This window comes from Desulfosarcina ovata subsp. ovata, assembly GCF_009689005.1.
Taxonomy (GTDB): Bacteria; Desulfobacterota; Desulfobacteria; order Desulfobacterales; family Desulfosarcinaceae; genus Desulfosarcina; species Desulfosarcina ovata.
The window spans coordinates 5,996,153-6,053,823 of record NZ_AP021879.1 but is presented as its reverse complement, the minus strand read 5'-3'; the positions used below and the strand labels follow the sequence as shown (position 1 = coordinate 6,053,823).

The following is a 57,671-nucleotide window of genomic DNA, read 5'->3' as shown; positions in this document are numbered from 1 at the left end:
GAAAAGGATTTTTTGCTGGCCGCCACCGTCGAAATGGCCCTCTGTCGATCCGGCCACGATGTATCCGTCAGTGCCGAAAAGGGCGCCGTTGTTCTAAGCATCAACAAACAGGTGCTGATGCTCGCCCGGCTGGAGGAAGAACTGCAATCGATTGCCGAAAAAATCCCTGGCGTTGCATCGGTCACCACCCGGGTGGGCAAGGATTTTCACCAGGCGCACATTTATCGCAAACACAGCTTCGAAATCCCCTCAAAGGTGCTTCTGGTGGACGATGAACGTGAATTCGTGCAAACCCTGTCCGAACGGCTGGAATTGCGCGACATGGGCTCAGCCGTGGCCTACGACGGTGAATCCGCCCTTTCCATCGTCAACGAGGAAGAGCCGGAGGTAATGATTATCGACTTGAAAATGCCCGGTATCGACGGCATGGAGGTGCTCAGGCAGGTCAAACGCACCCGGCCTGAAATCGAAGTGATCGTCCTCACCGGCCATGGCTCGGAAAACGATCGCCAACAGTGCATGGCACTGGGCGCCTTCGCCTATATACAAAAACCGGTGGACATTGAAGAACTCAGCGATACATTGAAAAGGGCCCATGCAAAAATCCGCCAAACCATTTCCTGATGCGGGAGAATCCGCCACACCCGTTCCCCTCCGGAGGCACCGATCATGCTGAACCTGTCTCGCTTCAAACCTGGATTCTGGGACTACCAGGACATTACCGCCGGACCGGGAAGGGGTCATTTCAGTTTTCGGCGCAGATGGCTGATGATTGTCGGATTCACCACCGTGGTGACCCTCACCCCCCTTCTGGTCATGGCGCTGGTCGATTACCGGCTCACCCGACAGGCCTTTGAATCCGAAGCCAGGATGGGAATTTCACGAATGGTTTCCAATACCTGGCGCAGTATCTCCTTTATCATCGCCCAGCGTCGGGCGGCACTGCAATTCGTTGCCCGGGACAATCCCCCGGACCGCCTGAACGATCCGCGCCGACTGGCGGAAATCTTAGGCCACCTGCAAAGCGGAATGGGCGGTTTTCTGGATCTGGCCGTGGTGGATGCCGACTGCGCCGTAAAAACGTATGCCGGTCCGTACAAACCTGAAAAGGATGCCATCGATCCGGACGACTGTTTCAGCCAGGCGGTAGCCGACGGCTTTTTCATCAGTGACGTAACGCACAGACAGGGGGATAACCATCACATCGTGGTGGCCATCCGGCATGATCTGGCCGATGGGACCTTCTTTATCCTGCGGGCCACCCTGGATGCCAACCTGATGGATGCGCCCGTGGGTCAACTGGTCCAGGATGACTGTGACGACGCCTTTTTGGTCAACCGACGGGGCATTCTGCAGACCCCCAGCCGGCATTTCGGCAAACGTTTTGAAAAGGTACCCCTCAACCTTCCTCCTGCCGACGGCGGGACCCAGGTGACGCGAACGGTGGATGCGGCGGGCACGGCCATTCTGGTTGGTTTCGCCCCGATCCAGGGCAGTCCTTTTGCGTTGATCATGGTACGGCCGGAATCGGGCATCATGGACCTCTGGCTCAGACCGCGGCTGCGTCTGATCGGCTTTCTGATCTTCAGCATCGTACTGATCCTGGGTTCGATCCTGGGAGGCGCCACATTGATGGTCGACCGCCTCCACACGGCAGACCGGCGCCGGGTGCAGGCCTTGCATCAGGTGGAATATGCCAACAAGCTGGCTTCCATCGGACGGCTGGCCTCGGGGGTGGCCCATGAAATCAACAATCCCCTGGCCATCATCAACCAGAAAACCGGGCTGATCAAGGATCTGTTCACCCTCAACCCGGCCTGGGGCGCCAACGAAAAACTGATGGGGCTGGTAGACCATGTGATGGCGTCGGTTGATCGCTGCGCTGCCATTACCCGCCGTCTGCTGGATTTTTCCCGCCACATGGAATCGTCCATCGAAACCGTGGATATCGAAACGATCATTCGCCAGATTCTCGCCTTCATGGAGAAAGATGCCGAGCGGCGCTGCATTGCCATCGATGTTGCGGTCAGGGGCAGCGTACCGCCGTTTGAGGGCGATCGGGGCAATCTGCAACAGATTTTTCTGAACCTGATCAACAACGCTTTTGCCGCCATGGAAAGCGGTGGCCGGCTGGAAATCGCCATCGGATGCCCGGAGCCGTCACAGATCCGGGTTACCGTGACCGACACCGGGCCCGGCATCGCCGAGGCCGATCAGAAGCGGATTTTCGAGCCTTTCTTCTCCACCCGCCAGGGCCACGGCGGAACCGGCCTGGGACTCTCGGTCACCTATGGCATGGTTTCGGAGATGGGGGGAAACATCACGGTGCAAAGCCGCCTGAACGAGGGCACCCGTTTTACGGTCACCCTGCCACTGGAACGGCCCCGGCCCCCATCGGCGGCCGCCTGTGCCATTGAACCATCCGCTCGCCCGGCGGCCGACCCATTCACGGAGGAGAATCGGACATGACAGATGAACGCCAGGCCCTGGCCATGGAAGGCGTGCGCTTTTTCGGCGAGATATCCGCATCCATTTCCCACGAGATCAAAAATGTGCTGGCCATTGTCAATGAGAATGCCGGACTGCTTCAAGATCTGGTCCGCATGAACGCAAAAGGGATCCCGCTAACCCCGGAGCGGCTAAACCGAGCCGCCGAGTCGATCTCCCGCCAGGTGGCCCGGGGCGACCGCATCGTCAAGGACATGAACCGTTTTGCGCACAGCGCGGATCTGCCCCGGGAGGAACTCGATCTGCGTGACGTGGTGGCGTTCATCCCCCAACTGACCGCCCGGCTGATCGTCTTGCAGGGCCATCTCCCCCGGATCGAAGTCCCGACCGTGCCCGTTCCCGTTTCGACCAATCGATTTTTTCTGGAACATCTGGTTTGGGCCTGTCTGCACCAGGCCCTGAAGGCCTGCACGGCGGATCAGACCGTCTGCATCGTTGCCGAGCCGGTCGATCGCGGTGCCCGCATCCGCTTTGGCGGAATCGATCCCAAGGCCCTTCCCGGTAGCGAAGACTTTCCCTCCCCGCAGGCCCGCCTGGTGGCCGGCCTGCTGGGGGCCCGGATCACCGTCCAGCAAGACGAAAATGAAATCCATCTTCTTTTACCGTAACCCATATTCATTTACCCCCGGCATCGAGGCCGGAACGAATCAGACGTACCCCATGAAAGGAGTGAACAATGAAAGAACGCGTTTTATTGGTTGATGACGAACCCGAATTTCTGGAAATCATGGCTGAACGCATGCGCGCCCGAGATATGGACGTCACCACCTCCACATCGGCCAGCGAAGCGCTGAAACTGATCGCCACGGATTCCTATGATGCGGTGATCATGGACTTCATGATGCCGGGAATGGACGGCATCCAGGCATTGAAAGCGGTCAAGGAAAAGCGTCCGGAAATGCAGATTATCCTGCTCACCGGCCATGCCACGGTCGAAAAAGGGGTCGAGGCGATGAAAGCCGGCGCCATGGATTTTGTGGAAAAGCCGGCAGACCTGGATGCCTTGTCGGAAAAAATCAAGAAGGCGCACAGCAAAAAGGCCGTCATCGTCCAGAAGCAAACCCAGGAAAAGGTGATCGAGGTCCTGCGCAAGTTTGGCATGTAGTCCCCACCACCTCGCCAGGCAACGGACAGCGGGCTGCCGCCGTCGGATGGCGCCGAGCCGGACCGGACGGCGCCTCCCGAAGCGGCAGCATGGCTTCTGACGATGCCCGCCATAACAGAATCATTGAGGGTCCGCGGCCAGGACCTTGGCTTTCATCAGATCGAAAACCGCCGGCCCGGTGGCAGCGGCCCCGGCTTCGCCCTCGGCAACGGCTTTCAGGACATCCAGGCGCCCCTTGTCGCGGCTGCTCAAGGCCGTTTCCAGACAGGCCAGGGTATGATTCACCCGGCTGAAAATCACCAACGGACCGAAGGTGACCTCCCCGCCGGGTTTTTCTGCCACTTTGCCGTACAGATCGTGGTGGCGCAAAGCAAAACGACGCGGGGCCGGTTCCAACCCCAGCAGTTCGGCAAAGAGCATCAGGCTCTCCGCGACCCCTTCAGCATATCCGTTTTCAAGGGATGCCACGCCCTGCCGGAAAATATCCTCGATATCGGCGACAGTATAGGAGAGATCCAGCCGGTCGATGCAGATCGACTGAATCGTATGCAAAGAGGTCTCTTTTTTACTGACCACCACATCCTTGTCGTTGAGGATTTTGATGGCATTGCGGATACTGACCATCTCTTTCACCGTGGGACTTTTGCGCAATACCACATCGTCGACGGTGGTTCGGTATATCGTCAGATCGTTGTCGAGCACCAGGATGCGGGTCGTTCCCGTGCCGTCGTTCTCCAGATACAATTCCAAGTCACGTTCCTGCCGGTGCGACCAGGGAAAATAGGTCATCAGCTGCTTCAACTGCGTTTTATCGATCCGCTTGCCGCTCTCCACCGGACCGATGGCGCTGGCAATGGATTGAACCAGGCGATCGATGGCGATTTTGGTTAACAGATTTTCTTTGTAGGACATCGTCCTGCTCCTTGTTACGGTTGATGAGTTCCCATTCACCCGCTATAGCATTCAAGATAATGTTTTTGGGCTACGTTATCGGTCGAAAGCGGTATGGCTGATACAGCTTCCTCCCTTAAGGCCTTGCCAAAAACATTATCTTAAACACTCTATAAAAAAGGGCCGCTTTTAAATTGGCATTTGACATCTGCCGCAGATATTCATATGAAGATAATCTGTCACTCAGAAGGTCCTGCCCTTTCTTCGTAGTAACCATCCACCGGGAACGCCATCATGCCGGTCTTCCAAGGACCGGGCCTATGCTGCCATCGTGGCAAAGGGTGAGAAAGGCTGTTTCGCAATGGATGAAAGGTGCAGGGCTGAACTTCCGGTCAGCGGTTCGGCCCGCCCCCATCTCACTTACGTTGAAAACAGTCTGCCGATCAAGACAATTGTTTTCGCGCACGGCTGAATAAGGAAACCAGCGGTCGATCTGCCGGACAGCTGCATCCAGGGGATGTCGGAGATCGGTTTTTTGCGGAGCGAAAGGAGTTAACATGGAAGAGTTTGTCACCCTCACCTACAACGGCCAGGAGATTAAGCTGCCGGTGGTCATCGGCACCGAAGGTGAAAAAGCCATCGATATTTCCGGTCTGCGCCAGGACACCGGGTTCATCACCCTGGACCCCGGGTATGCCAATACCGGCAGTTGTCTGAGCGCCATCACCTACATGGACGGCGAAAAAGGGATCCTGCGGTATCGCGGCATCCCCGTGGAGCAATTGGCCGAAAATGCCACCTTCAAAGAGACCGCCTACCTGTTGATCAACGGAAAACTGCCCAACCGGGATCAGCTGACCCGGTTTTCGGTGATGCTCAACGACAACAGCCTGGTCCACGAGGACCTGAAGGCGTTTTACCAGAATTTCCCACGGGCGTCCCATCCCATGGGGATCCTGTCGTCCATGGTCAATGCCTTGAGGAGTTTCTACCCGGAACTGGGTACGACGGAAGAGGAAATCAATAGCACCATGACCCGGCTGCTGGCCAAGGTTCGCACCATGGCCGCCATGTCCTACAAAATTTCCCGGGGGCACAGGGTGGTCTACCCCCGTCCGGACATGACCTATTGTGAAAATTTCCTCAATATGATGTTCGATACCCCGGTGAAGCCATACGAGATCAACCGGGCCGCGGTCAATGCCCTGCGGGTATTCTGGATTCTGCACGCCGATCATGAGCAAAACTGCTCCACCTCGGCGGTCCGCGTGGTGGGCAGTGCCCGGGTCAACCTGTACGCCGCCATCTCATCGGGAATCGCCGCATTGTGGGGCCCGCTGCACGGCGGTGCCAACCAGGCGGTCATCGAAATGCTCACCGCCATCCAGGCCGATGGCGGTGACTATAAAAAGGCGATCGAACGGGCCAAAGACAAGAACGATCCCTTCCGGCTCATGGGATTCGGGCATCGGGTTTACAAAACCTACGATCCGCGGGCCAAAATCATGAAAAAAATGTGCGACGAACTGCTCGATTCCCTGCAGATCGATGATCCGATGCTCGACCTGGCCAAGGAACTGGAGGAGGCTGCGTGCAACGATGCCTATTTTATCGATCACAATCTCTATCCCAACATCGATTTCTACAGTGGCATCGTGCTCAGGGCCGTGGGTATTCCGACCAACATGTTCACGGTGATGTTCGCCATCGGCCGGCTTCCCGGTTGGATTGCCCAGTGGAAGGAGAGCATGGACGACCCCAAGTGGAAAATCTGCCGGCCCCGTCAGGTTTACACCGGCAATCTGCAATACGATTTCATTCCCATCCATGCTCGGATTTGATGTAATCGAACGCGCGTCGGGAATCCGGTGACGGGCCGGTAACAACATTCCATCCATTTCCGGCCATCACTGCACCATTCGGCATCTGCGACGGCTTTCGCGCGGATGCCGGTGGCCCGTCATCTGATAGCGGTGGATCATCGCCCCCTTGCCCCCGGCAACCGAATCCCTTGTGGTACCGGTGCCGCGGCATCTGTTTTGTTTTGACAGGTTGTTCAACCTTCCCGTAAACTTAAAGAAAAACAAGTGCCCGTTTCGGACCCCGCGATGGTCCGCCATCATCCCCCCATGCCGGAGGTATCCCCATGCTGGCAAAAGAGATCATGACCCGCAACCCCGTCACCGTCACCGACAGTATGGAAATCATCAAAGCCGCCAAAAAGCTTCTGGACAATCGCATCAACGGGATGCCGGTGATGGACGACACCGGCAAACTGGTGGGCATTCTCTGTCAGAGCGACATCATTGCCCAACAGAAGAAACTGCCCGTGCCCTCACTGTTCTCCTTTCTGGACGGTTACATCAGCCTGCCCTCCATGAAGAACGTAGAAAAAGAGGTCCGTAAAATTGCGGCAATCACTGTCGCCGACGCCATGACCTCCAATCCGATAACCGTCTCCCCCGATTCAGGTATCGAAACCGTAGCCGCCCTGATGGTCGACCACAACCTTCACACCCTGCCGGTGGTTGAAGATGGCCAGCTGGTCGGCGTGGTCGGCAAAGAAGATATCTTGCGGACACTGATGCCCGCGGAACGCTCATTGGCAAAGGAGGCCCCATGACAGTCAATCAGATCGTCTATTGTTCCGATTTTTCAGCCCATGCCGAAGCGGCTTTTCAGACAGCCCTTGACCTGGCAGGCCGCTACCGGGCCAAACTGTATGTGATTCATGTTCTGCCGCCAGCGGTCAATCCCATGCTCACCGAAGCGGACCTGATCCTGCCGGAGCGTCCTGACGAAAATCTGGTGGTCAGCATCAATGAGCGCATGCAGGAGGTCTACGGCCAACGCATTCCCGACGGAATGGATTGTGAACTGGTGGTCCGCGATGGCCACGTCTCCACGGAAATCATCCGCTTCATCGAGGAGACCGATGCCGATCTGGCCGTCGTGGGTGCCTTTGGTTTGAGTGGCATGGGGCTGGTGCTGTTCGGCAGCGTGGCCAAGCGCATCGCCCACAAGGCCCCCTGCTCGGTAATGATTGTGCGCAGCAAGACGGCCTGATTCGATCGATGAAAATTTTGCTCGTCTACCCCTATTTTATCGACAGCCGCATGGATGAAGAGGATATCAGCGCCATTCCCATGGGGCTCTTTTCCATTGGCGCCGTATTGCGGGCCAACGGCTATGCCGTAGAGATCCTGAATGCTTACAACCTTGGTCGGAAGCCGTACCGCATCTACCAAATCCTGGGCGATCGTCGCCCGGATGTGGTGGGGTTTTCCATCCTGCATGCCAACCGCTGGGGCGGCATCGATATCGCCCGGATGGTCAAGAAGGTCAATCCGGCGACACCGGTGGTTTTTGGCGGTGTGGGGGCCACGTTTCTGTGGGATCATTTACTGACCCATTTTGCGGAGATCGATTATGTCGTCCGGGGAGAGGGCGAATACAGCTTTCTCGAACTGATCCGCTTTCTGGAAAGCGGGGCGTCCAGCATCCCGACCCACATCGACGGTCTGGCCCTGCGAAAGAACGGCCGCTCCATTAAAACCGCCGATCGTCAACCGGTGGCCGACCTGGACCAGCTGCCCATGCCGGCCGATTATTTCACCTTTCAACATGTCGCCCTGACCCGGGGCTGCCCATCGGACTGCACCTTCTGCGGGTCACCGGCCTTCTGGAGTCGCCGGGTGCGCTATCACAGCGCCGACTACTTCGTTACCCAGTTGCAGCGCCTGCGCGAAAAAGGGGTCACCTTTTTCTTCTTCTCCGACGACACCTTCACCCTCAAACGCGACCTGGTCATCGATATCTGCAAACAGATCATCGAACGACACCTGGAAATCACCTGGGCGGCCATCTCCAGGGTGGACCGTGTGGATGAAGGGATGCTCAAGTGGATGCGCCGGGCCGGATGTACCCAGATCAGCTACGGGGTGGAGAGTGGCAGCCAGGAAATCCGCGATATCTACCGCAAACGCATCAGTGATGCAGACATCTGCCGGGCGTTTGCACGAACCATTGGCACCGGGATTATGGCCAGGGCCTATTTCATCTATGGCGCCCCCGGCGAATCCGACCGGACCATCCAGGAAAGCCTGGATCTTTTGGCCCGCATCCGCCCATTGGCGGCGATCTTTTATATTCTGGATCTGTTTCCCGGTACGGCGCTCTACGAGGCATATAAGGCGAAAAACGGTATCAGTGACGACATCTGGCTGAATCGGATCGAGGATATTCTCTACTTTGAAACGGATGAAACGTTGAGCCAGGAGCGGGTACTGGAATTCGGCCGGCGCCTCAGGGAGGAATATTTTGCGAGCTTACCCCGCTTTGCCCGTGACATCGAATTGATCGACGATTCCCAATTGTATCCGCAACATGCCGATTTTCTCTCGCGGCTGGCACTGACCTTCAGCCATGGCGACTATGCGGCCAACCCGCTGATCAAAGAAAACCTGTCCACCGCTGTGGAACTGTTCGAACGATCCCTGCAATACCACCCGGACCACCGGGCCTTCTGGGGATTGGGGCTGGTTTACCAGCACCAGGGCCGGTTTGACGAATCGATCGACATTTTGGAGCAGGGCATCCGACACCACGCGGACAGCGTTGATCTGCACCTGGCCCTGGCCAACAGCCTGATGCGCCGGAACCGCTTCCAGGAGGCTCGCCAGTGCCTGGAAGTGTTCGACACCCATCCCCAGGCCGTTGAACAGATCATTCTATGCTGCCGGCTAATGGCCGACCAACCGGCAGAAAAGGAGTGGACGAAGCATCTCCACCGCCTGACGCGCCAGAAGACCGCCGGCATGCCGTCGCCGGACTAAATCACCATCAGGCTTTACCGCAGCAACTGCCCGGCCCCGCACAACCGGCATGCCCCGGCGACGAACCACAGCAGGTCGTATCACCGGGACCGGGCATGGCACCCGATACCGTTCCGGACAGAGATGAATGCGCGGAAATCAATTTTTTAAGGTTGCCGCTTCCGCACTTCGGGCAGACAACGGTGGTCTCTTCCGAAAAAACCAGAACCTCAGCCACATGGCCGCAATCGGCGCACGAAAAATCAAAAAGTGGCATTATCCCTCCTTTTTTTCGGTCATGAAAAATGCAGTTTTCGTTGGATCTCCTCATCAAAAGCTAACCGTTGACCGGCATGCTCTGCTTCCGTAGCATCCAAGATCATGTTTTTGGGCTATATAGCCCAAAAGCGGGACGGCATCAAGATTTTACGAATCCGCCGGAAATGCAATTTTTTACGAGACGGTCACGATTTACCTCAGGCGCTCTGCCGGAACCATTGCAAATGTTCCAGCCACCCTAAGATGTTGTTGCCTCAACGAGGCGTAGATGCTATATATTGGGCATAACACCAACTTCACAGACCAAACCCAAACACGCCCGAATGACCCGAGCAATCGCATTATACCAAAATCCAATGCCATTCGCGGCCCCTCCCCCGCAACGCCACACAACGGTCTCCAAACGGTGCCCACGATTGACGACCGAGACGTCACCGGCCCGTCGGCACGGGACCGGTTCAGCGCAAACAACCCATGACTTTCAGGAGGTGCGATGATTTCGTTTTCGACGGAAAAACGAAAAATTTTTGTACTGGACACCAACATCATCCTGCACGACAGCAGCTGTATCAATCAGTTTGACGAACATGACGTGGTGGTTCCCATCGCGGTTATCGAAGAGCTGGACCGTTTCAAAAAAGGCAAGGAAATCCTGAACTGCAATGCCAGGGAGTTTGCCCGGGCCCTGGATCGGCTCACCGGCGACCGTATTTTCAACGGCGGTGTTCCCATCGGCCCCGGCAAAGGCAAAATCACGGTTTACCTGGATCGGGACTTCCATGATACGCTCAAGGCCAATTTCGCACCGGATAAACCGGATCATCATATTCTCAATGCCGCCTACCACATCGCCTGTGAGAACTCCTTTGAACGCGTCATCCTGGTGACCAAGGATGTCAACCTGCGGATGAAGGCCAAATCCATCGGACTGATGGCCCAGGATTACAACACCGATCGAGTCCAGGCGCCGGCGGACATCTACAAGGGCACACGCGTGGTGGCGGATATCCCGTCGTCGGTCATCGATCAACTCTGGGCCAAGCCCTTTGAGATGGATGCCGCCGCCCTGGAGCTGGCCAACCCGCTCTTGGCCAACGAATATTTGATCATGAAAAACGGCAGCAAATCGGCCTTGGGGGTCTATTTGCCGCAAACCGGCGCCATCCGCCGGATCGACACCCAGATCTGCTACGGCATCCGCCCGCGCAACGCCGAACAGTGCTTTGCCGTGGACGCCCTGACCAACCACGAACTTCCCCTGGTGACCATCACCGGGAAAGCCGGCACCGGCAAAACCCTCCTGGCCCTGGCCGCCGCCCTTGAAAAACGGCGCCATTACCGCCAGATCTTCATCTCACGGCCATCCGTACCGCTTAGCAACAAAGATATCGGTTTTCTGCCCGGCGACATCCAGTCCAAGCTGGACCCGTACATGCAGCCCCTTTACGACAACCTGGCGGTCATCGAGAGCAACCAGAACGGCAAATCCGGCAACCTGAACGGTAACGGCCGCCGGGTCAAGGATCTGCTCGAGGAGGAGAAAATCATCATCACCCCCCTCTCCTATATCCGTGGCCGCAGCATCGTGAAGGTCTTCTTCATCGTGGACGAGGCTCAGAACCTCACCCCCCACGAGGTCAAAACCATTATCACCCGGGCCGGCGAGGGAACCAAGATCGTCTTCACCGGGGATATCTACCAAATCGACCACCCCTACCTGGACGGCCAGAGCAACGGCCTCAGTTATCTCATTGAGAAGATGAAGGGCCAGCGCCTCTACACCCACATCAACCTGGAAAAAGGCGAACGCAGCGAGCTTTCGGAACTGGCCATCAGCCTGTTATGAAAACGGTTCGGCTGAAAACTGACGCCACGCCATGTTAAGCGGATGGCGGGGATCGCCTGTTTCTGGCCGGGGCGAAGCATTGTTCAAGCGGCTGGTTGACCGGGGCCGCAAACCCGGATATCCTGCTGGATAAAGGTGCATGGCGCAACAACCCACTGCAGTCAGCAGAAAGTCCGGAAGATGCATTGCCCCAAATGTAATTACGAACAGGCGGACGACAACAGCGAATGCCTGAGTTGCGGCATCGTTTTCGCCAAATGGCAAAAACGGCAGGCCCAGCCGCCGCCCATGGCGAAATCCGCAAGTGACGATGACGAAGAACCGCAACCTGGCCTGGTCGGCGCCTTGCTTTTCCATCTGCCCGCCGAGGTCAACCCCGTCTCCTGGGGGCTGCGCGCCCTGCTTTTGGCGGTGATGGTTCTGTGGGGAATGAAGTTCGTTTTTGCGTCCATCGATTCGGACGCTGCCATGAACAGTTTCTGGCACCTGGTGAACCTGCCTTTCCACGAAGCCGGACACATCTTCTTCCGCCCCTTCGGCCGCTTGATAACCTCTGCCGGGGGCAGCCTGATGCAAGTACTCATGCCGGCCATCTGCCTGGTGGTTTTCCTGATCAAGACCCGCGACCCGTTCGCCGGTGCATTCGCCCTGTGGTGGATGGGCCAGAACTTCATTGACCTGGCACCGTACATCAACGATGCCCGCTCCCTCAGTCTGCCGCTTCTGGGAGGAAACGTGGGCAAGCACAGCCCCTACGGCTTTCACGACTGGGAGTTCATCCTCCGGGAAACTGGCCTGATCCGCCTGGATCATGCCATTGCCAGGCTCTCCCACGGGGTCGGGGCCATGTTGATGATCACAGCGGTGGTCTGGGGCGGGGTGTTGCTGGCCAGGCAGTATCGGCGGATGCGACAACAATACAGAGAGGATTGCTGACATTGGAGACAGCCACTCCCCAGTCAACGGACCGGGCGCAACTCGCCATGAGCATGCTGGCATCCCTGCCCTTTGCCACCGACGGCCTGCCCGGCATCGGCGGCATCATCAAGGCCACGCCGGAACACTTCGTGGTCGAGGAGGCCCTGCCCTACACCGCCTGCGGCGAGGGCGAGCATGTCTATATCACCTTCCGGCGCAGCGGCTGGAACACCGCCGACGCGGCCCGGGCCATGCAAAAGGCGCTGGGCCTGGCGCCATCCGATGTGGGCTGGGGTGGCCGCAAGGACAAAACGGCTGTGGTCGTTCAAACCCTCTCTTTTCGCTGCGGGCTCACTGCGCCGCTGCCGGATATCGAAAAAGCCCTGGCCGGGTTGCCCTTTGAAATTCTGACCATGCAGCGCCACCGCAACAAAATCAAGACCGGCCACGTGGCCGCCAACCGGTTTACCGTCATCGTCAGCCGGCCGCAGCCCGATGCCCTGCCCCGGGCGCTGGCCATTGCCCGGCGGATCAAGCATACCGGGGTACCCAACTTCTATGGCCCCCAGCGATTCGGCTTCGGCATGCAGAATGTTCCGCGCGGATTCGCCCTTTTCGCGCCGGGACGAAAAGGGCGCCGGAACGCCTTCCTGGTTTCGGCGGTCCAGTCGGCACTGTTCAACATCTGGCTCCGCCAGCGCATGGAAGCCGGTGTGTACCGGCAGTTGCTGGCCGGCGATATTGTTAAAAAAACCGATACCGGCGGCATGTTCACCGTGGAAGATATAGCGGTCGATGGCGAGCGGTTTGCAAATGGCGAGATCGGCTACACCGGCCCCATTTTCGGGTTCAAAATGAAGGCAGCCCAGGCAACGGCTGGCGAGCGGGAAACGGCGCTGCTTGACCGGTTCGGTCTCGGCCCGGATGATTTCAGGCCTTTTCGGGCACCCGGGTCCCGCCGGGAGGCTATCCTGGCCCTGCCGGACCTGGAAATCCGCGCGCTGGATGAAGGCGTGCAGTTCTGCTTTACGCTGCCATCCGGCGCCTATGCCACAACCGTGCTGCGCGAATTCACCCGCGCGGAATGACTTATCGGCGACATCCGCCCGGCCTCGTCCTTTGTGAAGGATTCAGACGCATTTCCTGGTCGACTATTTCGCCGAAGAGACAAGCACGATGCTGGTTGCAAATGGTCACAAAAGCGGGATACGCCTCTGCATCCGGACGAGATCAGTCAGATCGAAGCCATTCTGGAGAAAGAGATGCCGGCCGCATGATCCGTTACTGCGCGATGAAAGAAGCGGTATCTTTCACCAATTGCTCCATGAGCACTTCGGGAACGGTCGGTGCCTGGGCCAAACCAACGGCCTGCATGATCAGTCCGGCCTCCTCCTGGGTTAAGATTTCCTTTGGAATGGCCTCGCTGTATACCCAAACGCCGGCCTCGGCCGCGGTCTTCGGGATGTCGAGCCCGGCCCGATCCGCCGCCGTCGCCAGTTGGGCGGAAAGCAGCAGTTCCAGTGCGGAAGTATGCAGCCCCTGATCCATCAACAGTTTGGCGCCATTGAATTTCTCCTCGGCCATGGTCGCCAGCCGGGAAGGACCGCCGACCGCTGGCTGGTCCTGTTTGGCATCGAAATAGGTTTGCACCTGGGCCAGGGGCGATGCGGCACCGAGCCGGTTGAGGCTGCTGAGTGTCATCAGGTCGATCAGGGCCACCGGGAACTTCTTTGAAAGGTCGATGGCCACCTGTTCCGCTTCACCATCGATACGGTCGATCACGGCAATCAGGGAGCCCTGGGAGCCAAAAATCCGTTCGATTCGAAGACCGAACGCCTCTTGCAACCCCTTGATGCAGTCGCGCATGGCCTCATCCAGGGGCCGGGCCTTGGACTCCCGTTGATCCATGTCGAAGGGTTGGACTTCGGCCGGCTCGACTTCTTCCAACGGTTCCGCCGGTCCGGCGTCTTTGGGTGGGGCCAATTCCTCGATCAGGGTATCCAGCATCTTTTTGGATACGCCCACCACATCTTCCGTGGCATCTTCCTTGACCACGTTGTCAAACAGGTTCTGCTTGGTGTTCACCAGGGAGAGGACCTGCTCTTCATAGGAGGCGGCGGCCACCAGGGTGATGATCTGAACGCTTCTTTTCTGCCCCAGCCGGTGAATCCGGGCGTTGCGCTGTTCCAGTACTGCCGGATTCCACGGCACATCCAGGTTGATCAAGGCGGATCCGGATTGCAGATTCAGCCCCACGCCGCCGGCATCCGTGGAGATGAACACCTGCACGCCGTCGTCATCGCGGAAACGGTCCATCAGCTCGCCGCGTTTGGCCGTGGGGACCCCGCCGTGCAGCCGCACATAGCCCAGTCCCATTTTGCGCAGCCGCCTTTCCACCATCTGGGTCATCAGTTCCCAACCTGAGAAAACCACGGCTTTGAGTCCCGATTGAATGCAGATTTCATCGAGCAGATCGGCCATTTCATCCAGCTTGGGGCTGCCCTTGGTCTCCTTGTCCACCAGGCCGGCGGCGTTGCACGCCATACGAGCCTGTTGCAGGGCGGCGATCAACCGGTTTTGCTCGGTGGGGGTCAATGGCCTTTTCTTGGCGATAGTCGCCAACTGGCCGGCCTTGGCCATGGCATCGTCATGAATTTCGCGTTGCTTGGCCGTCATGGGAACATCGAGCCGTTGAACGATGCGTTCGGGCAGTTGATCGCTGACGATGCCGCGGTCCCGTCGCAGCATGACCGGCGCCAGGCGTTTGCGCAAGACAGACAGGTTCCGGTAACCCAGTACCTTGCCCCTTTCGTCGGTCACATGAAAATCCACCATATACCGCCACAACGGCCCAAGGATTTTCGGATCCACCACCTGCATCAGGCTATACAGATCCTCCAGACGGTTTTCCAGGGGCGTGCCGGTGAGGACAAACGCATAGCGGGTGGGGATCAGTTTAATGGCGGTGGCAATTTTGGTCCGCCAGTTTTTAATGCGCTGGGCCTCATCCAAAATGATCAGGTCGGGCCGCAGGATCTCGTTGATCATGCTCAGATCCCGAAGGATCAACTCATAATTGATGATAAAAAAGGTCTTCTCACGACGGTACTGCACTCCTCTTTTGGGGGGCGGCCCCTGGATGATTTGGCTTTGCAGGTCCGTGAATTTGGCGATTTCCCTGGCCCATTGCTGTTTCAGGGAGGCCGGACAGACGATCATGACGGTACGGATGTTGTCATGGGCCTTCAACCAGACGGCCGCTGAAATCGCCTGCAGGGTCTTGCCGAGCCCCATGTCGTCGGCGAGCAGGGCGCGACCGGTGCCGGCCAAGAAACCGGTGCCCTGAATCTGATACGGATACAGCCTGGCGTTGATCCCCGGCAGCTTCCCCCGGCTGTTTTCAATCTGGCGAAGAATTTCCGCAGATCGAAGCTGCTGACTCGCCTCGGCAGTCAGCTGGTGAGCCCAATTCAGAGCGTCTTCGCCGATATGGACATCGTCGCGGTCTTCCACCAGCGCCGTGAAGCGTAAAAAATCCTCCGGCATGCGTCCCGAAAAGTCACCGGATGGGGTGAAGTAGTCATCCAGTAAACGGCTCAGGTCCTCGTCCATCGCCTGACCGCGATGCAGGCTGAGCATGGGTGCCTGGGGCCGGTCCCATGCCAGATAGACGTAAGGGATCGGTGCCGGCTTGTCTTTAAATTGATGATATTCCGGATGCTTTCGAATTTTATGCAGGGCGGCCTCGATATGTTTGCAGGTGCCCAGCTGATTGTTGGCAAAATCCGGGCAGGAACAGAAATTGGCCCGTTTATGCAGGCTGCGGATGGTTACCCGGTATTGGCGGGGAAACGGATTCTTGCCGGCAATGGATGCGGCGGTCCAACCGCCGAACCAGGGTTCGCCGCTTTCGGCCTTGACCGTCACCTCGGATTTGCCTCTTTTGATGCGGTCGCTGATGGCGGTATCCGTTGCGCTGAGAATGCCTTCGGCGGTCTCGCGCTGGTCTGCATAGGCGTATAACGCGGCCACCGTGTGGGAGCAAATGCAATCGGCGCCGTCATCGCAATTGCAATGGTAATGAGAGTTGCCGTCGGCGCCTATTTCGATCTCGACATCCAGCGGAAAATCGGATCGGTCTTCATCTTCCACCTGGGCCCAAAGGGAGGTCTCGTCCCGGTCCAGGCTGATCACGCGGTTTTCCTTGAAAAAGAGCAGCCCCTGATTGATCGCGCCTCGATCGGCGATTTGTTGAAGGGCCTCATGATCAAATAAAAAAGGATCTCGATCGTCAGGTGGGGTGTGCGATGTCATGGAGATATCCTGTCCGTTTAGAGTTGCAATCACTTCAAAACGGCCTTGTTTAAGGCATAAGCCGGTTGCCCGAAAAGCGGGGTTGGGGCCAACCCCAAATCAGTGAGAGGCATAAAATATCACACACCATCGGGTTGTGCAAATGGAGCGTTGTCAATCCATGACAAGTTGCCAACCTCATAGGCCCCTTCCATCACTCCGCCTCCTATAATCCGGCCGAAACCGATTTCAATGTATCCCGCAGGCGGTTGAGCACCTCGTCGATTTCCGCCTGGGTGATGATCAGGGGCGGCTCGAAACGGATCGCCTTGGCATTGACCAGGGTTCCGGCAACCAGCACCTTGCGCCGGAACAGCCCGGCCGCGACCTTGTAACCGACCTCGTTGTCGATGAAATGCTGGCCAATCAGAAGGCCCTTGCCGGTGATTTTTTCGTAGATCCCCGGAAACTCCTCGGTCAGTTGGTTGAGTTGTCCGATGAAATAATCGCCCAGTTCGGCGGCCCGTTGGGGCAGCTTGTCGCGCAGGACGACCTGGATGGTTGCGATAGCCGCGGCGCAGGCCATGGGATTGCCGCCTGTGGTGGTAGTGTGCATGAATGGATTGGGTTCCTCGAAAGCCTTCCATATCTCGCCGCTGCCCATGAAGCAGCCGACGGGCATCACCCCCCCACCCAGGGATTTGGCGGCCATCATGATATCCGGTTTCACGTTCCAGTGATCCACGCCCCACAGGGCCCCGGTTCGGCCAAGACCGGTCTGCACCTCGTCACAGATCATCAGAATGCCGAATTTGTCACAGATTTCGCGGACCCGCGGCCAGTACCCATCCGGCGGAACGATGGCACCGGCTTCGCCCTGAATCGGTTCGGCCACGAAACCGGCGATGTCAATGCCCACCGTCTCACAGATCTCGAGCTGGCGCTCCAGGGCATCGGCGTCCCCGAAGGGCACGAAAAAAATCTGAGCTCCATAGGGCTGCAGGGGAGCGCGAAACGCCTTCTTGCCCATAACGCTCAGGGAACCGGACGTTTTTCCGTGAAATGCTTTCACGGTGGAAATAAAACTGTGTTTGCCTGTATGCAGGCGGGCGATTTTGAGCGCCCCTTCGACCGCCTCGGTACCGCTGGCAACGAAGAAGGCGTGGTCGATGTCGCCTGGTGTGATGTCGGTCATCAGTTTGGCCAGCACCCCGCGGAGCGGGTCCATGAGCTCCTGACTCGGAATACCGGATTTGAGCGCCTGGGCGCGGACCGCTTCGACCACCTCGGGATGGGACCAACCCAGGTCGAGGGCGCCATAACCGCCAAGGAAATCAAGGTATTCGTTTCCGAAAGGATCAAAGAAACGGGCCCCTTTACCACGCCATTCGACCGCGCCGTAATCCCCGGCTTCGGTCATCGATTTGCGGTAGTTGACCCACCCGGCGTTGAAATGATTGACGAAATTGTGTTTGGTTTCCTGTGAAATCCATTTGGCCGTGGACTCGTCAATGGATTCAGAATCCTGATGAATGATCTCCAGCCACTTTGCCGAATATGCAAGTGCGTCCTGGTAACTGCGCATTATGCCTCCTTTTGTTGGGGTCAATGAATCGACGGTTATTATTAATTGAACATTCGTTTAATTTTATTGCGATCCCTACTAAAGCGTCCGCCGACGCTCGTTTATATCAGGTTGTCGACGGTCAACCCGGCAACCGCCTGATCCGGCGGCAACAGAAATAAATTTTTAGAAATCTCCATTTTTCAAGGCCCGGATCAGGGATTTCTTGGCCGCCTGGGAAAAAGCCTCGAAGGGTTCCCCATCGGCCAGAAACTGGCTGTGGAACTCCAGTCCCTCCATCAGGGTCACGATGTATTCGGCGGCCCGGTTGGCATCCTCCACCCGGACAACGCCCTGGCTGTTGAAATAATCCAGTTTTCGGCTCAGGTAGTCACGAAGCCATTTGAACATGACCTTGAAACGGTCCATTATCTCTTCATTTCTCAAGCTGAGATAATAGAAACCGAAATGAACACTGGGCTCCACCGTGCGGCTCCATTTGAGCGAGAAGATCACATCCATCAACGCGGTGAAATGGGCGTCGTCATCCTCGATATGGTCAAAGTCAAGCATCGCCGGCGATTCGTATTTCTCGATCAGCAGATCCACCAACTCAAGCTTCATATTCTCTTTGTTCTTGAAATAATGGATGATCAGGCTGGGATGAATGCCGACCCGACTGGCGATCTTGCCGATGGAAGCCCCTTCGAGACCCTCCTCGATCAACACCTGATAATAGCTCTCCAGGATGTCCGGTTTTCTCAAAGCTGCGTTTTTATTCTTCCTCATGACCGCTTCGGTGCCTTCAGGATCGCCAGAGGCGGAATGGGGTGAAAAGTGCGAGTTTAATTTGTTTTATAAATAAAATTCAGTGACGCCTGTCAACATTTAACTGGATGTTCAATTAAAAATTTGTCAGACGGCAATCACCGGACACCGGTTCGGAAATGGTGTCCGGCCACCGCGGGAGCGGATGAGGATCATCGGCGAGGGATTTCGCATCATGGCCGGACCGGTGTTTTTCAAATCCGGACCGGGGAGGACTCAACAGGGGCACAGGGTGTGGTCCGCCCCTGAAGCTGCCCTTCACGCCGTTTGTTCGGATGCTGGCGGTATGCCGTCGGGTCCCCAGCCTTTGAGCTGAAAGTAATCCCTTATCATCCATTGCAGGTCGTCATCGGTAAGCCGGTTGCCGTCTTCAATGGCTTCGGTCATCAGGCGCTGCGACAAACGGTCGTCATCAGGCGTCAGGCCTTCGCGCAGGTTGAAGCGACGGGCGTCCGCAGTGATGCTTTCGGCCAGTTCCTTTAGATCGGCCTTGGTGAAGGAGAGACCGGTGGTCAGCGAATAAATCCGCGCCAGGACGTTCCAATCGTAGAAATCCCGGTAGAACCGGCAAAGAATCAGACTGTCGAAGAGCGTGCAGCGATTTTCAAAGTCGATAAACATTTCCGCTTTGCCGTTCATTTCATCGGGCTCGATCATTTTGGACAGTTCAGCCTTGTAGAATGTGCTGCGCAGATGACAGGCGCCCCGATCGCTGACCGCGTATGCCAGGCCCATGCCTTTCAATTTCCGGGGCTCATAGCCAGCGGGTTCCAGGCCTTTGACGTGAACAGCGATATCATCCAGATCCAGATGCCGGCTGGCACGCTTGATGCCCTCGGCCAACAGTTTGCCCGTTCCCTGCCGGGCGGCGATATCACGGACCAGTTTCGCCGCCTGCTCCGGTTGGCCGTAATCGATGGCCATGTCGATCCGCCCCCGTCGTGCCGCTTCAATGGCCAGGGCCACCAAGTTGCCCGTGGAAATGGTATCCACTCCCAGACGGTCGCATAGATCGTTAAGATAGATGATCTCTTCGATGGAGTCGATCAAACACAACCCACCGAAGGCATATATCGTTTCATATTCGGGGCCTTCCAGGACCAGTCCCGCATGGCGGCCGCCTTGCAGCTCGACCCGTTTGCCGCAGGCCATGAAGCAGGTCTGACAGGCATGCGGTTTGGGCTGGCAACTGGCCTTGATCGCCTCAGCCGAAATCTTCTCCCACCCCGGCATGACGCCCCGGGACCAATAGCGGTTGGGAAAAGCGCCGGCCTTGTTCATCACTTCAACCATAGAGGGCGTGCCCTTGCTGCGGTAATTTTGCGTGGCCGGGTGGTCTTTGAACGTTTTGAGCGTTTCGCGGGCATAGGCTTTCAAGCCTTCGGGATCGGCAAAGGGCCGCTTTTGGCTGCCATAAAAGGCTATGCCTTTGAGATTTTTGGCACCGAAAACCGCGCCCATTCCGGTGCGTCCGGCCACCCGCCAGCCATCGTTTTTAACTACGGCAAAGCGTACCCGGTTTTCACCGGCGGGACCGATCACCATGATTCCCGGGCGCTTGGCATCAACGCGTTCTTTGATGGCTTTCTCGGTGGCAAATGTGTCCTGGCCCCACAGGTCGGTGGCGTCGTTAAAAACCACCCCACCATCGCTGATTTCAAGCCATACCGGCGTTGCGGAGCTGCCGTGGATGACCATGGCGTCAAATCCGCAACGGCTCATGGGAATGGCAAGGCGTCCACCGGAGTAAGATTCGCCGAAGAGTCCGGTTTGGGGAGACTTGGCAAAGATGCCATGGCGGCAGGATCCGTATACCGGGCTGTCGCTGGCCGCCCCCAGGGCCAAGATAAGGTTGCTTTCCGGTGACAGGGGATCAACACCAGGCGGATTGCGTTCAAGCAGGAGGTGGGTGGCAAGTCCCTTACCCCCCATGGTCCGGTGCAACAGTTCGTCTTCGATTGCCTCCTCGCTGAAAGTCTTGCGGCTCAAGTCGACCACCAGCAATTTATGAAAAAATCCCTTAATCATTTTGGTCCCTCGTATGTTTTCGTTCTCGCACCGGATTGCAAAAACGCTGAATTCTGTCAGACGTCCCCATCCTGCACGAACGCAATGCCTGTATTGGCGCCGACCTCATCCATGGCAGGCCGGAGTTTTTTCATTGACAAAAAATTACACCACCCCCTGATCCAGCATGGCATCCACCACCTTGATGAAGCTGGCGATGTTGGCTCCGTTCATGTAGTTGCCCGGGGTGCCGTACTGCCCGGCGGCCGACAGGCAAGTCTGGTGGATGCTTTTCATGATCATCTGCAGGCGGTTGTCCACCTCCTCGCGGGTCCAGGACAGCCGCATGGAGTTCTGGGTCATCTCCAAGCCCGATACGGATACGCCACCGGCGTTGGCTGCCTTGCCCGGGCCATAGAGGATGGCGTTGGCGATGAGGATATCGATCCCCTCGGGTGTGGTGGGCATGTTGGCGCCCTCACACACCGACAGGATACCGCTATTCACCAGATTCTGGGCATCCTTGGCGTTGATTTCGTGCTGGGTGGCCGAGGGGAAGGCGCAGTTGGCCTTGTGGGCCCATAGCGGATTGTGGTCCTGATCCGGGTCCACCGCCGTGTAGACGGCATCCGAATAGTGCTCGGCATATTCCTTCACCCGACCCCGGCGCACATTTTTAAGGTTCATCAAAAACGCCAGCTTCTTCCGGTCAATGCCTGTCTCGTCATAGATGTAGCCCGAAGAATCGGAGCAGGTCACCGGCCTGGCCCCAAGGTCGAGCAGCTTCTCGAGGGTGTATTGGGCCACGTTGCCCGAGCCGGATACCAGGCAGGTCTTGCCTTCGAGGGTCTCACCCCTGGTGGCCAGCATCTCGGCAGCGAAGTACACCGAGCCGTACCCCGTGGCCTCGGGACGGATCAGGCTGCCGCCCCAGTTCAGGCCTTTGCCGGTGAGCACACCGGAAAATTCATTGCGCAATCGCTTGTACATGCCGAAAAGATAGCCGATCTCGCGGGCACCCACGCCGATGTCACCGGCCGGCACGTCCGTGTCCGGTCCGATGTGGCGGAACAGCTCGGCCATGAAACTCTGGCAAAAACGCATCACTTCCATGTCGCTCTTGCCTTTGGGATCGAAGTCGCTGCCGCCTTTGCCGCCGCCCATGGGCAAGGTAGTCAGAGCGTTCTTGAACACCTGCTCGAAGGCCAGGAATTTCAGGATGCCCAGGTTAACCGAGGGGTGAAAGCGAAGACCGCCCTTGTACGGCCCGATGGCGCTGTTCATCTCGATGCGAAATCCCCGGTTGACCTGAACTTCGCCCATGTCGTCCACCCAGGGCACGCGGAAAAGAATCACCCGCTCGGGCTCCACCATGCGCTCCAGGATCTTGGCCGCCCGGTATTCGGGATTTCGGTCCATCACCGGCTGGATCGAGGCCATCACCTCCGTTACCGCCTGGTGAAATTCATTCTCGCCCGGATCCCTTTGCTGAACGTAATCGAGGATGTTGTTCATTTGGTACGGCTCCTTTTCCCGCTTTTTTTGGATGAAAAATGTTAGAAATGCCTGGAACACCCGGTGTACTCCTTGGCCTTCGCCAGGATTCTAGCAATTAATATGCCATCGACGGTCGGCATGTCAGCGACCGCTGTTTGCAAGGTTAAGCCGGCGAAGGTCCATAACCCTATAGCCGGGAAAGATATGCAAGAATGCATATTCCCTTAGCAAAACCTGCCCCACAAAGCATCTTGATATGGGGATTCCGGAAAAGGATCAGGATTGAACGTATTTTTTCATCTTGCGGGCGATGGTGGATTGGTTGACACCCAGGGCCCTGGCCATGCGGATCTGGCTGCCGTACCTTCTTTTGGCCTGCTCCAGAATGCGCTGCTCCGCCTCGGCCAACATCTGGGCAAGGCTGCGGTTTTTCTGAAACCCAACCATCTGGTCGGCTTTGCACTGTTCGGCGGTGTCCAGCACGGAATCGGGAAGGTCATCGATACGGATTTCGTTTTCATCGGCCATGACCACCATCCGTTCGCAAAGATTGACCAGTTCCCGAACATTTCCCGGAAACGGGTACGCCAGCAAAACATCCATGGCCTCCCGGCTGATCCGCGTTTTTTCCTCGATCCCCAATTGCTTTGTGAAGTGGTTGAAATAATGCTGGATGAGTGGCGGAATACACGCCTTGCGCTCCCGCAAGGGGGGGATGTGAATGGGAATCACATGCAACCGGTAGTAGAGGTCTTCGCGAAATCGACCCTCGGCCATCATTTTGTCCAGGTCCTGGTGAGTGGCGCATAAAATGCGCACATCAAGTTGGCGGCTGGAGGTGCCGCCCACCCGGGTGACCCGGGCGCTTTCCAGAAAGCGGAGCAGTTTCACCTGGGATGATAGCGGCAGTTCGGCAATTTCGTCCAGAAACAGAGTCCCCTGGTGGGCCAGCTCGAGGTAGCCGGGCTTTCCCTTTTGGTCCGCACCGGTAAACGCGCCCTTCTGGTAGCCGAACAACTCGGTTTCCACCAGGTTCTCCGGAATGGCGCCACAGTTGATCTCGATCATGGGCTTGTCGGCACGATCGGAATGCTGGTGGATCAGGTTGGCGATAAGGCCCTTGCCGGTTCCCGATTCCCCCAGAATCAACACCGTGGTCCGCACCTGGCTGAGTTTGAGCGCCTGTTTCACGGCCTTGACCATTGAGGGGCTGCGGGCCACAAGCGGGCTGTCGGTTGTCCGGGACAACTGCATTTCACGAATCTGGTGGTGCATCTTGTCTTTGATGGCCATTTGTTCGTCGAGTTTCCGGGACAGGGAGTCGATTTCGGTGATGTCGCGCTCGCTGACCACGACCCGGATGATTTCGCCGGCACCGTTGAAAACAGGGGTTCCCGTCAGAATCAGCTTGCGCCCGGATCGGGTTCTTTGGATGATGTTCTGCCGGCAACGTTTGCGGATCACCTCGATGGTCACGGAACGGTCGATCAGCCCTTCCTCGACCAGATCTTCCATGGACCGGCCGATAATATCCGCGGCCCGCACCATGTTCATTCGCTCCGAGGCGGCATTGATGCGCAAAACCGTACCATAGGCGTCGCATACCCACAGACCGTCGTCGCTCGAGTCGATGATGGCATCCAGCTCCTCGCTGAGATCCTTGAAGGCGCGCATTTTGAGGGCCATCTGGTCCAGTTCGGTGTGGTTTTCGATCACGCATACAGCAAGGGGTTCATGGCCGGACCGGAAAAGTGGTGTCACCCACACGCGAAACGTCTTGCCATTTGAATAAATGGTCGCTGCGTTGGGCTGCGGTTCTCCGGATAGCTGCTGCTTGACATGCAACCACAAATCGGGGTGTGCATCGGGCAGGACAACGCCGACCTGAAAGGCGTTGGAGCCCGGGACGGCGTTGGATTCAACGATTTTTCCGCCGGCGTCGATCAGGATGACGCAGTGCGGTGCGGTCTTCATGATCGGCCGGACACACCCCGGCCAATCGTCGCGGTTCGCGGCAGTCGCATTCATGGAAACAGGGATTGGTTGGGTCGGCATCATGCTTTTAGTTTATGCATATTTGCATATAGAATGCAAGACTGCATTTCCGACAGAACCCCAAGCGCTTTCGGGATTATTGCGGCACTGGGGGGTGGTTAAGATAAGCGATGTAAATTCAATCAGATCACCAATTGCCTGACGGGTGCTGGGGGGCGAAATCGCTGGTTGTCGAGTTGGCATGATGTTTGATGGTTGGCATAACAATTATTGTGCAACCATCCAAACCATCAACTCAGAATTGCTGAAGAGAAGCACATGAACTGCGGGTTTCCCGCCTTTTAATGAGTGAGCAAGGAGAAAACATGACAACCAATCAAGAACTTCATGACCTTCGTTCCAAAGTCATTCCCAACGGTCATACAAGCAGCACCACCTGCTATGTTGAGTCTGCCAAAGGCGCCATTGTCAAGGATGTGGAAGGCAAGGAGTACATCGACTTTGCCGGCGGTATTGCGGTGATGAACGTTGGGCACAGTCATCCCAAGGTGGTTGACGCCATTAAAACCCAGGCAGAAAAGTTCACTCACACCTGTTTCATGGTCCATCCTTATGACGTGGCCGTGCGCCTGGCCGATCGGCTGTGCAAACTCACCCCGGGAAGCTTTGAAAAAAAGGCCCTGTTTGTCAACTCCGGTGCTGAAGCTGTTGAAAATGCGGTTAAAATCGCCAGATATCATACAAAACGGCCAGGTATCGTCGCATTTGAAAATGCCTACCACGGTCGAACCTGCCTGACCATGACCATGACCTCCAAGGTAAAGCCCTACAAATCGGGATTCGGTCCCTTTGCCCCTGAGATCTACCACGCGCCCTTTGGAGATTTTGAAGCGTTCAAGAATTTCTTCATTACCGGTATTGACGTTGAAAACACGGCAGCCGTGGTGGCTGAACCGGTTCAGGGGGAAGGGGGCTTCATTGCCCCCCCGGATGATTTTTTTCCCCAGGTGGCCGCCTTTTGCAAGGAACACGGCATCCTCTTTGTTGCCGATGAAATCCAGTCCGGCATGGGCAGAACCGGTAAAATGTTTGCCATGGAACACTGGGGAATTGAACCCGACTTGATGACCGTGGCCAAGAGCATTGCCGCCGGAATGCCCCTGAGCGCTGTTGTGGGCAAGAAGGAAATCATGGATTCGGTTCACGCGGGCGGTGTTGGCGGAACATACGGCGCCAACCCGGTATCCTGTGCGGCAGCCCTTGCCGTCCTGGACATTTTTGAGGAAGAAAACCTTCTGGAGAAGTCTGTCAAGATTGGTGAAAAGCTCACCGCAACCTTTGGGGTCTGGAAGGAAAAATTCGATATTGTCAGCGAAGTCAGGGGATTGGGGGCCATGCGCGGTATCGCCCTGTTCAACGCCGACGGCAGTCCCGCCGCCGAGCAAGCCAAACAGCTGTCCAAATACTGTTACGACAACGGCCTGATCACCCTGGTTTGCGGCATCCATGGGAACGTCATCCGCGTATTGATGCCGCTGGTGATCGAGGATAAACAATTGCAACGGGGATTGGATATCATGGAAGGTGGGCTGGCCGAGGTTACTTACTGATTAAAGAGAGAAATGTATCCGGTATGTTTGAAAGTCCTGGTTAAATAATGGGTTTTTTAAACATACCGGAGTTCCGATCGATCAGGCCCCTTCGTGATACTCGGTACCGAGTGAAGGGTAGACAAACGGCTCAGAGCCTGTTTGAGAAGTCTGGATCAGGCCCGATAACAAGGCGGAAAGTGGCTCGAAAGCGGAGCATATACGTAATATGTGAGCATTTTGAGACACTTTCCAACGCCGTTAGCGGGCCTTAGACGGATTTATCAAACAGGCTCTCAGAAGAAATAACAGAATCAGTCCCATCGTAGGCATGTCATGACTGGCGTTATTGCAATGTTTTGCGGTTCAAGGCTTCAGGGTTGACGATGTATCGTGGCGGTTTGGCGCACAACACCTTGTCAACTTCTTCTACGACCGTCATTACACATCTTTTTGTAGCCTCGTGGGTATTACCGGCAATGTGCGGTGTGAGAACGAGATTATCGAGGCCAAATAGCGGATGATTTGCCGCAGGTGGCTCCTGATCCATCACATCCAAGGCCGCACCGGCAATGACATGGCTGTGTAAAGCGTGATAGAGGGCGTCCGGGTCAACAACTTGGCCCCTACTCACATTGATCATAAAGGCACTTTTTTTCATGCAAGCGAGTTCATCGACGGAAATCATGTGGTGAGTTTGAGCATTCAAGGGAACATGCAAAGACACAAAATCCGCATTAGATAACCCGTCAGACAAGCTGTCTGTTATTTGGGCCCCAAAATTCTCCACTTCCGGGGATGGATGCCTGCGATACCCCATGACGCGCATCCCAAAAGCCAGGGCCAGCCTGGCAACTTCGCGTCCGCTTCTGCCCATCCCGATGATGAACAGGACCTTATTCCGGATTTCGAACGGGAGAAATGAATTCTTTAGCTGCCAGATGTTCTGCCTAACCCTGGAATCCCATGCCGTCAAATCTCGACTCAAGGCCAAAATAAACATCATTGTATGCTCGGCTACGGAAACCGCATTGCCTGCGGGAGCGTGAACAACCGGGATGCCGTGTTCGGTACACGCCACCACATCAATATTGTCGGTTCCCACACCCGGCTGGCCAATCACCTCCAGGCTCGGACAGGCCTCGATAACCCGGCCTTCGATCAGCTCAAGATTTGGAATAACGGCGTTGGCCTGATGTTTGCGGATCCATTGGATCAGGGTTTCCGTCTTCCCATCGGGCGCCACCATAACCCGATGTCGATCCATTAGAGATCGGATGACCCCCTCGGGAATGATTGTTGGCTCAATTAAAAGAATGGTTTTGCGCATGCCTGGATTTCGCTTGTTTAAATCTTGATATGTCTCATATACGAATCCGTCTGATCATGAAGACCGGTTTGCATTTAGCTTGATCGTCGCATTTTCGGCGGCCCACATGACGTGATACCGCATGGGGGAGGCTGTCATAAGCGGATGCGTGGCATACTGCATGGTGGCCAGATCTTCGGCCGTGAGCCCACTTTGAATGGCGGTGGCAAGGATGTTAACCATATCGGCAGTGGACTGACCGCCACGCACGTGGCCGCCAATGATTTTGCCTGTGTCTCCGTTGAACAGAAGCTTGGCCTTCATGTCTGTGATGCAACCTGGCAGGCAGCCCGGATGGCGGTTGGGGAAAGCCGCCTCCCCGACCACATAGGCAATGTTGGCGGCGGTGGCAGCGTTTGTGGTCAGGCCCGCAGCCCCGATGGCGATATCTCCCACCATGGTCCCAAAAGCCCCAACGGTTCCCATGCTTTGGCGAAGGGGACGGTACAGGTTGCTGGCAGCGATCATGCCTTCGCTGCATGCCACCGAAGCCAGCCGAATGCCCGTGGGCTGACCGTCGAAAAAAGAGAACTTGGCGGCACAATCGCCAGCAGCAAAGATATCTGGATCGTTGGTGCGCAGATAGGAATCCACGTTGATGCCCTTGCGCGGATCGGTTTCCAGCCCGATCTGCCGGGCCAGATCGATATTGGGCGTAACGCCTATTCCGACAACAACGGCATCCGCCGGAATCGTCTCCCCCGACGCCAGTTGAACGCCGGTAACCTTGCCATCACCTTGGATGGCCTTGACCTGGGTATGGGTCATTATATTTACCCCAAGGCGGCGCAGCTCGCTTTCGGCATCGCTGCAAAACTCCTGTTCGCACGCCAGCATCAAGCAGTGGGGCAGCATTTCGACCAAGCTGACCGTGACTGCCCCCAAATTGCATTTGGCCAGGTTCATCTTGGCGATTTGCTCGGCCATTTCCACGCCGATGAAACCGCCGCCAATAACGACCACATGCCGTGAGGATTCAAGAACGTTCTGGATCGTTTGGAGATACTCGGGGTCTTTTTTAATGCTGAAGACGTTGCCGGTTTGAATCCCGGGGATCGGCGGCATTGCCGGCTGGGAGCCGGTTGCCAGAATCAGCTTGTCGTAGGCAATACGGGTGCCGTCAGCCAGCGCGACGGTTTTGTTCTCCCTGTCAATTGATGTCACGGCTTCCGTTCGCATGTCTATGCCTTGATTGATGAAGCCTTCGTCTGACACAAGGTTTTGTTCGACCGCCCCCAATGTTCCGTAAATATATGGAATACCGCAAGGCACCGGCGTTTTGCTAACCTGACGCGTAATGGTTACTTTTTTTTTCTGATGGTACCGTTGTTTGACGGTCACGCCAGCCATTAGACCGGCGACAGAGCCACCTACAATCATTACATCTGTTTTTTCCATACGAATCTCTTTTTCATTTTTAAACTGCTTATGATCTATAGGGCTGCTTCACTGTTCTTGGAAGATCATGAACCTGATACCTTCCGTTAACCGCCTGAACATCACAAACGGGTATAAATTCTTTCTCCGGAGGTGATAGGCATTTTCAAGATAGCTTTGACTACCTGCATCACATTGGGTATCAGCGGTTGAACCGATTCTTCTTAGTATAATAAGACGTTACCTCGATCTTCCGGATTGATCCGCGTTGGTCGCGACCTTCGAGGAGTACTTTTCTAAGATAATGTCTTTATCTGAAACGATCTCTTTTCATCTGTCAAAATAATTTTGTTTTGCTCAGCACCATGAACGTTAAAGTGATTAGCCACTCTTGAGTTGGGCATACCCATCAGGTCTTTGCTCACAAACCAAACAACCGAGGAATAAACGTTGTTAGTGGTGGGACGAGACCTATAATAAGCAGGAGAACAAACTTAATCGCAAGAAAGGGAAGCATTTCTCGTATCAATGAGGTAATTTTCACGTTCACTATGCTGGCCATTGCAAACAAAACAGCCCCCACAGGCGGCGTCGCCAAACCCACTGTCACATTCATAATAAGCATGATTCCCAACTGATATGGTGTCACGCCGATGGAGTAGGCTACTGGCCCAACTATGGGTGCGAACAGGATGAGTGCTATACACGGTTCCATGATCGTGCCAAAGACGATAAACATCATGTTTATTAGAAATATAATCACAATTGGCGATGCATTGAGCCCGGCAAAAAATGCTTGTGCCATCTCTGATAAATTCTCAAGTGCAAAAATCCAACTCATCGTCATAGCTCCGGCGAGTAAGAATAAAAGACGAGCGGACTCATAGGTGGAGTTTGCAAAAATTCTAATGATCTTTCTTAAGGTTAGGGCACGATAGAGCACCCCGCCTACGAATAAGGCATATAAGACTGAGACGGCCGCCGCTTCCGTTGGCGTCATGAGGCCACTGACAATGCCGCCAATCAGAATAAATGGCATCATAATAGCCAGAAACGCAACCTTCAAACCTCTCGCCAAATCCGGAAGGGCGCGTGCCACATCGGATTTCGGAAAATTTCGTGGCTTGGCTTGCAGAGCGATTATCAGCATATCGGCGAGTGCCATCAACAACCCGGGAAACAAAGCAGCCAAGAACATGCCACCTATGGATACATCCATGACCGCAGCATAAAGAATTATAATACCGCTTGGAGGGATAATCGGGCCAATAAGAGATGACGCAATGGTAACAGCAGCCGCAAAGGCACGCGGATAACCGCTTTTTTCCATCATTGTCACTTCGACCTTCCCGAGCGCCGCAATGTCTCCGACTGCAACGCCAGTAAGACCTGAGAACAAGAGGCTTGCCATAACATTCACCTGTGCCAAGCCTGAACGCACCCCCCCAATGACAAGATTGGAAAAGCTCATCAATTGTTCAGCCATTCCCGAGCGGTTCATCAAGTCGCCCGCAAGAAGAAAGAACGGAATCGCAGTCATAACGATGTAGTCTAAGGCTTCGAAAATTTTTTCTGGAATTAAAAAAATGAAACCAGGAACCGGCGAAAGAGCGAAATAAAGTGAAGAAACAGCGATCATTGTAAAAGCCATTGGCACACCGGCCAGGAGTAAAGCGAAAAAAACAAGTAGAACCCATTCGATTGACATTAAATTATTTCCTCCTTCCGGTGAAGATTAGGATTATTTATATCATTTTGCCGGCTTAAACGAAGAATCCATGAATTCGGCCTGACTCACCAACTCGATTTTTTTGCCTCCAACCTTTTCTGCGATTAACAATGCGATCCTCAAACCGGAAAATAGCGTAATTAATACTGCACCGATAGGGACTGCAAGGGCTGGCCCCATTTGGTTGATTTGTAATGCTGGAGCCTCGACACTTCTCATGCTTAAGGCAAAATTGAACCCGGTCCAAGTCACTATTACTCCCACACTGAAGGCCAACGTCTGTGCGAACAAACGTTGCCAGTAACGAACTGGTGGCGACAAGCTTTCAACAAGCATATACCAACCAATATGATCGTTGAACAGCGTCAACACGCCAGCCCCAAGCATGACCATCCATACCATCGAATAGCATGTCACCTCTTCAGTCCAAGGCGCTGAATAGTCAAATAAATATCGTGTTAATACAAGAGCGTTCATGACAACCAACATCAACGTCATAAGCAAAACTTGTATGATCGTAATCACTCGGCATACTGCAAGTAATGTTTTGCGCATTGCTATCTCCCCTAACATAGTCTAAAGAGCGCAGAGTACTTTAAATTCTGCGCTCCTTTATAACGGTTACTTTTTTAAAGTTTCCCCGCGGCCTGCTTTGCCTCGGCCTCTTTTACAGCTTCCAGCAGATCGTCGACGAGTTGCGGGTCATAATTTTTCTTAAGCATCGCAACAATCGGCCCTTGCGTAAGCTTTTTGATTTCCGCCTTGGCTTCTGGTGTCGGCTCGATGATCGTAACACCCTTTTTTTCAAGATATTCAAGATCTTTTTTTTCGTTTCTCTGCGATATTTCCCGGTTAAGCGCCACTGCCTTACGCACTTCTCTGAATAGTATCTGTCGCAGGTCGTCGGGCAGTTTATCGAGGAATTTCTGGCTATAGAACCAAACCCACGGCGCATACATGTGACCGTCCAGGATGATGTACTTCTGGACCTCGTCCAGCTTGGCCATTTTAACGGTACTAATTGAGTTTTCCTGACCGTCAACAACGCCGGTTTGCAGGGCTGTATAAAGATCGGCATAAGAAATCGGTGTAGGCGACATGCCAAGCAGGCGTACCATTTCCATGTGAACCGGATGGGTCATCGTCCGCATTTTCAAGCCCTTCAGATCAGCGGCGGTCTTCATCAGCTTATTCGACGAGAAATGGCGGTATCCCCCGTTTTCGCCCCAGGCTATGGGCCTGATTCCACATTCCCTGCCCATTTTTTCATTAAATTTCTCAATAACCGGCCCATCCAGGACTTCATAGCAGACCTCCCGGTTCGGGAAGAGATAGGGAATGCCAATCGCTTGTATATCTTTATAGTAGGGTGCGGCCTGTCCATCGGCAAAGGCTTGCATTTCAACCATACCGCTACGAAGAAGGTTCATGACCTTCTCGGGTTTACCCAAGGCATGGTTCCAATAGATCTTAGCCTTGATACGGCCGTTGGTGGCTTGTTCAATATCCTTAACGAAACACTGTAGTGGTGTATGGGCATAGTGTTCAGGATCTGTTCCCGGCCCGTGTGTGTGTGCTATCTTGATGAAAAATTCTTCCTTGGCATAAGCTATCGCGCCCAAGGCTACCGTTAAAATGACCGTCAGCAGGACCAATTTTAGACCGGTTTTCATTTGCTTCCTCCTTTTTAATAATAGAATATCCTCTAATCTGGTAAATAAACACCTAAGTGCAAAACGAGCCCTCAACCTATTACAAATTTTATTTCATGGATTCCCTAAGCGCAGTTGTTCTTTTGTAATCTATTTCATCGCCTGCTTCTGTTAGGACTACTCCATATTCATTTTTAGCCTTATCAGGAGTCACGATTCCGTCAAGTATGTCTTCAAGCACTGATTGCGCATCTCTATCAAGAGGATTACCCCACCCCCCTCCTCCCGGAGATTCCGAGGTGTACGAGTCGCCATCATTTAAGGGTGAATTCCCAAAAAGGCTCATCTTCCAATCACCTTCCGGGGTTAGCCCCCCTAGCACGCTTTCGTTTTTTTCACCATAGTTGAGTATGGACTTCCCTGGTCTTCCAGGTTTGCCCATATTGATTCCACTTGCACCAGTCTTGGTTCCGGTCATCATCTGGGAGACGGTTACATCTTTTGATCCGACGATTTTCCAAGTCTGTCTCATACCTAATCCCCCTCGATATTTACCAGCTCCGCCAGAGTCAGGTATAAATTCTCTTCTCTCACAAAAGACCGGATAGAAGAGCTCAGCGGTCTCGGGCGCCAAATCCATGCAATTTCCATCTCTATTATATGTTACGTTCATACCATCACATTCAGGAGTTGCCCCCCATCCTCCTGGAGCCAAATCGCCAAAAACAAAGTATCCACCAGTTTTTGGATAAGACCCTCCGAAGAATTCCGAACTTACTCCATAGTTTGCAGCATTCACACGCTCTGGTATGGCCTTGGCGAGAGCCTTCCATATCACATCCGCAATTTTCTCACCGGCTGCAGTAGTGCAAGCCCGGGTAGAAGCTGGCCAAGCTGCATTGATCCAAATTCCTTCGGGAAGCTTTATTTTAATTGGCCGGTAATACCCAGAGTTTTGCGGAGCATCGGGATCCAGGAAAAATTTGAGTGCGTAATAAGCTGCCGAATATGTATTAGCTATGGGCGAATTGACAGAACCTTTATTAACAGGGCCGGTCCCTTCGAAATCTATTAAAATTTCATCGTCATTAATGGTCAAACTTACTTCTATATGAACTGAGTCAGGCGAAATTCCATCGCAATCCACTTCATCACTGGCCCTGTATTGACCATTGGGTATTCTCCTGATTGCGTTTCGTGTCCGGGTCTCGGTGTAGTCAAATAATTTTTGAACAGTCTGGTAAAAAACATCTTCACCATAGCGATCGAATATGCCCTTTACGCCGAGCACACCAGCGGCAAGAGTAGCTCGAAAAGCGTTGATATCTCCATCAACACACTGAGGCATACGTGTGTTTGCACGTAGGAAGTTAATCACTGAAGAAATCGGTTCGCCCTTGGAATATATTTTAGTTGGCACGATAACAAGTCCATCTTCAACAAGATGCCGACTGCTGGAAGAGATTCCCGCCGCAGCCCCGCCAAGGTCAATCCAGTGGCCACGGCTCGAAGCGAATCCGACAATCGATCCATTGTAGTAAATCGGCGTTGTAAAAATGATGTCCGGTATGTGGGTCCCCCCCTGGTATGGGTCATTCGAAATAATAATATCACCTTCAGCTATATTATCTATCCCGATAACATTAACTGCTTCTCTTGTACTGATGTGCATCGCCCCAATATGAGTTGGGCAATTGTCCGCTTGGCTGATCAAATCACCATTTTTGAAATGCAATGAATTTGAAAAGTCAATCATATCGTACAAAATCGGCGAATAGGACGTTTTCCGCAAAATTGTACCCATTTGGTTGCAGATCGCCACTAGCTGATTTCGAATAACCTCAAAGGTTATAGGATCGACTGGAGATTTTTCTTTCATTTTGTCCTCATCTATCTTTGCGTCATCAGTTTAAATTGATAATTATATTCTTGCATCCGTCAATTTGTGCCGTCATCCCGGGCGCAACAATAGTAGTAGACGCCTCATCCTCTATAACAGCAGGCCCGTTAACTCTTGTTTCAACCGGCAACATCCTCCTGTCAAATACTTCAGTTTCAATAAAGCCCGACCCGTCAAAATAGACGCTTCGGCTTCCCAACCGTACCTCTTCGGTCATTTTTCTGTTGGCGTGCAACATTTCGATATTCGGCCTGTCCACTTCACCGATGACGGTCGATCGTAAATTGACAAAAGCAACAGGCAAATTTCTATCAGCCAAACCGTACTCTTTTTCATGTTCGTTGTAAAAATTGTTGGTTATGGTCTCCAGTTCATGCGATTCGATTGTTCCATTGGGAATAGATGTCTCTACTTCGTATGTCTGTCCCACAAATCTCATTTGTGAACTGCGGTAAATTTTAATTCTCTCTTTATCAATCCCTTGCAGCTCCATGCTATCAAGTGATTTTTGATCGAGCTCATAATATCTTTTGTTTAATATATTCAGATCGATTTCGTTAAGGGGAGAATAGAAAGTCTCTTCATAATCGTGTTTAAAATCCATGATAACAGCGCCAAAGGCTGAAAAAATACCGGAATCTCCTGGGATAACAACCTTTTTAACACCCATTGTTTGCGCTAAAAACGGAGCATGCAAGGCTCCTGCGCCTCCAAAGGCTACCAGGCAAAATTCCCTGGGGTCACGCCCCCGGTCAAGGGAAACCAGCTTCAGTGCCGCCGCCATACTTTCATTTACGATAGTTAAGATACCGGACGCAATCTCGATCAGGTCAAGGCCCGTTTTGGGTGATAAACTTTCTAGCGCCTTCTTACTCGCTTCGACATCAAGATGGATCTTCTTGCCGAATATCCGACTATCGTTGATCCGACCAAGGACTATGTTTGCATCGGTTACCGTAGGCAGTTTTCCTCCCCTTCCATAGCATGCCGGTCCTGGAAAACTGCTGGCGCTTCGTGGCCCAACCCGAAGTGATCCCCCCTCGTCGATCCAGGCAATACTACCACCACCTGCGCCTATGGTTCGAATGTCCAGCATAGGAACATTTACCGGCTGATCGAAACACAGCTCATATTCCGAGGTGATGAGCGGTTGCCCTTTCTCAATGATTGATACGTCGCAGCTAGTCCCGCCCATGTCCATGGTAATCAAATCATCGTTACCCACACTTTCCGAGATGAACATGGCCGCGCTAACACCTGAGGCAGGACCAGACGTTAGCAATAGTTCCGGCCTTTCGATTGCCAGTTTGGCGTCGATCATTCCGCCGTTGTTGGTAACCATCATGAGACGACCGCGAAAACCTTTTTCATTCAAACGCTCATGCAGTTTATCTAAATATTTTTTAACCACAGGCTGAAGACAAGCTCGCATGATAGCGGTAGAGAATCGTCCCAAAGCACGAAACTTCGGGATAGTCGATGACAATGAAACGAACAAATTCGGAATGTTTTTTTCAAGAATGGCCTTGACTTCTTCTTCGTGACTGGGATTTGCATAAGAATTAAGCAAACCGACAGCCACACTGCTAACACCCATTTCCCTTATTTTTTGGGCAAGAGATTCAATTTCCCGCGCATCAAGAGGCTCGACGACATTACCGCTACTGTCCAACCTCCCGGTTATCTCAAAGATGTGTCGCCTTTTAACGAGGGGTTCAGGCTTTTTTTGGTAAGGATCGAAAAGAGATTCTCTATGGTATTTGCCAATTAAAATGAAATCCCTAAATCCTTTCGTGGTTATAAAAGGCGTTACTCCATAGGTTTTTTCTATTGCCGCATTGGTAGCAATCGTTGTCCCATGAATGAAATAATCGATTTTATTTATATTGACACCCGAATCTTCAATTGCGCCTAAAACCCCTCTTGTGAAGTCATCCGGCGTAGAGGGAACTTTTGCACACAATCGGGTTTTATTTTCAGCATCATATGAAAATAAATCCGTAAACGTACCTCCCAAATCAACGCCAATTTTTGAGATATGCTTTCCTGATACATCCGTCATAACACGTCCTCATCATCTGTTAATAACCTTGTTATTAGCAGTGGTTAGCTGCCACCATTTGTTTTTGCCCCTCCATTTTACATGGCTTAATTAGATATGTTGCTATACAGGTAACATATCATTTTAAGCCATTAGGCATAGAATTCCGCTATTTTCCTTGCAACATAGTTAAGGTCCCACTCACTTCGGAATTTTGGCTCCGGCAAAGAAAGCTCTTCTTTTTTTTGCTTCTCGGTTACAGGAAAATCACCTCTTTTATTCCCCACCAAATTTCGATAAAGTTTAAGCATATGGGTAGGTGTAGGATACAAAGGAATACAATCCACACCTTTTTGCCTTAGAAATTCTTGCAGTGCATCTCTTTCCGGGGCCCGGATGGCATATCGCGCATATGTATGATAGGCCCATTCTTTCTCAACAGAAGTTTGGACGGGAGTCTCTTTAAGCCGTTCATTTAAAATTTTTGCACTGTTTCTTTGCATCTCGACGTATTCTTCAAGATGTCTAAGCTGAATTCTTCCTACGGTGGCGGAGATATCATCCATTAAGTAGCTATATCCGATTACCTCCCCGCTATGGCAGTTCTTGTGCGACCTGACTTTTTCTGCAAGTTCCTTATTGTCCGTGACCAGCATGCCACCTGAATTGCCTGCACATTGTCCTAGAAGAAATAGTTGCTTTGCGGTCAGGCCGAATATTCCGATATTCCTATCACCACCAAGCGGCAACCGGTTGCCTTTATATTTGCTACCTATTGCATGAGTTCCATCTTCGATAACCAAAAGGTTATATTTCCTGGCAGTCTCCATGATAGGATCCATATCGGCGGGATGGCCATATGTATGTACAGGAATTATCGCTTTGGTGTTCGATGTAATTTTTTCCTCTATTTTAGAGGGATCCATAGTCCATGTCTCTTCATCAATATCAACGAAAACCGGCTTGGCACCTGCACATAACACCGCATTTCCCACCGCAGGCGCTACGTGTGGTGTCAACATGACCTCGTCGCCGCTCTCTATACCTGCGGCAAGTAGCGATAGGTGCAGTGACGCAGTCCCGGAATTGCTGCTTACCGCATATTTCTTACCGCAGAAATCAGCGAACTCTTTTTCAAACAATTCGCATTCTTCGCCTCTGCGGTAAAATGAAAGTTTCTCTCCCTCTTTCATGTACCGTTCAACAGCCTCTATCATTTCTTGGCTGTAGCAAAACTTCATATAGGGAACTATATATGAATGTATGGGAGGCGCTCCCTGATATCGATATTTAGAAGATGCTTGCGACATATCTTCTCCATTTTCCAGTTAGCATGGAAAAAATTTAAAAATCATTTAAGCATAAATTTACTTACAATTGTCGTATGCTCACGGATCAACAGTATTTATATAGTATACACACGGTTGGTATTTCTCACGAAAAGATGATGGGAATAATGAATCGATTATTTTAACGCCCTTTTTAGTCATCAGCCTGGATACTTCACTCTCGGGATCATCTATATCCCCGAAAGTTAAAGCTTTACCCATACATGAGGCGACACAGGCCGGCCTCAAATTCTGTGAAAGGCGTTCCGAACAAAAGTCGCATTTTTCTACTGCATGACTTTCGTGGTTGAAGGATAACGCATCATATGGACAAGCTTGCAGACAGGCTTTGCAGCCATCGCACTTGTCATTATCAACAACCACGATGCCATCTTCTCCGCGGTTGATTACACCTGGAATTGGGCAGGCATCAATGCATGAAGCGACCTTACATTGCATGCAAAAGACGGGTGCGAAGGGTCTTTCAACATTCGGGTAGTTGCCATACTCATATTCGTGCACGCGGATTCTGTAGCATTCATTTCCAGCGGCATCACGAACGGGAAGGTCGTGTTCCGTCTTGCAAGCAACTATGCAGGCCCTGCACCTCATACAAAGAGTCAGATTAACAACCATTACATATCTTGCCATTTCTATCACTCCGCTTTCTCTATTTTAACCAACGCCTCTTGGCATGCAGCAGCGCCGCTAACGAGTTCCATGAAATCCGGTATGAACTCGTTCACATTGATGCCCGCCTTACCTTTTGCAACAGACATGTGCTTCGCCTTGTGGCCAAAACCAACAAACGCAAAAACACTGCTGGGATGCAGACCCTCTGTGACTTTGGCCCGAATCAGGCCCTCGCCGCCTGTGGCTTCCGACCAAATCCTTACTAAATCATCATCCTTGATTCCCAATTTGGATGCCTTGTCTGCATTTATCCACAACTTGGTGAGGCCGAGCCCATCGACATGCTCCTCCATTAAATATGCATTGTCCTGGGAGAGGGAAGTCTCAGTGATGGCGGCCTTGGCACTCAACAAATAAAACTCATTGTCACCCGAGGGTTCCCCGATTACCATAGGAACATGGTTTGGCAGGGGATCGGCGTGAGGATCTTTCGTTTCTTTAAATAATTTTAGGACAGAAGGTAAAGTTGAATAGATTTCCAGCCTTTCTGTGGGGGTTTGCGGCTTATACTGATACGGAAATCTGTTATAGGTGGGTTCGCCTGCTTCATAATAAGCACCATGCTCTTCAAGGTACTTCTTATCAATGCCAAGACCTTTCAGTTGGGCGTCGAACCACTCTTCCTTGGTAAAATCAAAATATTCCTTTAGTCCCAATTTCTCTGCAAGACCGATGTATATATCCGCAACATCACGGGTGTCATGCATTGGTTCAACCACCGGAAGCAGAGGTGCAACCACCTTCACGCTACCGCCATTCCACTGCGCGGTAAAGGCTTCAAGTCTCTCCAAACTGCACGCATCAGGAAGCACGATATCGGCGTAATCCGTGTGATCGTTGGGCCAGATATCGATGACCACAAGGAAAAAATCTTCCTTTTCAAGGGCCCTTTTGTACGCTTGGGTATGGGTGTGCGTATTAAGAAGGGCATTGGCATAGACAATCATTGCTTTGATGGGGTAAGGCTTTTCCTCCAGAATAGCTCTCCTGGTAAATTTTGCGATACCACTGGTGCAAGGAAAACTATAGGGATCGGTAGCCAGTTCCACGCTCGGTGCCGTGATCGCCGGAGTAGGTTTCACCGGCGGCATTGAAAAAGGAAAAATATCGGGAATGTTTCGAGTATCCCCTGCAAATTCTCTCAGGTAGCTTTGGATATTGTTTAGTTCTTTTAAGTACATCCCGCCGGGAACATCATAATTGCCAAGAAGCATGGCAAGAATGTGCCTTAACCGCCATTCCTGCATGCTGTTGGTAGCGAAGCAAGAATGGGGTTCGTTCCAGTTGATTGTGACGGCTGGTCTTGCCGCTCCTAAATCCGCAGCAATTTCCCTAAACTTGGCTGCCGGTACGGTGGTTATCTCAGAAGCCCGTTCGGGAGAATAGGTTGCTGCGCGGTCCGCCAAAAGCTGGAACGCTGTTTTGCAGACTTTTTTACTGCCGTCGACGACGGGCTGGTAACACCCAAGTAAAGCCGGACTATCCGCGCCATCCAATGGATTCACGCCATCCGTGGCGGTGTCCCAGACAAGATAGTTCCCTTCCGCATCCTTCAGCGGATATCCGTCTTCCTGTATTAGAATCGGAGCGTTTGTATAGGCCTGTAAAAATTTTTTGTCGTAGAGGTTGTCTGCAATCAGGGTGTGAATAACGCCCAACAAAAAAGCGCCATTTGTATTGGGTGCTATGGGGACCCACTCGGCGCCAGGAATGGCTGCCGTTTCAGAAAGCCTTGGGTCCACCACTACAATCTTGGTCCCTTTTCGCATGGCCTCGTTAAAGGTTCCCGTACAAAAATGGGCAGATGTCCCCCCTCCAAGAGGGTTATGCGAAATCTCGAGCACGTATTTTGCGTTGGCATAGTCGGGAGAAAGCCCCAAGGTGCCAGCGGTTCCGGTAATTTTGGACGCAGACGTACCGCTGCCGCTACAAGTATCTGAATGATGATACGAGAAGTTTGGAGTTCCGTATACTTTGCCAAAGTAATGAAACAGGGGTAGGTTGCCAACGTACCCACAACCGTACGCCAACTGCAAGTATTCCGGGTGCCCCTCGTCTCTATATTTTTTAAGCACCGCGGCAATTTCACTAAAGGCCTCGTCCCAGGTGATTCTCTCGAATTTGCCCTCACCCTTCTTACCTACTCTTCGAAGAGGATATTTCAATCTATCGGGCCTATACAGCTGATCAATAAGAGCGTGTCCCTTAGCGCAAATTCTGCCGTCCAAACCGGGTATCTTTTGGCCCTCTATTTTGACAACCTTGCCATCCACAAGTTTTGCCACGATGGGGCAGGGCAAACTGTGGCAACCTTGGCAAGCGCCATACTTCCACTCGACCTTTGGCTCCGTCTTATCGCCGGGAAGCTCGGATTCTTTTCTGATATCATCCGATACCTTTACAGCCTTTTTCATGAATACCTACCTTTGCAATCTGCTGACTGCCTTTTTTGGTTTAATCTCAGATGGTGGTTCTGTTGGTTTCCACAGCATAAGCAAAATCAATACCATCTCCAGTTTGCATTGAGCTACTAGGTGGGACACTTTGTTAGCAAGATCTTACGCGCTTCCGCCCTATTCCCCGATGATTTAAATATAAATTTAAGTTGAAGTTTTATATTTAATGCTACAATTTCATCTATGCCTTGGCTCAAAAAGACCAAAATGTAAAATCTGTCGCCTATAAAGTTGACAAACGACGGCTTGACTGATTCAAAAATGAATCGATTAATTACCAGCCATCAGGGTGCCCAAAATGGCCTCGCCCATCTGCTCTGTACTGTGAGTACCGCCCATATCCTTTGTCTTGATTTCCCCACCGGAAAGAACCTGGGCAATCGCCTTTTCGATGGCCTGGGCCGCATGCAATTCTCCCAGATGCTCCAGCATCATCCGTACAGACTCAATTGTGGCCACGGGGTTGGCGATGCCCTTGCCGGCGTATTTGGGGGCCGATCCATGAATCGGTTCGAACATGGAGGGGAACTGTTTCTCCGGATTCAGATTGGCACCCGCAGCGAAGCCCATGCCGCCCTGGAGCATGGCCCCCAGATCGGTGATGATGTCACCGAACAGGTTGGAGGCCACGATCACATCGAAATGCTCCGGATTCTTGACAAACCACATGGTGATGGCATCCACTAACGCGGTATCGGTGGTCACGTCGGGATAGCCGGCAGACACCTGATCGAAAATTTTGTCCCAGAAGACCATGGAGTAATTGAGAGCGTTTGATTTCGAGCAGTTAGTCACCCTGCCGACGGTTTGGCCCACGCCGAGCATCTTGCGCTCGCGGGCCAGTTGAAAGGCGTAATCCATCACCCGCGAACATCCCTTGCGGGTGAACACGCCGGTTTGCAGGGCGAAGGCGTCCGGGGTATCCGATTTAAAAAAACCGCCGACCCGGGAATACTCTCCCTCGGTGTTCTCACGGACCACGACGAAATCCACGGATTGGGACGTGGCCGTTCGAACCGGTGTCTGGATTCCCGGGTAGAGCCGGATGGGACGCAGGTTGACGTACTGGTCGAACCCCTTGCGGATTTCAAGCAACAGGGACAGGGAGACGTGATCCGGTACCTTGCCGGCATCGCCGATACAGCCCAGAAAGATAGCATCGAAGTCCTTCAGGGTGACCAGCATGTCGGCGGGATTCATCGCCCCATGCTTGAGGTAGTAGTTGCATCCCCAGTCGTAGTTCACGGTCTTGACCCCGAAGCCGAATTTGTCGGCCACGGCGTCCAGGATTTTCAGCCCTTCGTCGGCCACTTCCCGCCCCACGCCGTCTCCAGGGATGACGGCAACATCATAGGTGTTCATCGGTTGTGTTACTCCTTTCGGTTCACCCCGGCATGCGACTTCCGGGGCATCTACAGTATGAAGGCGTTTTACGTTCCGCTATCCGACGTGCGCACGTCGACGGATGGTCGTGAAGGTCCAAAGCAAAAAGCGAACCATCAGAAAAAAGTACTGAAAGCGCCTTGTGGCGCCTGTATCTGCAAGGATTGAACATCGCCATGATTCATTTTTGTATCGATCGGCTTGTCAGCGGATTCAGATCGTACTACATAGGGATTTTGCAACGGGAAAAAGATATAAAAGGAACGTACCGATGGCTGAAATGAACGAAATCACTCTGCACCAAGTGTTCGAGTCCATGAACTGCGGGATCATCGTCATGGATCGGGCAGGCCGCATTCAGTGGGTCAACCCCCAGGCCCGGGGCATTCTCAAACCCTCCGGCCGGCTGTGCCCGGGCGAGGCCATCGGTACGCACCTGCCGTTGACCGGCCGGCTGGTGGAGCGCTGTCTGAAAACCGGCGAGCCGCAGCTGGACAAGCACCTTCAGGGAAAACACGTCGACATCGTGGTCCATGTAACCTGCATGAAAGCCAGCGGAAAGATAACCGGAGCGGTGTGCAGCCTGGACAAGATCGAACGCTTCGAGGAAGCCGCCAGCCAGTTGGATTCGGTCAAACGCTTGAACCGGCAATTGACCGCTATAGTTGACAACAGCTCGGACGGCATCTGGGTCTGCGACGGCAACGGCACGGTGATCACCGTAAATAAGTCCTCGGAGAGGCTCAACGGCGTCAAGGCCGAGGAGGTGATCGGAAAGCATGTCTCCATCATGGAAGACAAAGGCCTCGTCGATCACAATGTTACCCCCGAAGTTATCCGCACCGGTCGCAAGATCAGCGCCCTGCAGTACATCAAACGGACCGGGAAATACGTGCTGATGACCGCTACGCCCGTATTTGACGAAAACGGCGATATCTCCATGGTGGTCAGCAATGGACGGGACATGACCCGTCTGAATGCGATCAACGAAGAGCTGGAACAGATCCGGATGAAGGCCCAGAAACTGGAGGACCGGCTGGCCGAGATCGATATGCTGCAATTGAAGGATCAGGATATCGTGGCGGAAAACGACAAAATGGTGCAGATCCTTCGCGTTGCCTTTAAGCTGGCCAAAATGGACGCCTCCAACATCTTGATTCTGGGCGAATCCGGCGCCGGCAAAGGGATGCTGGCCAAATTCATCCACAAAAACGGCAACCGCTCGAAAAAAGCCTTCATTCAAATTAACTGTGCCGCACTTCCCGAGACCCTTTTGGAAGCCGAACTGTTCGGTTACGAGGGCGGGGCCTTCACCGGTGCGCGCCAAAAGGGAAAGGCCGGCCTGCTGGAACTGGCCCACGGCGGGGTGCTGTTCCTCGATGAAATCGGTGACATGCCCATCTCGGTTCAGGCAAAGCTTTTGAAATATCTTGACGATCACATGGTCATGCGCGTCGGTGGCACACAGGCGCGCATGATCGACTGCCTGATCGTCGCCGCCACCAACCATGATCTGGAGGCCAAGGCCAAGGAGAAAACCTTTCGCGAGGATCTTTACTATCGCCTGAACAGCTTCATTATCCATATCCCACCCTTACGCGAAAGGCCGGAAGACATCCTCAAGCTGGCCAACAGCTTTTTAAAAAAGTACAACGCGAAATATAACCTCGACAGACGCCTCTCCTACCGCACCCTCGAATTTCTCCGGTCCCATCCCTTCGAAGGCAACGTGCGTGAGCTGCAGAACCTGATCCGCCGTCTCGTGGTCATGGGAGAACCGGATGCGTCGCCGGCAACCGCGCGCGACGACTACGGCGAACCCCTACCTGCCGCAACGGCTCCGCCACCGGTCCAATACGGCCTTGATCCCGCCCAGGGCCTGACAGCGCAGCTTGAAGCGGTCGAACGGGAAATCCTGCGCCGGGCGTTTGCCCGGTTCCCCTCCACACGCCAGATGGCAGCCCAGCTCGAGGTCAGCCAACCCACGATCGTTAGGAAACTGAAAAAATATGGATTGGCCGGAAAAGATACCTGATTCGAATTTGTATCGGCTTGGCCGGACATCCGGGTCTGTTCCCGCCATCTTCAGAGATAGCGATTCATAATTGTATCGACACCCACCCGAAATCATCGAAATTCCTTTTATTTTAGTTTGTTGAAAAGATTTATGGTCTGGCACATCCGTTGCTATGCATGGATTCCGCGCTGCGGAAAGAATCAAGACCGGTACCCTGCCGTTTGCGTGAACCCGCGGCAGCTTGCCGGCCGGAATCCCCTGTTCGGCGTCAGGCATGAAGTCGGTCGTCGTTAATAAATGTATTATTCCTAAAAGGAGCATAGTCATGAAGATTGCCGTTGTTGGCGGTGCCGGAAGACAGGCCCTGGGGGCCGTTTACGATTTTGCCGAGGATGAATCCGTAGAAAAACTCTTGTTGATCGATGCACTCCCCGAGGCCCTGGAGGCACGCGTCAAACTGGTACACGCCGAGAAGGTCGAATCCAAGGTCATCGATGTCCTGGATACCGAGAAACTGGCCGCCGCCCTGAACGACTACGACGCCGTCATCAACTGTTCGACCCACAAACTGAACATGCCGGTCATGGATGCCTGCATTGCCTCGCGTACCAACTATACCGACCTGGGCGGGCTCTACCACTGGGCCAAGGAGCAGTTGACCCGGCACGAGGACTTCAAAAACGCCGGTATCACCGGCATCGTGGGGTCCGGAGTGGCGCCGGGGATGGTCAACGTGATGGCCAAATACGCCGCCGACCGCCTGGACTCGGTGGAGACGGTGAGAATTTATTCAGGTATCGTCAACCGCCTGGTAAAAGGCAATCAGATCGTCCCGCAATACGCCATGGACACGATTATCGATGAATTCACGATCAACAATTTCGAGTTCAGGGACGGTGAGATACTGGAGCTTCCGGCCTTTTCCGGCGAAGAGATGATCGATTTCGCCGAACCGGTGGGCCGCCAGATGGTGTACAACGTGGTCCATTCCGAAGTGGCCACCATTCCACTGGCCTTCGCCCACAAGGGGATCAAGAACGTGAGTTTCCGGCTGGCGTTGCCCAAACTCTTCGAAGAGAAATTACGATTCCTGCTGGATAACGGTTTCGGATCCACCGATCCGATCATGATCAAGGGCCATCCGGTGGCTCCCCGCGATTTGCTCATCGCCATGGTGGAAAAACCGGTTCAGTACCTGGATCGATCGGTTCCCCAGACCCATGACGATCACAAGGATATCCGCGTAATTGTTGTCGGTGAAAAGGACGGCCGTCGCCTGACCTACCAGGTCGAGACCCTCCTGCATCCCTATCCCAAGTGGAACATGGCTTGCGGGCCTTTTACCGTCGGCTATCCCGGTGCCGTGACCACGCGTCTTCTGGGCGCGGGCAAGATCAAGGAGAAGGGATTCTTCTCCGGCGAGTCGGTCATCGATCCCCAGATGTATTTCGATGAACTGGCCAAGCGCGGCATCAAGTTCTTCGTTCAGGTAACCCATGACCTGAACTGATAGCAGGCCGCACGCCGGCACTTGTTGAACGGGGCCGCCTGTGCCGGCCCCGTGCATCATCCCTTATCCTGATCGAAATGATCGCCCGGCGTGAAGGCATCGGCGATATCCTCGCCAGCGGCATCCGGGCGGCGTCCCGGGCCTGGGGCGTCGAGGATCTGGCCGTGCATGTGAAGGGCATGGAGCCGGCGGGTTACGATCCCCGGGTGCTCAAGGGGATGGGCCTGACCTTCGGCACGGCCCCCCGCGGCGCCTGCCACCTGCGCACGACCTTCTACAAACCCGAGCTAGCCGGCATGATCCCCGCCGATCAGGTCACGGAAAAGGCCGCCATGCTGACCGATTACTATGCCCAACGTGGCTGGGCCGCGAACGGAGTCCCGGCATCACTTAGGATCAGGGATGAAATTCATTGGACGTAATTGCGCGGGGCTTGTGTTCGTCTTCAAGGCGCATCAACGGTTGCATACTGGGAGTATGTGACCGTTGATGCAACGCGGAAGACGGGCGCAAGAACAAACAATTTTGTTCAATTAATAAAATTCCCGATCCTTAAATATTAAACGCTTGTGTAAAAACGTCACGGCGTTTCAAACAAATGGTTCATCCAGGAGATATGCCCCATCATGTTCAAGCTCATTGACAAATCGCTTTTCCGTCAGCAATGCTATATCAACGGCAAATGGGAAAACGCCCGCTCCGGGGCGATTATCACCGTCTCCAATCCCGCAGATGGCTCTGTTTTGGGCAGCGTACCGGATATGAGCCACGAGGAAGTGACCGCGGCCGTGGAAACCGCCGCAACCGCTCTGCCGGCATGGCGCAGGCGGACCGCCGCCGATCGCAGCCAGGCGCTGCGCCGATGGTACGATCTGGTGATTTCCAACCAAGCCGATCTGGCTGCCATCATGACCGCCGAGCAAGGCAAGCCCCTGACGGAGTCCAGCGGCGAAATCGCCTATGCCGCCTCCTTTATCGAGTGGTTCGCCGAAGAGGGCAAGCGCGTCTATGGGGACACCATCCCCGCCCAGCAACCAGGAACGCGCATCGTGGTAACCAAGGAACCGATTGGCGTTTGTGCTGCCATCACACCATGGAATTTTCCTGCCGCCATGATTACCCGCAAGGCGGCCCCGGCCCTGGCTGCCGGCTGCGTCATGCTGGTCAAACCGGCCAGTCAGACCCCCTTAACGGCCCTGGCCCTGGCGGAACTGGCCCAACGGGCCGGCATCCCTAAAGGGGTATTCAATGTGGTTACCGGCCAATCATCGGTGATTGGCCGGGTGTTCACACAGAACCCCCTGGTACGAAAAATCAGTTTCACCGGTTCAACGGAGATCGGTCGCCGACTGATGCGCGACTGCGCCGGTACCATCAAAAAGATATCCCTGGAACTGGGCGGCAACGCGCCGTTTATCGTTTTCGACGATGCCGACCTGGATGCGGCAGTCCGGGGGGCGATCGCCTGCAAGTTCCGCAATAGCGGTCAAACCTGTGTCTGCGCCAACCGGATCTTTGTTCAGGAGAGCGTCTATGCGGAATTTGCCGAAAAGCTCGCCTCCGCCACCCAGGCGTTGACGGTAGGAAACGGTTCGACTCCCGGCGTGGAGCAGGGGCCGCTGATCAGTCAGGCTGCGGTTGAAAAAGTGGAACAGCATATTGAAGATGCCCTGGCAAACGGGGCCAATCTGATTGCCGGTGGACAGCGTCATGCCTTGGGCGGCACTTTTTTCCAACCTACGGTCCTTTGCAATGTCTCTCCTGACATGCTGATCGCCAAGGAAGAAACCTTCGGGCCGGTGGCACCACTGCTGCGCTTCGAGGTTGAAGGGGAAGCGGTTCGCCTTGCCAATGACACCGAATTCGGCCTGGCGGCATATTTCTACAGCCGGGACCAGGCCCGCGTCTGGCGTGTAGCCGGGGCCCTGGAGGCGGGCATTGTAGGAATCAACACCGGCCTTGTTTCTTCGGCAGTAGCGCCTTTTGGCGGCGTCAAACAATCTGGCATTGGCCGTGAAGGCTCCAAATACGGAATTGAAGAGTATGTTGAAACTAAATATCTATGCATGGGAGGGCTATAGATAATAATTACGATCAAGCATGAGGGGCATTCTTCCCAAATTCGAGGCGGCGGAATAGACGCTGCTGGTAGAGTGCTTGGCGGTTTGATTCGCTTTCATTCAGCCAGCAGCACCACCGAAAAACTGTTGAAGAAAACCCACACCGGATCACCGGTTGTGAGACCGAGGCGATGGCCGCTTTCGGTGGTCACCAGCGAACAGACCTCGGTCCCGTCTGACAGCCGTACGATAAATTCCGTATTGATCTCACCCCGGTTGACCCGTTCGACAATCCCCGCCAGGATGTTGTCGGCACTGCATTGGGGCTGGCGCTCGCGTTTTTGCAGCATCACCCAGGGCGCCTTGACTTCGGCGGTGATCAACGCACCGACCTTCAGTCCCAGGCGCTGGCAGCTGTCCCGGGTAATCACCGTTGCAATCCGATGGCCGCCGATGGTCAACAGTTCCACCAGGGCCTGGATATCTCCTTTGCCGATGGACTGGATCTTTCCGAAAAACGTGTTCCGGGCGCTGGTTTTGCGTGCCGACTCCTTCTCCATGAAAAAACGGGTGACCTGCTGAATGTCCTCCTCGGAAAAGGAGACATAGGCGGAGGTCAGATTGGGGGTGGAATGCCCCAACAGCATCTGAACCGCCGGCAACGGCATGTTGCTCTGCATCAATTCAACGGCCCGCGATTTGCGTAAGAGTTCCGGCGCGCCCAGCTGTTTGGCGATCCCGCAGGCCTCGGCACGCTCGTAGAATTTGCGCCGCACAAATCCCGGATCGACACGCAGCGTGCCCCGCGAGGCGTCCGTGGCATACAAGTCGGCGGTAAGCGCCTGGATCTCGCCGAAAAGCGTTTCGGAGACCTGAACGTTACGTGGGAGGCGCCCCGGATCCGCCTGCCGGCGTCCGAAACAAATCCTCTGTTTTTCACAATCGATGTCTTCTTCCGGATCGAGGTTCAACACTTCGCTCAGTTTCGCCCCGGTATAGCGGATCAGCAGAAAAATAAGCAGAATACGTCGGCGGGCCAAGCGGACATCCGCACGCCTGGCTGACCCGGCCCAGTCCCGGAAGGACGCCTCCAGTTGATGAAGCTGAACGGCGTCCAGGCACTTATCCTGGTCCGGTGCCGAAAATATCCGCCCATGGGGGTTCTGCTCCTTCAAAGGCAATCGTTGAGCGGGCGGGGGGTCGGCTTTGTGGTCCTGTTCTTTTTTTCCCATGTTGTCGCATCCAATGGGTCGGTTGATTCCAAATGGCCTGACGCCAACCATAAACATCTGCTTGACAATTGAGCAATGCCATTTTACTATCACGATTAAAATATTATTCGTGTCTGTTTGTCAATGAATCATCCCACTATTCTTCCAAAGGGAGAACCATCGCCGGCAGACACCGGTGGGTCATTCCGGGAGGTGGATATGAATGGAAACCAAGACGTGGCCATTCAACGATCGGCCAGCCATCGCGGCTATCGGTTCAATCGTATGGAACTGGCCGGCTCCCTGGGCGATCTGGGCACCCTCCTGCCCCTTTCCATCGGCATGATTCTGATCAATGGGCTCAATCCCCTGGGCCTGTTTGCGGGTGTCGGCCTGTTTTATATTTTTTCAGGTCTCTACTTCAACGTCACCACCCCCGTCGAACCCATGAAGGTGATCGGTGCCTATGCCATCGCCACCGGAATTTCCGCCAGCCAGATCCAGGCTTCGAGCCTGTGGATTTTTATTGTTCTGATGATCATCGGCGGCACGGGCATCATCACGCCGATCGGCCGATCCATTCCCAAACCGGTGATCCGCGGCGTCCAGTTGTCCACCGGCGTCCTGCTGGTCTCCCAGGGTATAAAACTGGTGCTGGGCACCTCGACATTTCAGGCCCTGCGCCAGGCGGCCGAGCCCTTTCTGAACGTTCAGGCGGTCGGTCCGGTGCCCATCGGTCTGGTGATCGGCACCCTGTTGGGGATTCTCACCCTTCTGCTGCTGGATAACCGACGCCTGCCCGCAGCCATTGTCGTGGTTGGCGCCGGGATTGGTACCGGTCTATTATTGGGAACGGGAGAGGGTCTGAGACAGATCCAGTTCGGCCTTTACCTGCCCGAATGGCTGCCTTTCGGGATTCCCTCGGCCGGTGATTTCACCTTTGCCCTGCTGGTGCTGGTACTGCCGCAGATTCCGATGACCCTCGGCAACGCGGTGGTGGCCAATGCCGACCTGTCGCGTCAGTACTTTCCGGACGATGGACACCGGGTCACCTACCGGTCCCTTTGCATCAGCATGGCCCTGGCCAGCCTGATCAGTTTTTTCCTGGGCGGCATGCCCATGTGCCACGGTGCCGGCGGCCTTGCCTCACGGTATCGATTCGGCGCCCGCACGGCCGGTTCCAACCTGATCATCGGCACCATCTTCATCGCCCTGACACTCTTTCTGGGCAACCATCTCATGGGCGTCATCTACCTGCTGCCCATGTCCGCGTTGGGCATTCTGCTGATCTTCGCCGGCGGGCAGTTGAGCCTCACGCTTCTGGATATGCAGACCCGCAAAGAGTTGTTCGTGCCGATTCTCGTTCTGGGAATCACGCTGGCCACCAACCTGGCGGCCGGATTCCTGGTCGGTATTGCCGTGGCCTATGCACTGAAGTCGGAGAAGTTGAGTGTTTGACTTTACTCACAAGGACAACCTGTCCGATCTGCTGGTGGAACAAGAGAATCGACCGCATTACCGCTTGCGACCCGAGAGGTAGCGGCAATAACCATGCTCTTCGCAAACAGACTGCGGATCAATTGCTCTCCATATTTGAAGAATATGGCGTGGATCATGTTTATGCAGGACACATTCACGGATACTGGGCAGGGCAATGGGGCACGATACCATCAAATGCCATTGGACAGTGGGGGGTATCCTGGAATTGTTGGGTCACATTGATTTTGACAGCCGGGTGCGGCGTCATCGTGTTTTTGTATTGGCGTAAATGGCAATGCCGCGCTATACGAATTCAGGAGGACGCAAAGTAGGTTATGAGCACGAACACCCCGCCCAAGCATATTCCGGTCAGCATCTGGGCGCTCGGCCTAGTGAGCATGCTCATGGACATTTCATCCGAGATGATCCATAGCCTGCTGCCCCTGTTCATAGTCGGCCCCCTGGGTGCGAGCGCACTCACGGTGGGCCTGATCGAGGGGGTGGCCGAGTCCACCGCCCTAACGGTGAAAGTCTTCTCCGGCACCCTCAGCGACTACCTGGGCAAGCGCAAGGCGCTGGCTGTCTTCGGGTACACCCTGGGCGCATTGACTAAGCCGCTGTTTGCCATCGCTCCAACCGCGGCCATTGTCCTTACAGCGCGCGTTCTGGATCGTGTCGGGAAAGGGGTGCGGGGAGCTCCGCGCGATGCAATGGTGGCGGATATCGCACCGGCTAAAATGCGTGGGGCAGCATTCGGCCTGCGCCAATCCCTCGACACGGTCGGAGCCCTCCTCGGCCCGCTCCTGGCGGTGGGCCTGATGCTGCTCTGGGCCAATGACTTCCGTGCCGTATTCTGGGTCGCTGTCGTCCCGGGCCTGCTGGCTGTCTTCTTGCTGCAGTTCGGCGTACGCGAGCCGGAGCGGCACATTGGTGAGAAGCGTACAAATCCGATTCGCCGCGAAAATATCAAACGCCTGAGCGGTCCTTACTGGTGGGTGGTCGGCATCGGTGCGGTGTTCGCCTTGGCACGATTCAGTGAGGCATTCCTGGTGCTACGCGCCCGACAGGCAGGTATTCCGGTAGCATACGTTCCTCTGGTGATGGTGGCCATGAACCTGGTCTATTCGGGAGCTGCCTATCCGTTTGGCAGACTGTCGGATCGAATGAACCACAGCACGCTGCTGTCGCTGGGTTTGATGGTCCTGATCACAGCCGATTTGGTTTTGGCCGCCGGCGACCATTGGCTCACCGTCTCTGTCGGGGTGTCCTTGTGGGGCCTTCATATGGGGATTACCCAGGGATTGCTTGCGACAATGGTTGCCGATACCGCCCCCGTCGATCTGCGCGGAACGGCTTATGGATTCTTCAACCTGGTCAGCGGCATCGCCATGTTGATGGCCAGCGCCGCCGCGGGGATGCTGTGGGACCGCTTCGGTGCCGCTTTCACCTTTTACGTGGGTGCGGCCTTCGCTGTGCTGGCGTTGATGGGCCTCCTTCTGAATACGTGGCGACGGTGAAAAGCATACAGCTAATTCCTTTTGCTATTTCCCGACGGGTCCTGAGTTATTTCGGGCTTGCAGGGCTGTTCTTCTCAATGTCTTTTGCCACCCTGTTCTTTGTTCATCACTACTTTTCCGGGGGGCAGCTACGAATACCATCCAGTCTCCTTTCGCCTACCGTTATCAGCTGGTTCACAATTCTTCTGGTTCTATATTTCCTGGCCGATGGTCTGCGGCTGTATTGTGTGATCCGGGCGATGGGGTTTCGCATCGCGTTTGGATATATTGTCAAGCTGGTCTTTGTGAATATCTTTGTATCCAACGTCACACCACTTGCCACCGGCGGCGGTGTGGTCCAAATCTATTTCATGAAACAAAAGGGCATACCCGTCGGGGAGGCGACAGCGGCCACGTCGATCCGTACCATCCTGGCGGCCTTGATCCTGTTCACGCTCACACCAGTCATCATTTGGGTTGAGCCTTATCAATTTCGCATGTTTGTTCATCGGAACCTCCTATACGGCATCACTGGGGTTTCATGTGCCTACCTGGCCGTCTTCTGGATTATTCTATTTAGAATACGGATCATCAAACGCTGGATGTTTCGGTGTTTGTATCTTCTCAATGCAGCGAAAATGGTATCGCGGCGTCGGTTCAGAAAATGGCTTTTGAGGGTTTCGCGGGAACTGGACCTGTTTTCCGGCGGGTTTAAACGCTATTTCAGAACCAGTCCCGGCTGGGCGGTTCTTTCCGTTCTGTTTACGGTGCTTTTCCTGCTGCTCCTTTTCTCGTTTTCCGTTGTGCTGGTCAGGGCGCTGGGGTACCAGGCCCCGGTATTGACCGTGTTGGCCTTACAGGTGGTGGTGACCTTCTTCATGTATTTTGCTCCCACACCGGGTGCGGCGGGTGTCGCCGAAGGCGGCTACGGGCTCCTCTTCGCTCAACTGGTGCAGAAACAGGATATCGTGCCACTGACCTTGTGCTGGCGTTTTCTAACCATCTATGTCGGGGTGGTGATCGGCATTGTGGTGATGTACAGGGAAATGTTTTGGTATGGTCGGGGGTCGGACCAAGCTGGATGCTTAATTGCCGTGGTTTTAGACCAAGATCAGGGCCGTTTTTTGGTCTTAAATCGATGTTTTTAAGGCCGAAAAAGGCAGTTTAAGGGAATCGTACAGCCTAGGTTTTAGGAAAAGATCCTTTAAATTTCCCCCATAAAAAAACCCAAAGTTGTAGATTATTGAACATGCTCCTCGGGAGAACACCAGTAAAGATATATCAAATTCATTTCCCTACTTTCAACACTACCTCCTTGATAAGCTCCCCCGTTGTCATTAAAATGGTTTTGGCTTGGTCGTAGGTGAAGATCCAGGGGTTGTTTTTGTCACGGAATGGCTCTGGATAAATGCCCGGGCCTACAATGATTCTGAACTCCGAAGATAACCACGCCCATCAGCCCTTTCAAGGTAGCACTAAAAGACCATTCATAACTGGATGAACTTATTAAATAAATGCTGGACAAACCCACCCCCAAAATATACAGTAAAAAAGAAAAACTGTATTATTTGGGAGGTGACATCATGTTGAGTCCTGTTTTTACGCCGTTCATCAAGAATTCTCCGATTTCTGTCATGGCTCGTGGTTTGATGGAGAAGGTACTGAATCCTGAGCAATTGGACGAATGGTTCGAGAACACCGCTAAAGAACAATACACAAGGGACCTTTTGTTTTCGACGCTTTTTTACCTGATGAGCCAGGTCGTTCAGGGAAGCCAGCGATCAATTCACGCAGCCTTCCAGGCTTCAAAAGAGGATATTGCCGTTTCAGTTACCTCAATCTACAATAAGTTGAACGGCATGGAACCAAGTACATCGGCAGCTTTGGTCCGATATGCCGCCGAGCAGGTGGAACCTATTATTCAAAGATTGTTGGGTAAACAAAACTCCCCTTTGCCTGGCAAACGAATCAAACTGCTTGATGGCAACTGTATCGAAAAGAGCCATCACCGAATCAAAGAGTTGCGGTCCATAGCCTCAGGTCCTCTTCCGGGGAAATCATTGGTTGTGTACGATTCGATGTTGCACCTGCCCATCGATGTGTTTCCTTGCGAAGACGGCCATGCGCAAGAACGCTCATTATTGAAAACGGTGCTTGAAACTATTGTTGCCGATGATGTTTGGGTTGCCGATCGCAATTTCTGCGTGGTTGAATTCACCTGCGGCATCGATAAGCGGGATGCGTGGTTCATTATCCGTGAGCATGGGAATTATCCTCTCGAGCTAATTGGAAAGGAAAAATATATCGGCAAAATCGAAACAGGAACCGTATACGAGCAACCCATCCGGGTTCGTGATGAAGCTGGCGAAGAGCACGCCTTCAGGCGGATTCGCGTGAAGCTGAAGGGTGAAACCCGTGATGGTGATACCGAGATTTTCATCATCACGAATCTATCAAAGAGCGCAGCAAACGCTAAAACAGTTGCCCGGTTGTATCGGGATCGATGGACCATCGAAACGGCCTTTCAGCGTCTCGCTGAATATTTAAACTCTGAAATTAATGCATTGGGCTATCCTCGTGCCGCTCTTTTCGGTTTTTGCGTTGCTCTGGTCGCCTATATCAGCATGTCCGTTGTAAAAGCAGCACTGGGCAGTGTTCACGGTGTCGATTTCATAGAACGGAACGTATCTGGTTATTACATCGCCAATGAAATCGAAGGCGTCTACCAAGGGATGATGATCGTTATCGAAAGCGACCATTGGGTCGTTTTTAGAGACATGCCAGAAAGTGATCTGGTTCGGTTGCTTGAAGAATTAGCTGGCAACGTAAAATTATCAAAGTACCAGAAGCATCCTCGAGGTCCCAAAAAGCCCAAACCGAAGCGGGTTGCGATGAAAAACAAGCCACATGTTTCAACCGCGAAAATACTCGCTGAGAGAAAGAAGTCATAGTACTACCTTGAAAGGGCTGCCACGCCCATGTATTCGAAACGATTTGATTGGAATGCCGCCCCCCATCCGTTGGGAACAGCGCTTGACGAACGGATGTCCCGGGGCGAGGCGATCCTCGACCTGACCGATGCCAACCCCACCCGGGCCGGCCTGGAATATGCCGCCGACACCATTCGGTCCGCCCTGGCCGGCCCCGAAACCATGATTTACATGCCTGTGCACCGGGGCCTGGCCGTGGCCCGTGAGGCGGTCTCCACCTATTATCGGGAACTGGGGGAAACCGTCTCGCCTCCCTTACCCGGATGAGGCTTCCAGGAAGGTATCCACCTCACGGTTTCCACCCCTCCCGAAAACGCGTGATTTGGTACATTGTCGAAAAGGGCTCCAAACCAACTGCACAGCGCGCAGCAAGCATGCCTCATAGAGTACCAGCAGGGGAATACTGGGATTGGTCAAGGCACCGTGAAGGCCCTGCCAATCAGCCAATTGTGCGACATCGTGTCGCACCTTAACGACAAGCTGACCTTGCCGGGACGGAGCGCCAGCGTAGACTCAGTCCGTGTCCAGCGCCATATTGGGCTTTGGACTAATTCGTATCAAGGTGGTTCAAAGGCAGCGGTTCTATATCATTCAATGCATCTGATTCAGATTTCATTGCGAAATAAAGATCCCATCTGAGTTGAATATTCATCCAAAAATCAGCTGAAACCCCAAAAACCTTAGCCAGCCTTAAAGCCGTGCTGGGCGTAATACCACGCCTGCCATTGATTATTTCATTAATCCGTTGATAAGGAACGTTGATGGCGTTAGCTAAATTACGCTGGGTTATGCCCATTGGCTTTAAAAATTCTTCCAGCAGCATTTCCCCAGGGTGGGTCGGTGTCCTATGTGTAGGTATTCGTATCATTGTACCCTCATATAATTATATTTTAATGATAATCTGTAATTTCAAAATCTTTCGGGCCATTCTCAGCCCATATGAAACAAATGCGGTATTGGTTGTTTATGCGGATGCTATGTTGTCCTTTCCTGTCTGCTCATAGTGCTTCTAACCTATTCCCAGGAGGAACTTGGAGTTCATCGAGTGTCGTAGCGGAATCCAATTGATCGAGCTTTCTTGACGCAATGCCCCAGAGGTTCTGAGGACAAATTTTTCTTGCGGCCTTAGTTGCTTTGCCATTGAAAATATCCTCCGAAGCTTTTGATTTAAATGATTGTATCATGAATATACAGTATCACGGCTATCATGCTATTTCAAATCACTTTACTCCATCAATAGATACCTCTCGCGGTAGGAACGCCGGTTACCCAGCGCCCCCCGCACAGTCCCGGACGTGCGGTTTTCCCGCATCCGGTTCCTCGGTTGTACTCGCTTTCGCGTAAAGCATCCGCTTCAGGAAAACACCCGATGTCGCTTGGTCGATACTGGTAGCTTGGGTTTCGCAATCCCGAGGCGCTCAATAGCACTAAGGAAAACTTTCCAAGTAAAGCTCCTCCGCTTCCCACCTCGACGATTCAGCCACTTGAATGCACATTCGACCGCCCAACTGTAAAACTTCCACAACGACTTCGAGTTGCCGACCACGCTGTAATAATTGTAATGACCGTGCAATCGACGGTTTAGTGCCGTTATGAATTTTATCCCTTTCAAATGACGGTTGCGCTTAATCCAATCTTTGATGCGGCGGCAGGCACTTTGCAACTTCTTACGCGCAGTGCGCTGCATCACTCGGACTTCTCCATCTTGATCGTAGGTCCAGTACGTCTCAAAACCCAAAAAGACTATCCGCCTGCTTCGGCTCGGATGAAATCTGCTGAAGCGCATCATACCCGTCTTCTCCGGAGCTACCGATAGTCCGAACTTACCCAGCCGATCCGGTAGCATCTCGAAAAACCACTTTGCTTCCCCACGGTATTGAAAGGCACAGACGAAATCGTCTGCGTATCTGATTATCATGGCTGCACCTTTGCAGTGAGCCTTGACAACCTTTTCAAACCATAAGTCCAGCGCAAAGTGCAGGTAAACATTGGCTAAAACCGGTGAAACGATTCCACCTTATGCAAAGAAAGTAATTATGCAAAGTAAGCCATAAAATTCGTCTTAATTCAAGGGTTTCTTTTTGATTTAATAAGCATAATCTCCGCCAATGAGACTGAGCAAAAGCTCAAAAAATCATTATAAGGAGATACTTTTTATGCAAAAGAAACCATTGGAAGAGCTTTTACAGGATTTGGAGCAGGAGCTATACTTTAACCGGTTATAATTTGCGATTTTGAAAATGATTGAAAATTTAACGCCAGTAAGGAATCCAACTCCTTTTTGTAGTCGCCGCTCGTCTCGGCAAGGCACTGTAGAATCGACTTAGAGAATGCTTCGAAGTCGGAATAATATTTCGAGTACAGGCATTTTTTCTTTACGAATTTCCACATTCTTTCGATCAGGTTGAGATTGGGAGAGTACGGTGGCAAAAACAATAGGTCAATGTTCAGCAGTTTTGCCGTATTTTGCACAAGTTTGCACTTTTGATACCTGGCATTATCAAGAACAATGGAAATCGGGAAATCACAGTATTTATCGCTGAGCTTAATCAATAGCTGACAAACGCTGTATGAATTGATGTAACCGGTATTGGTGATCGTAATCATCTCATGGGTGATGGCATCGAGAGCGCCAAGTACATTAAACCGCTTTCTGCCTGACGGCGCTTTGATGAATAGCCTGGCGAAACACCACAGGTAACCTAAAAAGGGTGCAAACACGAAATGCGCGGCATCCATAAAGAACAAGTGGCGCTGACCGGCCTTTGCCTGTTCTATTCTTGGCTCAAGGTCTTTTTTTTAAATTCTTCTTGGGCCTCGGGATCAGCACCCGAAGGGACTGATCC

Annotated in this window: 43 protein-coding genes and 1 pseudogene (2 of these 44 running past the window's edge); 21 read left to right on the top strand and 23 right to left on the bottom strand. The window is 53.6% G+C overall.

The window, feature by feature from the left end; all coding sequences use genetic code 11:
- From GN112_RS26570 to GN112_RS26555, 4 genes are all read left to right on the top strand, one after another.
- A protein-coding gene (locus tag GN112_RS26570) for a response regulator (RefSeq protein ID WP_155312926.1) crosses the window boundary here: on the top strand, nt 1–624 show its 3' portion. Its footprint begins 594 nt before the window's first position; 624 of the gene's 1,218 nt are visible here — the last part of the coding sequence; the start codon falls outside the window, past its left edge; the stop codon is at nt 622–624.
- A gap of 45 nt (nt 625–669) precedes the next feature.
- Complete coding sequence (locus GN112_RS26565; RefSeq protein ID WP_155312925.1) at nt 670–2,469, top strand: ATP-binding protein; 1,800 nt, start codon at nt 670–672, stop codon at nt 2,467–2,469.
- A complete protein-coding gene (locus GN112_RS26560) occupies nt 2,466–3,116 on the top strand; it encodes a sensor histidine kinase (RefSeq protein ID WP_155312924.1) in 651 nt (216 codons plus the stop codon). The genes GN112_RS26565 and GN112_RS26560 overlap by 4 nt, the downstream gene beginning before the upstream one ends.
- A 68-nt stretch (nt 3,117–3,184) precedes the next feature.
- Complete coding sequence (locus tag GN112_RS26555) at nt 3,185–3,613, top strand: response regulator (protein WP_155312923.1); 429 nt, start codon at nt 3,185–3,187, stop codon at nt 3,611–3,613.
- A gap of 120 nt (nt 3,614–3,733) precedes the next feature.
- On the opposite strand, the gene GN112_RS26550 is transcribed toward GN112_RS26555, so the two are convergent.
- A complete protein-coding gene (locus tag GN112_RS26550) occupies nt 3,734–4,525 on the bottom strand; it encodes a hypothetical protein (RefSeq protein WP_155312922.1) in 792 nt (263 codons plus the stop codon).
- Nucleotides 4,526–5,061: 536 nt separating this feature from the next.
- On the opposite strand from GN112_RS26550, the gene GN112_RS26545 reads away from it, so the two are divergent.
- From GN112_RS26545 to GN112_RS26530, 4 genes are all read left to right on the top strand, one after another.
- Nucleotides 5,062–6,345, top strand: a complete 1,284-nt coding sequence (locus GN112_RS26545; RefSeq protein ID WP_155312921.1) for a citrate synthase — start codon at nt 5,062–5,064, stop codon at nt 6,343–6,345.
- A 305-nt stretch (nt 6,346–6,650) separates the two neighbouring features.
- Nucleotides 6,651–7,127 (top strand): CBS domain-containing protein, encoded by a 477-nt coding sequence (locus GN112_RS26540; protein WP_155312920.1) that lies wholly within the window; start codon nt 6,651–6,653, stop codon nt 7,125–7,127.
- On the top strand, nt 7,124–7,570 hold the full coding sequence (locus GN112_RS26535) for a universal stress protein (protein WP_155312919.1): 447 nt from the start codon (nt 7,124–7,126) through the stop codon (nt 7,568–7,570). Before GN112_RS26540 ends, GN112_RS26535 begins: the two co-directional genes overlap by 4 nt.
- 8 nt (nt 7,571–7,578) lie before the next feature.
- A complete protein-coding gene (locus tag GN112_RS26530) occupies nt 7,579–9,339 on the top strand; it encodes a B12-binding domain-containing radical SAM protein (protein ID WP_155312918.1) in 1,761 nt (586 codons plus the stop codon).
- A gap of 7 nt (nt 9,340–9,346) precedes the next feature.
- Here GN112_RS26530 and GN112_RS26525 read toward each other — a convergent pair whose 3' ends face one another.
- The gene (locus tag GN112_RS26525; protein ID WP_155312917.1) at nt 9,347–9,595 is read right to left on the bottom strand and encodes an FmdB family zinc ribbon protein; all 249 of its coding nucleotides are present in this window, start codon (nt 9,593–9,595) and stop codon (nt 9,347–9,349) included.
- 495 nt (nt 9,596–10,090) lie between these two features.
- On the opposite strand from GN112_RS26525, the gene GN112_RS26520 reads away from it, so the two are divergent.
- From GN112_RS26520 to truD, 3 genes are all read left to right on the top strand, one after another.
- Complete coding sequence (locus GN112_RS26520) at nt 10,091–11,443, top strand: PhoH family protein (RefSeq protein WP_155312916.1); 1,353 nt, start codon at nt 10,091–10,093, stop codon at nt 11,441–11,443.
- 135 nt (nt 11,444–11,578) lie between these two features.
- The gene (locus GN112_RS26515; protein ID WP_231713954.1) at nt 11,579–12,379 is read left to right on the top strand and encodes a zinc ribbon domain-containing protein; all 801 of its coding nucleotides are present in this window, start codon (nt 11,579–11,581) and stop codon (nt 12,377–12,379) included.
- Nucleotides 12,380–12,381: 2 nt separating this feature from the next.
- The gene (gene truD, locus GN112_RS26510; RefSeq protein WP_155312915.1) at nt 12,382–13,449 is read left to right on the top strand and encodes a tRNA pseudouridine(13) synthase TruD; all 1,068 of its coding nucleotides are present in this window, start codon (nt 12,382–12,384) and stop codon (nt 13,447–13,449) included.
- Between the two features lie 193 nt (nt 13,450–13,642).
- On the opposite strand, the gene GN112_RS26505 is transcribed toward truD, so the two are convergent.
- From GN112_RS26505 to GN112_RS26480, 6 genes are all read right to left on the bottom strand, one after another.
- Nucleotides 13,643–16,675, bottom strand: a complete 3,033-nt coding sequence (locus GN112_RS26505; protein ID WP_155312914.1) for a DEAD/DEAH box helicase — start codon at nt 16,673–16,675, stop codon at nt 13,643–13,645.
- Between the two features lie 205 nt (nt 16,676–16,880).
- Nucleotides 16,881–18,239, bottom strand: a complete 1,359-nt coding sequence (locus tag GN112_RS26500; protein ID WP_155312913.1) for an aminotransferase class III-fold pyridoxal phosphate-dependent enzyme — start codon at nt 18,237–18,239, stop codon at nt 16,881–16,883.
- Nucleotides 18,240–18,404: 165 nt separating this feature from the next.
- A complete protein-coding gene (locus GN112_RS26495; RefSeq protein WP_155312912.1) occupies nt 18,405–19,007 on the bottom strand; it encodes a TetR/AcrR family transcriptional regulator in 603 nt (200 codons plus the stop codon).
- Nucleotides 19,008–19,304: 297 nt separating this feature from the next.
- Nucleotides 19,305–21,074, bottom strand: coding sequence for an aldehyde ferredoxin oxidoreductase family protein (locus GN112_RS26490; protein ID WP_231713953.1), 1,770 nt, complete (start codon nt 21,072–21,074; stop codon nt 19,305–19,307).
- A gap of 144 nt (nt 21,075–21,218) precedes the next feature.
- Nucleotides 21,219–22,568, bottom strand: a complete 1,350-nt coding sequence (gene gdhA, locus GN112_RS26485; protein ID WP_155312911.1) for an NADP-specific glutamate dehydrogenase — start codon at nt 22,566–22,568, stop codon at nt 21,219–21,221.
- Nucleotides 22,569–22,826: 258 nt separating this feature from the next.
- The gene (locus tag GN112_RS26480) at nt 22,827–24,524 is read right to left on the bottom strand and encodes a sigma-54 interaction domain-containing protein (protein ID WP_197743413.1); all 1,698 of its coding nucleotides are present in this window, start codon (nt 24,522–24,524) and stop codon (nt 22,827–22,829) included.
- Nucleotides 24,525–24,910: 386 nt separating this feature from the next.
- Between GN112_RS26480 and gabT the strand changes: the two genes are divergently transcribed.
- Nucleotides 24,911–26,155: a 4-aminobutyrate--2-oxoglutarate transaminase gene (gene gabT / locus GN112_RS26475; RefSeq protein WP_155312910.1), complete on the top strand. Its 1,245-nt coding sequence runs from the start codon at nt 24,911–24,913 to the stop codon at nt 26,153–26,155.
- Nucleotides 26,156–26,480: 325 nt separating this feature from the next.
- Here gabT and GN112_RS26470 read toward each other — a convergent pair whose 3' ends face one another.
- The 11 genes from GN112_RS26470 to GN112_RS26420 form a co-directional block, all read right to left on the bottom strand.
- Nucleotides 26,481–27,464, bottom strand: a complete 984-nt coding sequence (locus GN112_RS26470) for a hydroxyacid dehydrogenase (protein ID WP_155312909.1) — start codon at nt 27,462–27,464, stop codon at nt 26,481–26,483.
- Nucleotides 27,465–27,518: 54 nt separating this feature from the next.
- Complete coding sequence (locus GN112_RS26465; protein WP_155312908.1) at nt 27,519–28,901, bottom strand: FAD-dependent oxidoreductase; 1,383 nt, start codon at nt 28,899–28,901, stop codon at nt 27,519–27,521.
- Nucleotides 28,902–29,301: 400 nt separating this feature from the next.
- Entirely contained in the window at nt 29,302–30,588 is a 1,287-nt protein-coding gene (locus GN112_RS26460) for a TRAP transporter large permease (RefSeq protein WP_155312907.1), read from the bottom strand.
- 42 nt (nt 30,589–30,630) lie between these two features.
- Complete coding sequence (locus GN112_RS26455) at nt 30,631–31,164, bottom strand: TRAP transporter small permease (RefSeq protein WP_162459132.1); 534 nt, start codon at nt 31,162–31,164, stop codon at nt 30,631–30,633.
- A 74-nt stretch (nt 31,165–31,238) separates the two neighbouring features.
- Nucleotides 31,239–32,282 (bottom strand): TRAP transporter substrate-binding protein, encoded by a 1,044-nt coding sequence (locus GN112_RS26450; RefSeq protein ID WP_155312905.1) that lies wholly within the window; start codon nt 32,280–32,282, stop codon nt 31,239–31,241.
- An 88-nt stretch (nt 32,283–32,370) separates the two neighbouring features.
- Entirely contained in the window at nt 32,371–34,140 is a 1,770-nt protein-coding gene (locus GN112_RS26445; protein ID WP_155312904.1) for a hydantoinase B/oxoprolinase family protein, read from the bottom strand.
- A 25-nt stretch (nt 34,141–34,165) separates the two neighbouring features.
- Complete coding sequence (locus GN112_RS26440; RefSeq protein ID WP_155312903.1) at nt 34,166–36,223, bottom strand: hydantoinase/oxoprolinase family protein; 2,058 nt, start codon at nt 36,221–36,223, stop codon at nt 34,166–34,168.
- Between the two features lie 131 nt (nt 36,224–36,354).
- Nucleotides 36,355–37,512: a DegT/DnrJ/EryC1/StrS family aminotransferase gene (locus GN112_RS26435; protein ID WP_155312902.1), complete on the bottom strand. Its 1,158-nt coding sequence runs from the start codon at nt 37,510–37,512 to the stop codon at nt 36,355–36,357.
- A 78-nt stretch (nt 37,513–37,590) separates the two neighbouring features.
- Nucleotides 37,591–38,181 carry a 4Fe-4S dicluster domain-containing protein gene (locus GN112_RS26430; protein ID WP_155312901.1) on the bottom strand — a complete coding sequence of 197 codons (591 nt, stop codon included), beginning with the start codon at nt 38,179–38,181 and terminating at the stop codon, nt 37,591–37,593.
- A 5-nt stretch (nt 38,182–38,186) separates the two neighbouring features.
- Nucleotides 38,187–40,637: a molybdopterin-containing oxidoreductase family protein gene (locus tag GN112_RS26425; RefSeq protein WP_155312900.1), complete on the bottom strand. Its 2,451-nt coding sequence runs from the start codon at nt 40,635–40,637 to the stop codon at nt 38,187–38,189.
- Nucleotides 40,638–40,949: 312 nt separating this feature from the next.
- Nucleotides 40,950–42,041 carry a 3-isopropylmalate dehydrogenase gene (locus GN112_RS26420; protein ID WP_155312899.1) on the bottom strand — a complete coding sequence of 364 codons (1,092 nt, stop codon included), beginning with the start codon at nt 42,039–42,041 and terminating at the stop codon, nt 40,950–40,952.
- Nucleotides 42,042–42,333: 292 nt separating this feature from the next.
- Between GN112_RS26420 and GN112_RS26415 the strand changes: the two genes are divergently transcribed.
- The 4 genes from GN112_RS26415 to GN112_RS26400 all read left to right on the top strand — a co-directional run bounded on the left by GN112_RS26415 (nt 42,334) and on the right by GN112_RS26400 (nt 47,670).
- Entirely contained in the window at nt 42,334–44,097 is a 1,764-nt protein-coding gene (locus GN112_RS26415; RefSeq protein ID WP_155312898.1) for a sigma 54-interacting transcriptional regulator, read from the top strand.
- A 307-nt stretch (nt 44,098–44,404) separates the two neighbouring features.
- Nucleotides 44,405–45,589 carry a saccharopine dehydrogenase family protein gene (locus GN112_RS26410; RefSeq protein ID WP_162459131.1) on the top strand — a complete coding sequence of 395 codons (1,185 nt, stop codon included), beginning with the start codon at nt 44,405–44,407 and terminating at the stop codon, nt 45,587–45,589.
- 77 nt (nt 45,590–45,666) lie between these two features.
- Complete coding sequence (locus GN112_RS26405) at nt 45,667–46,011, top strand: aldehyde ferredoxin oxidoreductase C-terminal domain-containing protein (RefSeq protein ID WP_155312896.1); 345 nt, start codon at nt 45,667–45,669, stop codon at nt 46,009–46,011.
- A gap of 204 nt (nt 46,012–46,215) precedes the next feature.
- The gene (locus tag GN112_RS26400) at nt 46,216–47,670 is read left to right on the top strand and encodes an NAD-dependent succinate-semialdehyde dehydrogenase (protein WP_155312895.1); all 1,455 of its coding nucleotides are present in this window, start codon (nt 46,216–46,218) and stop codon (nt 47,668–47,670) included.
- Nucleotides 47,671–47,765: 95 nt separating this feature from the next.
- Here GN112_RS26400 and GN112_RS26395 read toward each other — a convergent pair whose 3' ends face one another.
- Nucleotides 47,766–48,881: a TOBE domain-containing protein gene (locus tag GN112_RS26395; RefSeq protein ID WP_155312894.1), complete on the bottom strand. Its 1,116-nt coding sequence runs from the start codon at nt 48,879–48,881 to the stop codon at nt 47,766–47,768.
- A 198-nt stretch (nt 48,882–49,079) separates the two neighbouring features.
- Between GN112_RS26395 and GN112_RS26390 the strand changes: the two genes are divergently transcribed.
- The 5 genes from GN112_RS26390 to GN112_RS26370 all read left to right on the top strand — a co-directional run bounded on the left by GN112_RS26390 (nt 49,080) and on the right by GN112_RS26370 (nt 55,092).
- The gene (locus GN112_RS26390) at nt 49,080–50,318 is read left to right on the top strand and encodes a putative sulfate/molybdate transporter (RefSeq protein ID WP_155312893.1); all 1,239 of its coding nucleotides are present in this window, start codon (nt 49,080–49,082) and stop codon (nt 50,316–50,318) included.
- 356 nt (nt 50,319–50,674) lie between these two features.
- Nucleotides 50,675–51,856 carry an MFS transporter gene (locus tag GN112_RS26385; protein ID WP_155312892.1) on the top strand — a complete coding sequence of 394 codons (1,182 nt, stop codon included), beginning with the start codon at nt 50,675–50,677 and terminating at the stop codon, nt 51,854–51,856.
- The gene (locus tag GN112_RS26380; RefSeq protein ID WP_155312891.1) at nt 51,844–52,983 is read left to right on the top strand and encodes a lysylphosphatidylglycerol synthase transmembrane domain-containing protein; all 1,140 of its coding nucleotides are present in this window, start codon (nt 51,844–51,846) and stop codon (nt 52,981–52,983) included. The genes GN112_RS26385 and GN112_RS26380 overlap by 13 nt, the downstream gene beginning before the upstream one ends.
- 366 nt (nt 52,984–53,349) lie before the next feature.
- Nucleotides 53,350–54,786 carry an IS4 family transposase gene (locus GN112_RS26375; protein WP_197743311.1) on the top strand — a complete coding sequence of 479 codons (1,437 nt, stop codon included), beginning with the start codon at nt 53,350–53,352 and terminating at the stop codon, nt 54,784–54,786.
- Between the two features lie 27 nt (nt 54,787–54,813).
- A complete protein-coding gene (locus tag GN112_RS26370) occupies nt 54,814–55,092 on the top strand; it encodes a hypothetical protein (protein ID WP_155312890.1) in 279 nt (92 codons plus the stop codon).
- 280 nt (nt 55,093–55,372) lie between these two features.
- Here GN112_RS26370 and GN112_RS26365 read toward each other — a convergent pair whose 3' ends face one another.
- From GN112_RS26365 to GN112_RS26355, 3 genes and pseudogenes are all read right to left on the bottom strand, one after another.
- Entirely contained in the window at nt 55,373–55,693 is a 321-nt protein-coding gene (locus GN112_RS26365) for a HigA family addiction module antitoxin (protein WP_155312889.1), read from the bottom strand.
- Between the two features lie 486 nt (nt 55,694–56,179).
- On the bottom strand, nt 56,180–56,836 hold the full coding sequence (locus GN112_RS26360; RefSeq protein ID WP_155312888.1) for a reverse transcriptase domain-containing protein: 657 nt from the start codon (nt 56,834–56,836) through the stop codon (nt 56,180–56,182).
- A gap of 200 nt (nt 56,837–57,036) precedes the next feature.
- Nucleotides 57,037–57,671 (bottom strand): annotated as a pseudogene (locus GN112_RS26355) (IS630 family transposase) (it continues 408 nt past the right edge of the window).

What these genes read in the sequence shown, in the direction of transcription:
- GN112_RS26565 (WP_155312925.1), top strand. Translation starts at nt 670, where the DNA reads ATGCTGAACCTGTCTCGCTTCAAACCTGGATTCTGGGACTACCAGGAC.
- GN112_RS26560 (WP_155312924.1), top strand. Translation starts at nt 2,466, where the DNA reads ATGACAGATGAACGCCAGGCCCTGGCCATGGAAGGCGTGCGCTTTTTC.
- GN112_RS26555 (WP_155312923.1), top strand. Translation starts at nt 3,185, where the DNA reads ATGAAAGAACGCGTTTTATTGGTTGATGACGAACCCGAATTTCTGGAA.
- GN112_RS26550 (WP_155312922.1), bottom strand. Translation starts at nt 4,525, where the DNA reads ATGTCCTACAAAGAAAATCTGTTAACCAAAATCGCCATCGATCGCCTG.
- GN112_RS26545 (WP_155312921.1), top strand. Translation starts at nt 5,062, where the DNA reads ATGGAAGAGTTTGTCACCCTCACCTACAACGGCCAGGAGATTAAGCTG.
- GN112_RS26540 (WP_155312920.1), top strand. Translation starts at nt 6,651, where the DNA reads ATGCTGGCAAAAGAGATCATGACCCGCAACCCCGTCACCGTCACCGAC.
- GN112_RS26535 (WP_155312919.1), top strand. Translation starts at nt 7,124, where the DNA reads ATGACAGTCAATCAGATCGTCTATTGTTCCGATTTTTCAGCCCATGCC.
- GN112_RS26530 (WP_155312918.1), top strand. Translation starts at nt 7,579, where the DNA reads ATGAAAATTTTGCTCGTCTACCCCTATTTTATCGACAGCCGCATGGAT.
- GN112_RS26525 (WP_155312917.1), bottom strand. Translation starts at nt 9,595, where the DNA reads ATGCCACTTTTTGATTTTTCGTGCGCCGATTGCGGCCATGTGGCTGAG.
- GN112_RS26520 (WP_155312916.1), top strand. Translation starts at nt 10,091, where the DNA reads ATGATTTCGTTTTCGACGGAAAAACGAAAAATTTTTGTACTGGACACC.
- GN112_RS26505 (WP_155312914.1), bottom strand. Translation starts at nt 16,675, where the DNA reads ATGACATCGCACACCCCACCTGACGATCGAGATCCTTTTTTATTTGAT.
- GN112_RS26500 (WP_155312913.1), bottom strand. Translation starts at nt 18,239, where the DNA reads ATGCGCAGTTACCAGGACGCACTTGCATATTCGGCAAAGTGGCTGGAG.
- GN112_RS26495 (WP_155312912.1), bottom strand. Translation starts at nt 19,007, where the DNA reads ATGAGGAAGAATAAAAACGCAGCTTTGAGAAAACCGGACATCCTGGAG.
- GN112_RS26490 (WP_231713953.1), bottom strand. Translation starts at nt 21,074, where the DNA reads ATGATTAAGGGATTTTTTCATAAATTGCTGGTGGTCGACTTGAGCCGC.
- gdhA (WP_155312911.1), bottom strand. Translation starts at nt 22,568, where the DNA reads ATGAACAACATCCTCGATTACGTTCAGCAAAGGGATCCGGGCGAGAAT.
- GN112_RS26480 (WP_197743413.1), bottom strand. Translation starts at nt 24,524, where the DNA reads ATGAAGACCGCACCGCACTGCGTCATCCTGATCGACGCCGGCGGAAAA.
- gabT (WP_155312910.1), top strand. Translation starts at nt 24,911, where the DNA reads ATGACAACCAATCAAGAACTTCATGACCTTCGTTCCAAAGTCATTCCC.
- GN112_RS26470 (WP_155312909.1), bottom strand. Translation starts at nt 27,464, where the DNA reads ATGCGCAAAACCATTCTTTTAATTGAGCCAACAATCATTCCCGAGGGG.
- GN112_RS26465 (WP_155312908.1), bottom strand. Translation starts at nt 28,901, where the DNA reads ATGGAAAAAACAGATGTAATGATTGTAGGTGGCTCTGTCGCCGGTCTA.
- GN112_RS26460 (WP_155312907.1), bottom strand. Translation starts at nt 30,588, where the DNA reads ATGTCAATCGAATGGGTTCTACTTGTTTTTTTCGCTTTACTCCTGGCC.
- GN112_RS26455 (WP_162459132.1), bottom strand. Translation starts at nt 31,164, where the DNA reads ATGCGCAAAACATTACTTGCAGTATGCCGAGTGATTACGATCATACAA.
- GN112_RS26450 (WP_155312905.1), bottom strand. Translation starts at nt 32,282, where the DNA reads ATGAAAACCGGTCTAAAATTGGTCCTGCTGACGGTCATTTTAACGGTA.
- GN112_RS26445 (WP_155312904.1), bottom strand. Translation starts at nt 34,140, where the DNA reads ATGAAAGAAAAATCTCCAGTCGATCCTATAACCTTTGAGGTTATTCGA.
- GN112_RS26440 (WP_155312903.1), bottom strand. Translation starts at nt 36,223, where the DNA reads ATGACGGATGTATCAGGAAAGCATATCTCAAAAATTGGCGTTGATTTG.
- GN112_RS26435 (WP_155312902.1), bottom strand. Translation starts at nt 37,512, where the DNA reads ATGTCGCAAGCATCTTCTAAATATCGATATCAGGGAGCGCCTCCCATA.
- GN112_RS26430 (WP_155312901.1), bottom strand. Translation starts at nt 38,181, where the DNA reads ATGGCAAGATATGTAATGGTTGTTAATCTGACTCTTTGTATGAGGTGC.
- GN112_RS26425 (WP_155312900.1), bottom strand. Translation starts at nt 40,637, where the DNA reads ATGAAAAAGGCTGTAAAGGTATCGGATGATATCAGAAAAGAATCCGAG.
- GN112_RS26420 (WP_155312899.1), bottom strand. Translation starts at nt 42,041, where the DNA reads ATGAACACCTATGATGTTGCCGTCATCCCTGGAGACGGCGTGGGGCGG.
- GN112_RS26415 (WP_155312898.1), top strand. Translation starts at nt 42,334, where the DNA reads ATGGCTGAAATGAACGAAATCACTCTGCACCAAGTGTTCGAGTCCATG.
- GN112_RS26410 (WP_162459131.1), top strand. Translation starts at nt 44,405, where the DNA reads ATGAAGATTGCCGTTGTTGGCGGTGCCGGAAGACAGGCCCTGGGGGCC.
- GN112_RS26405 (WP_155312896.1), top strand. Translation starts at nt 45,667, where the DNA reads ATGATCGCCCGGCGTGAAGGCATCGGCGATATCCTCGCCAGCGGCATC.
- GN112_RS26400 (WP_155312895.1), top strand. Translation starts at nt 46,216, where the DNA reads ATGTTCAAGCTCATTGACAAATCGCTTTTCCGTCAGCAATGCTATATC.
- GN112_RS26395 (WP_155312894.1), bottom strand. Translation starts at nt 48,881, where the DNA reads ATGGGAAAAAAAGAACAGGACCACAAAGCCGACCCCCCGCCCGCTCAA.
- GN112_RS26390 (WP_155312893.1), top strand. Translation starts at nt 49,080, where the DNA reads ATGAATGGAAACCAAGACGTGGCCATTCAACGATCGGCCAGCCATCGC.
- GN112_RS26385 (WP_155312892.1), top strand. Translation starts at nt 50,675, where the DNA reads ATGAGCACGAACACCCCGCCCAAGCATATTCCGGTCAGCATCTGGGCG.
- GN112_RS26375 (WP_197743311.1), top strand. Translation starts at nt 53,350, where the DNA reads ATGCTGGACAAACCCACCCCCAAAATATACAGTAAAAAAGAAAAACTG.
- GN112_RS26370 (WP_155312890.1), top strand. Translation starts at nt 54,814, where the DNA reads ATGTATTCGAAACGATTTGATTGGAATGCCGCCCCCCATCCGTTGGGA.
- GN112_RS26365 (WP_155312889.1), bottom strand. Translation starts at nt 55,693, where the DNA reads ATGATACGAATACCTACACATAGGACACCGACCCACCCTGGGGAAATG.